The sequence below is a fragment of the Paenibacillus sp. FSL R7-0048 genome, from assembly GCF_038004505.1.
Classification (GTDB): domain Bacteria; phylum Bacillota; class Bacilli; order Paenibacillales; family Paenibacillaceae; genus Paenibacillus_AQ; species Paenibacillus_AQ odorifer.
Genome location: NZ_JBBORF010000001.1, coordinates 6048348 through 6106018 on the forward strand (window position 1 = coordinate 6048348; position 57671 = coordinate 6106018).

General features: G+C 44.8%; 56 protein-coding genes, 1 riboswitch and 1 other annotated feature (1 of these 58 only partly in view). Of the genes, 23 read left to right on the top strand and 33 right to left on the bottom strand.

The features are described from left to right. Positions 1–54 precede the first annotated feature (54 nt). Complete coding sequence (locus tag NSQ91_RS26765) at positions 55–1029, top strand: NAD(P)/FAD-dependent oxidoreductase (RefSeq protein WP_076184831.1); 975 nt, start codon at positions 55–57, stop codon at positions 1027–1029. A 132-nt stretch (positions 1030–1161) separates the two neighbouring features. Here NSQ91_RS26765 and NSQ91_RS26770 read toward each other — a convergent pair whose 3' ends face one another. Together NSQ91_RS26770 and NSQ91_RS26775 are read right to left on the bottom strand one after the other, a co-directional pair. Further along, positions 1162–1305 (bottom strand): sporulation histidine kinase inhibitor Sda, encoded by a 144-nt coding sequence (locus NSQ91_RS26770; protein WP_036685584.1) that lies wholly within the window; start codon positions 1303–1305, stop codon positions 1162–1164. Between the two features lie 315 nt (positions 1306–1620). Beyond that, positions 1621–2283 (bottom strand): YheC/YheD family protein, encoded by a 663-nt coding sequence (locus NSQ91_RS26775; protein ID WP_076127972.1) that lies wholly within the window; start codon positions 2281–2283, stop codon positions 1621–1623. A gap of 333 nt (positions 2284–2616) precedes the next feature. Between NSQ91_RS26775 and NSQ91_RS26780 the strand changes: the two genes are divergently transcribed. Beyond that, positions 2617–2826 carry a hypothetical protein gene (locus tag NSQ91_RS26780; protein WP_036685233.1) on the top strand — a complete coding sequence of 70 codons (210 nt, stop codon included), beginning with the start codon at positions 2617–2619 and terminating at the stop codon, positions 2824–2826. Between the two features lie 466 nt (positions 2827–3292). On the opposite strand, the gene NSQ91_RS26785 is transcribed toward NSQ91_RS26780, so the two are convergent. Both NSQ91_RS26785 and NSQ91_RS26790 read right to left on the bottom strand, forming a co-directional pair. Next, positions 3293–3745 (bottom strand): GNAT family N-acetyltransferase, encoded by a 453-nt coding sequence (locus NSQ91_RS26785; RefSeq protein ID WP_312149031.1) that lies wholly within the window; start codon positions 3743–3745, stop codon positions 3293–3295. A 108-nt stretch (positions 3746–3853) separates the two neighbouring features. After that, on the bottom strand, positions 3854–4213 hold the full coding sequence (locus NSQ91_RS26790; protein ID WP_036685235.1) for a HesB/IscA family protein: 360 nt from the start codon (positions 4211–4213) through the stop codon (positions 3854–3856). 458 nt (positions 4214–4671) lie between these two features. On the opposite strand from NSQ91_RS26790, the gene mqnE reads away from it, so the two are divergent. Beyond that, the gene (gene mqnE, locus NSQ91_RS26795) at positions 4672–5778 is read left to right on the top strand and encodes an aminofutalosine synthase MqnE (protein WP_036685236.1); all 1107 of its coding nucleotides are present in this window, start codon (positions 4672–4674) and stop codon (positions 5776–5778) included. A gap of 51 nt (positions 5779–5829) precedes the next feature. After that, the gene (locus NSQ91_RS26800; protein ID WP_076099373.1) at positions 5830–6891 is read left to right on the top strand and encodes an NAD(P)/FAD-dependent oxidoreductase; all 1062 of its coding nucleotides are present in this window, start codon (positions 5830–5832) and stop codon (positions 6889–6891) included. A gap of 410 nt (positions 6892–7301) precedes the next feature. Here NSQ91_RS26800 and NSQ91_RS26805 read toward each other — a convergent pair whose 3' ends face one another. Beyond that, entirely contained in the window at positions 7302–7556 is a 255-nt protein-coding gene (locus tag NSQ91_RS26805) for a YuzB family protein (RefSeq protein ID WP_036685247.1), read from the bottom strand. A gap of 81 nt (positions 7557–7637) precedes the next feature. Here NSQ91_RS26805 and NSQ91_RS26810 point away from each other — a divergent pair, with 81 nt between their 5' ends. Beyond that, positions 7638–7886 carry a NifU family protein gene (locus NSQ91_RS26810; RefSeq protein ID WP_036685249.1) on the top strand — a complete coding sequence of 83 codons (249 nt, stop codon included), beginning with the start codon at positions 7638–7640 and terminating at the stop codon, positions 7884–7886. A 158-nt stretch (positions 7887–8044) separates the two neighbouring features. Here the strand turns inward: NSQ91_RS26810 and NSQ91_RS26815 are convergent, their stop codons facing one another. The 13 genes from NSQ91_RS26815 to NSQ91_RS26875 form a co-directional block, all read right to left on the bottom strand. Next, on the bottom strand, positions 8045–8911 hold the full coding sequence (locus NSQ91_RS26815; protein ID WP_036685252.1) for a MetQ/NlpA family ABC transporter substrate-binding protein: 867 nt from the start codon (positions 8909–8911) through the stop codon (positions 8045–8047). A gap of 57 nt (positions 8912–8968) precedes the next feature. Further along, entirely contained in the window at positions 8969–9598 is a 630-nt protein-coding gene (locus NSQ91_RS26820) for a methionine ABC transporter permease (RefSeq protein ID WP_370511230.1), read from the bottom strand. Positions 9599–9627: 29 nt separating this feature from the next. Then, positions 9628–10644, bottom strand: coding sequence for a methionine ABC transporter ATP-binding protein (locus tag NSQ91_RS26825; RefSeq protein WP_076178961.1), 1017 nt, complete (start codon positions 10642–10644; stop codon positions 9628–9630). A 102-nt stretch (positions 10645–10746) separates the two neighbouring features. Continuing rightward, positions 10747–10882, bottom strand: a riboswitch (SAM riboswitch). A gap of 102 nt (positions 10883–10984) precedes the next feature. Further along, entirely contained in the window at positions 10985–11719 is a 735-nt protein-coding gene (locus tag NSQ91_RS26830) for a Cthe_2314 family HEPN domain-containing protein (RefSeq protein WP_076178960.1), read from the bottom strand. A gap of 155 nt (positions 11720–11874) precedes the next feature. Then, entirely contained in the window at positions 11875–12867 is a 993-nt protein-coding gene (locus NSQ91_RS26835) for a COX15/CtaA family protein (RefSeq protein WP_438269373.1), read from the bottom strand. 93 nt (positions 12868–12960) lie between these two features. Then, positions 12961–13305 carry a thioredoxin family protein gene (locus NSQ91_RS26840; protein WP_076127982.1) on the bottom strand — a complete coding sequence of 115 codons (345 nt, stop codon included), beginning with the start codon at positions 13303–13305 and terminating at the stop codon, positions 12961–12963. A 78-nt stretch (positions 13306–13383) separates the two neighbouring features. Beyond that, positions 13384–15009 (bottom strand): putative polysaccharide biosynthesis protein, encoded by a 1626-nt coding sequence (locus NSQ91_RS26845; protein WP_340920621.1) that lies wholly within the window; start codon positions 15007–15009, stop codon positions 13384–13386. A gap of 26 nt (positions 15010–15035) precedes the next feature. Then, positions 15036–15521, bottom strand: a complete 486-nt coding sequence (locus NSQ91_RS26850) for a DUF456 domain-containing protein (RefSeq protein ID WP_038573189.1) — start codon at positions 15519–15521, stop codon at positions 15036–15038. Positions 15522–15579: 58 nt separating this feature from the next. Continuing rightward, on the bottom strand, positions 15580–16347 hold the full coding sequence (locus NSQ91_RS26855; protein ID WP_076302418.1) for a Cof-type HAD-IIB family hydrolase: 768 nt from the start codon (positions 16345–16347) through the stop codon (positions 15580–15582). 75 nt (positions 16348–16422) lie between these two features. Further along, positions 16423–18528, bottom strand: coding sequence for a peptidoglycan D,D-transpeptidase FtsI family protein (locus tag NSQ91_RS26860; protein WP_076193375.1), 2106 nt, complete (start codon positions 18526–18528; stop codon positions 16423–16425). 31 nt (positions 18529–18559) lie between these two features. Continuing rightward, positions 18560–20635: a peptidoglycan D,D-transpeptidase FtsI family protein gene (locus NSQ91_RS26865; RefSeq protein ID WP_340920625.1), complete on the bottom strand. Its 2076-nt coding sequence runs from the start codon at positions 20633–20635 to the stop codon at positions 18560–18562. A gap of 173 nt (positions 20636–20808) precedes the next feature. Beyond that, positions 20809–21954 carry a transglutaminase domain-containing protein gene (locus NSQ91_RS26870; protein WP_076304909.1) on the bottom strand — a complete coding sequence of 382 codons (1146 nt, stop codon included), beginning with the start codon at positions 21952–21954 and terminating at the stop codon, positions 20809–20811. Positions 21955–22016: 62 nt separating this feature from the next. Beyond that, positions 22017–22454: a hypothetical protein gene (locus tag NSQ91_RS26875; protein ID WP_076127990.1), complete on the bottom strand. Its 438-nt coding sequence runs from the start codon at positions 22452–22454 to the stop codon at positions 22017–22019. Between the two features lie 270 nt (positions 22455–22724). On the opposite strand from NSQ91_RS26875, the gene NSQ91_RS26880 reads away from it, so the two are divergent. Then, entirely contained in the window at positions 22725–23912 is a 1188-nt protein-coding gene (locus NSQ91_RS26880) for an MFS transporter (protein ID WP_076127992.1), read from the top strand. A gap of 133 nt (positions 23913–24045) precedes the next feature. Further along, positions 24046–24393 carry a DNA primase gene (locus tag NSQ91_RS26885; RefSeq protein WP_036685586.1) on the top strand — a complete coding sequence of 116 codons (348 nt, stop codon included), beginning with the start codon at positions 24046–24048 and terminating at the stop codon, positions 24391–24393. Positions 24394–24488: 95 nt separating this feature from the next. Here the strand turns inward: NSQ91_RS26885 and NSQ91_RS26890 are convergent, their stop codons facing one another. Continuing rightward, a complete protein-coding gene (locus NSQ91_RS26890) occupies positions 24489–25106 on the bottom strand; it encodes an SCO family protein (RefSeq protein ID WP_036685589.1) in 618 nt (205 codons plus the stop codon). A 23-nt stretch (positions 25107–25129) separates the two neighbouring features. Continuing rightward, positions 25130–26062, bottom strand: coding sequence for a heme o synthase (gene cyoE / locus NSQ91_RS26895; protein WP_036685285.1), 933 nt, complete (start codon positions 26060–26062; stop codon positions 25130–25132). Between the two features lie 232 nt (positions 26063–26294). Here cyoE and NSQ91_RS26900 point away from each other — a divergent pair, with 232 nt between their 5' ends. Both NSQ91_RS26900 and NSQ91_RS26905 read left to right on the top strand, forming a co-directional pair. Continuing rightward, complete coding sequence (locus NSQ91_RS26900; protein WP_076218717.1) at positions 26295–27296, top strand: metal-dependent hydrolase; 1002 nt, start codon at positions 26295–26297, stop codon at positions 27294–27296. 105 nt (positions 27297–27401) lie between these two features. Continuing rightward, positions 27402–27590: a hypothetical protein gene (locus NSQ91_RS26905; RefSeq protein ID WP_036685291.1), complete on the top strand. Its 189-nt coding sequence runs from the start codon at positions 27402–27404 to the stop codon at positions 27588–27590. A 2-nt stretch (positions 27591–27592) separates the two neighbouring features. Here NSQ91_RS26905 and trpS read toward each other — a convergent pair whose 3' ends face one another. Further along, entirely contained in the window at positions 27593–28579 is a 987-nt protein-coding gene (trpS, locus tag NSQ91_RS26910) for a tryptophan--tRNA ligase (protein WP_036685592.1), read from the bottom strand. A 63-nt stretch (positions 28580–28642) separates the two neighbouring features. Then, positions 28643–28882 (bottom strand) — a binding site (T-box leader). 134 nt (positions 28883–29016) lie between these two features. Between trpS and NSQ91_RS26915 the strand changes: the two genes are divergently transcribed. Beyond that, positions 29017–29991 carry an aldose 1-epimerase gene (locus NSQ91_RS26915; protein ID WP_076184767.1) on the top strand — a complete coding sequence of 325 codons (975 nt, stop codon included), beginning with the start codon at positions 29017–29019 and terminating at the stop codon, positions 29989–29991. A 200-nt stretch (positions 29992–30191) separates the two neighbouring features. Further along, positions 30192–30422, top strand: coding sequence for an alpha/beta-type small acid-soluble spore protein (locus tag NSQ91_RS26920; RefSeq protein WP_036685295.1), 231 nt, complete (start codon positions 30192–30194; stop codon positions 30420–30422). A gap of 153 nt (positions 30423–30575) precedes the next feature. Here NSQ91_RS26920 and NSQ91_RS26925 read toward each other — a convergent pair whose 3' ends face one another. Further along, on the bottom strand, positions 30576–30986 hold the full coding sequence (locus NSQ91_RS26925) for a hypothetical protein (protein ID WP_036685297.1): 411 nt from the start codon (positions 30984–30986) through the stop codon (positions 30576–30578). A 612-nt stretch (positions 30987–31598) separates the two neighbouring features. Then, entirely contained in the window at positions 31599–33398 is a 1800-nt protein-coding gene (locus tag NSQ91_RS26930) for a M3 family oligoendopeptidase (protein WP_036685300.1), read from the bottom strand. 118 nt (positions 33399–33516) lie between these two features. Here NSQ91_RS26930 and NSQ91_RS26935 point away from each other — a divergent pair, with 118 nt between their 5' ends. Beyond that, positions 33517–33708, top strand: coding sequence for a YycC family protein (locus tag NSQ91_RS26935; RefSeq protein ID WP_036685305.1), 192 nt, complete (start codon positions 33517–33519; stop codon positions 33706–33708). Further along, positions 33705–33935 carry a hypothetical protein gene (locus NSQ91_RS26940; protein WP_036685307.1) on the top strand — a complete coding sequence of 77 codons (231 nt, stop codon included), beginning with the start codon at positions 33705–33707 and terminating at the stop codon, positions 33933–33935. The genes NSQ91_RS26935 and NSQ91_RS26940 overlap by 4 nt, the downstream gene beginning before the upstream one ends. A 78-nt stretch (positions 33936–34013) precedes the next feature. Here NSQ91_RS26940 and NSQ91_RS26945 read toward each other — a convergent pair whose 3' ends face one another. Both NSQ91_RS26945 and NSQ91_RS26950 read right to left on the bottom strand, forming a co-directional pair. Further along, positions 34014–34730, bottom strand: coding sequence for a DUF2225 domain-containing protein (locus tag NSQ91_RS26945; protein WP_036685310.1), 717 nt, complete (start codon positions 34728–34730; stop codon positions 34014–34016). A gap of 36 nt (positions 34731–34766) precedes the next feature. After that, the gene (locus NSQ91_RS26950) at positions 34767–35150 is read right to left on the bottom strand and encodes a globin domain-containing protein (RefSeq protein ID WP_076134176.1); all 384 of its coding nucleotides are present in this window, start codon (positions 35148–35150) and stop codon (positions 34767–34769) included. Positions 35151–35562: 412 nt separating this feature from the next. Between NSQ91_RS26950 and ylbJ the strand changes: the two genes are divergently transcribed. The 4 genes from ylbJ (at position 35563) to NSQ91_RS26970 (ending at position 40555) form a co-directional block, all read left to right on the top strand. Next, the gene (ylbJ, locus tag NSQ91_RS26955; RefSeq protein WP_340920639.1) at positions 35563–36825 is read left to right on the top strand and encodes a sporulation integral membrane protein YlbJ; all 1263 of its coding nucleotides are present in this window, start codon (positions 35563–35565) and stop codon (positions 36823–36825) included. A gap of 74 nt (positions 36826–36899) precedes the next feature. Then, positions 36900–37703 (top strand): NAD kinase, encoded by an 804-nt coding sequence (locus NSQ91_RS26960; protein ID WP_076184770.1) that lies wholly within the window; start codon positions 36900–36902, stop codon positions 37701–37703. A gap of 146 nt (positions 37704–37849) precedes the next feature. After that, positions 37850–39034 (top strand): copper amine oxidase N-terminal domain-containing protein, encoded by a 1185-nt coding sequence (locus NSQ91_RS26965; RefSeq protein ID WP_340920644.1) that lies wholly within the window; start codon positions 37850–37852, stop codon positions 39032–39034. Positions 39035–39115: 81 nt separating this feature from the next. Beyond that, positions 39116–40555: a S41 family peptidase gene (locus NSQ91_RS26970; RefSeq protein WP_312148975.1), complete on the top strand. Its 1440-nt coding sequence runs from the start codon at positions 39116–39118 to the stop codon at positions 40553–40555. A gap of 332 nt (positions 40556–40887) precedes the next feature. Here NSQ91_RS26970 and NSQ91_RS26975 read toward each other — a convergent pair whose 3' ends face one another. The 3 genes from NSQ91_RS26975 to lipA all read right to left on the bottom strand — a co-directional run bounded on the left by NSQ91_RS26975 (position 40888) and on the right by lipA (position 43164). Then, positions 40888–41193 (bottom strand): hypothetical protein, encoded by a 306-nt coding sequence (locus tag NSQ91_RS26975; RefSeq protein ID WP_340920653.1) that lies wholly within the window; start codon positions 41191–41193, stop codon positions 40888–40890. Positions 41194–41320: 127 nt separating this feature from the next. Then, complete coding sequence (locus tag NSQ91_RS26980; RefSeq protein WP_445670811.1) at positions 41321–41989, bottom strand: YutD family protein; 669 nt, start codon at positions 41987–41989, stop codon at positions 41321–41323. A gap of 269 nt (positions 41990–42258) precedes the next feature. Beyond that, positions 42259–43164 (bottom strand): lipoyl synthase, encoded by a 906-nt coding sequence (gene lipA / locus NSQ91_RS26985; RefSeq protein ID WP_036685320.1) that lies wholly within the window; start codon positions 43162–43164, stop codon positions 42259–42261. Between the two features lie 254 nt (positions 43165–43418). Here lipA and NSQ91_RS26990 point away from each other — a divergent pair, with 254 nt between their 5' ends. Next, positions 43419–44519, top strand: a complete 1101-nt coding sequence (locus NSQ91_RS26990; RefSeq protein ID WP_076099379.1) for a M23 family metallopeptidase — start codon at positions 43419–43421, stop codon at positions 44517–44519. 38 nt (positions 44520–44557) lie between these two features. On the opposite strand, the gene NSQ91_RS26995 is transcribed toward NSQ91_RS26990, so the two are convergent. Continuing rightward, a complete protein-coding gene (locus tag NSQ91_RS26995; RefSeq protein ID WP_076128007.1) occupies positions 44558–46258 on the bottom strand; it encodes a glycoside hydrolase family 13 protein in 1701 nt (566 codons plus the stop codon). A gap of 122 nt (positions 46259–46380) precedes the next feature. On the opposite strand from NSQ91_RS26995, the gene NSQ91_RS27000 reads away from it, so the two are divergent. Beyond that, on the top strand, positions 46381–47409 hold the full coding sequence (locus NSQ91_RS27000) for a LacI family DNA-binding transcriptional regulator (protein WP_076304913.1): 1029 nt from the start codon (positions 46381–46383) through the stop codon (positions 47407–47409). A gap of 510 nt (positions 47410–47919) precedes the next feature. On the opposite strand, the gene NSQ91_RS27005 is transcribed toward NSQ91_RS27000, so the two are convergent. From NSQ91_RS27005 to NSQ91_RS27020, 4 genes are all read right to left on the bottom strand, one after another. Continuing rightward, positions 47920–50937 carry a carbohydrate binding domain-containing protein gene (locus NSQ91_RS27005; protein WP_340011278.1) on the bottom strand — a complete coding sequence of 1006 codons (3018 nt, stop codon included), beginning with the start codon at positions 50935–50937 and terminating at the stop codon, positions 47920–47922. A 243-nt stretch (positions 50938–51180) separates the two neighbouring features. Continuing rightward, on the bottom strand, positions 51181–51849 hold the full coding sequence (locus NSQ91_RS27010) for an alpha/beta hydrolase (protein ID WP_036685332.1): 669 nt from the start codon (positions 51847–51849) through the stop codon (positions 51181–51183). 155 nt (positions 51850–52004) lie between these two features. Next, on the bottom strand, positions 52005–52586 hold the full coding sequence (locus NSQ91_RS27015; protein WP_036685335.1) for a hypothetical protein: 582 nt from the start codon (positions 52584–52586) through the stop codon (positions 52005–52007). 18 nt (positions 52587–52604) lie between these two features. After that, positions 52605–53141: a hypothetical protein gene (locus tag NSQ91_RS27020; RefSeq protein ID WP_076128012.1), complete on the bottom strand. Its 537-nt coding sequence runs from the start codon at positions 53139–53141 to the stop codon at positions 52605–52607. A gap of 383 nt (positions 53142–53524) precedes the next feature. Between NSQ91_RS27020 and NSQ91_RS27025 the strand changes: the two genes are divergently transcribed. From NSQ91_RS27025 to NSQ91_RS27040, 4 genes are all read left to right on the top strand, one after another. Next, a complete protein-coding gene (locus tag NSQ91_RS27025) occupies positions 53525–53863 on the top strand; it encodes a DUF6385 domain-containing protein (protein WP_076281945.1) in 339 nt (112 codons plus the stop codon). Between the two features lie 28 nt (positions 53864–53891). Beyond that, complete coding sequence (locus NSQ91_RS27030; protein WP_340920666.1) at positions 53892–55430, top strand: DUF6385 domain-containing protein; 1539 nt, start codon at positions 53892–53894, stop codon at positions 55428–55430. 113 nt (positions 55431–55543) lie between these two features. Next, entirely contained in the window at positions 55544–57589 is a 2046-nt protein-coding gene (locus NSQ91_RS27035; protein ID WP_340920670.1) for a glycosyltransferase, read from the top strand. Next, positions 57586–57671: the beginning of a tetratricopeptide repeat-containing glycosyltransferase family 2 protein gene (locus NSQ91_RS27040; protein ID WP_312151366.1), read on the top strand. The gene runs 1336 nt beyond the window's last position; 86 of the gene's 1422 nt are visible here — the first part of the coding sequence; it begins with the start codon at positions 57586–57588; its stop codon lies beyond the right edge, outside the window. The genes NSQ91_RS27035 and NSQ91_RS27040 overlap by 4 nt, the downstream gene beginning before the upstream one ends.

Below are 57671 nucleotides of genomic sequence, written 5' to 3' on the forward strand. Positions count from 1 at the left end.
TATATCAACTCGGAGGTGTAATATCCCGTGACCCAAGAGCAATCCAGCGTTCCTATGAGCGACCTTTTAATCATAGGTGGCGGGCCAGCTGGCATGTTTGCCGCATTTTACGGCGGAATGCGTCAGGCATCAGTAACCCTTATTGAAAGTATGCCCCAATTGGGGGGACAACTTGCTGCCCTTTATCCAGAAAAATACATTTATGATGTGGCAGGTTTTCCAAAAATAACAGCACAAGAATTGGTCGACAACCTGTCTCGGCAAATGGATATGTTCCAATCCAATATCCGGCTGGAGGAGAAAGTGATTTCTGTTCAAAAACGGGACGAACGTCATTTTGTGGTTACAACCGATGTAGCCGAATACCACAGTAAGGCGATCATCATTACAGCTGGTGTAGGTGCATTTGAACCTCGTCGTTTGGAATTACCCAACGCTGGACGTTTTGAAAAAGCAAACCTCCATTATTTTGTAAATGATCTAAATGCCTTTAAAGATAAAAAAGTTCTGATCAGCGGTGGCGGTGACTCTGCAGTTGACTGGGCGCTCATGCTGGAACCCATCGCTGAACAGGTAACCCTGATTCACCGCCGGGATAAATTCCGTGCGCATGAACATAGCGTTGAGAACCTGATGGCTTCCAAGGTTAACGTAGTTACCCCTACTGAAATTACAGAGCTGCATGGTGATGAGTTCATTACCAAGGTTACATTGTCAAATATCAAGACCAAAGAAACTCAAGAAATTGAAGTGGACAGCGTTATTGTTAACTTCGGATTCATCTCTTCCCTAGGTCCTATTGCCGAATGGGGTATTGATATTGAGGGGAACTCCATTGTTGTTGACTCGCGTATGGAAACAAGCATTCCAGGCATTTTTGCTGCCGGCGATATCACAACTTATCCTGGTAAGCTGAAGCTGATTGCTGTAGGATTTGGCGAAGCTCCAACGGCTGTGAATAATGCTAAGGTGTACATTGATCCAGAAGCGAAGCTTTCACCGGGTCACAGCAGTAATATGAAACTCTAAATCTATTAACACAATAAAAAAGGGTATTCTTACAGGCCTGTTAATAACAGCCTGTGAGGATACCCTTTTATGTTTGTTTGTGCCTCGCGGTTTTATATATGTAGCCTGCTACAAAGTTATCCTTTGCGCTTTTTAATGAAGAACCGCATGTACTGGAGAGTGTAAGTTTCGTTTGCGAATTTCAACGAGTAGAAGAGCGATGAAATCATGCTCTAGTTGCAGCTCTATTGCTCTATGGTAAGAGTCAAGCAGCATCTCATCCGACAATTCAACCATAAACTTCATCTACCTTTCCTTTATTTGGATCTGAATCTATCATATCAAACTATCATTTTTCGAACAAGCGTTCGCGTTATCCACAAGTACATGTGGAAATCCTGTGTATAAAATGTGTGTAAGCGTTATAAAGGTACTAGCTACACAGTGGACTATGGGGATAATAGTTATACACAGGATTGAACCACTTGTATACAGCTAAAAATATATTTTTATTGTAAATAAATTACAATGTTATTTACCCCAAAAGAACGCAACTAAACGCAATTTTATCTTACTACTCTATTATCGTCAATTCTTAAAATAATTGTTAATTTATTGAGGTCTTGTATTAACCTCCAAAATCCATATTTTCCCCGAATAATCCACAGCATAATCAAAGCCCAGCTCACCTATTCCCGGAAAATGCCGTTCCATAATTCCGATACATACATGGGTTAGTCTCCGCATTTCTGCTTTCTTCGCTGAAGCTTTAATCCGCGGCAACGATCTACGAAGTCCTTCACGACATGATAGCATCGTTCCCCCTTTACAAAGATTGGTTACGAACAGACCTGGCCGAGCCAATCTCCCTACCATGGAGCGAAATTCCCAAACCTCACCATTCTTAACTACTTTGACCCGATAATCAATAGGCCGTCCACCGATTCTCGCCAGGGAAATCCCTTGTTGAATCAAATATCTGCGTCTTGCCTTCACAGTATTAAGCGCACGTCTCATGGATCCAAAATCCTTGTAAATTCGAGTTCTGTCCATATAGGTGAATCCATAACCGCGACTATCCCGAAAAACTTTGATTACACCGTAACCTCCGCCACCCACAATAGGTTTAATGACAACATTTCCATATCTACGAAGCATTGCCAGGAGCGTTTCTGCCCTGTACCCCCTCGTCATTGGGATATAGGGTGCAACCCGAGCGTCGGTCAGCAACGCCTCTGTCTTCAGCCACTTACTGGCCAATTGTCTTCCTGCCATCGTCCTTTCCCTCCCTTCACAATCCAGCCTACCCTATACATTACTCAGAGAAGGTCTCGCCCTCTTGTATGATTGTCCGTGTAAGATGCCGCTCTTAGCAAAAAGGGCTTAGTGTTTAGCACAGCATCAGTCGACAGCGACAGGGTACAACCGCGGATTTTGTAGATTCAGTTCTCAAGAAATTCGACATCAATATCTTAATGGATGAGTTCACTATAACTAGAATAATCTTCAAAATCGTTGTATTATTAATAGCGGTTACATTTTCAATTTCTACTATTATAGTGAGTACTAACAGAATCACTAAAAAGCACAGCGCGGGGAGGGCTCAGAATGGCACAGTTTTTTGAGGTTTTATATTGGGTGGCTATGCTTGGGATGTCCATTGTATTGGCTGGAACGACTATACTGATCTGCGCCATTGGCTTTAAATTTATTAAAGACAAACGCAGAGCACTGGGTACGGGCTGTATCGCCTTCTCCCTTGGAGCTGCAGCACTCATCGTATTTATGATTAATTACAAGTTTATTATTCCAGCCTAATGTACGCAGGGACTGCCTATAAACAGCTTATTTCTATGCACAGACGGTCCGACCATCGCAAAAAAACAACAGAGCAGCGATTCTCCAGTTATGTGGAGAATCGCTGCTCTGTGTTTTTAAACAATAGCTATCTGCTTCAACAGTGTCGTTAACCCATGAGCATTTCGGACCCAGATGACGTTATTTGCAGATTTTCAACCTTTGAGGCGTGGTTTCGGACTCCAGTGACACTATCGCTTAGAAAGAGCTTCATATTTACTGATTTTCATAGCAATAGCGGCAATGCGGTCCGTTGGCACCACAAATATGGGAAAATGCGGCGTTTAGGGTCATCTGTGTCCGATACATGGCTTGCGATACATGGTTAGCGATATATCGTTCGCGATACAAGGTTTGCTTTCTATGTAAAAGAATAAAGAGCTACCCCAGCGCCCATTAAATGGCTTCTGAGAAACTCCCCTATTACTCATAAATCCAGCGACAGGCGTATCATATCTATGACTTGAATCCCATTTTCAAAGATTTCTTCACTGTAATGCCTAATAAAAAAATCTCTATCAATGCCGGTGATTCTGAATCCACATTTCTGATAAAGTGCCAATTGTCCAACACTCGAATTTCCTGTGCCAATTTCAATGGTTTTTGCCCCAAGCTGCTTGGCATTCTGAATCGCATGGTTCAGCAGCTGCTTACCTATTCCTTGCCCGTGTTTATTTTCGTCGACGGCGATATTTACGATTTCTACAGTCTCCAGTCTTGTCTGCAGCACAACGTAGACTCCGATGATGCTGTTATCCACCTCAGCCACACAACATAACCCTCTTTGTAAATATCCGTTAACTAAGCTCTCCGAAGGATCTGCTAATAGAAGTAATTCTAATGGAGGCTGTTCACCAGCTTTTAATTTTCTGATTTCCATTTCCATTTCCGAACTCCTTGTGATGATTTTTGTCATTGAGAATAAAAAAAAACTCCAAGCCTGTGTTGTTAGAATCCAACACGGGGCTTGGAGCCGTGATTGCTGTGATTAGCAAGGCTCTTCGTTAGGTTTCCCTGCATCCGTAGCTGTACGGAAGCTTGAACCGCAGCCGCAAGTTGCAGTAGCGTTAGGGTTGTTGATGGTGAAACCACCCGTCATACCGGATTCTTCAAAGTCGATTTCGAGACCGTCCAGGTAACGAAGGTTCTCCTTCTCCACAACCACTTTCATGTCTTGAATGTCCATATATACGTCCTGATCGGTTTCATTATCATCAAAGCCCATAGCGTACGAGAATCCACTGCAACCGCCGGGCGTTACTCCAATACGGAGGAACATGTTCGGTACTTCTTGTTCAGCAAGCATCGCCTTTAATTGTTCTGCTGCCTTTTCACTAATATTAATCATGATCTCATCCTCCTACAAATTCGTCTCCCTTCATAAGCGGAAACTTATGTTTAAGGGACCTTCCGGCCAAAAGTTATTTCTTAAAAATATAAGAAAGTATAAGTGTTGCACCTATTCTGTATGTCTTATATTTCTCGCTTAAACGCTTATCAACTTTATAAGGATGCCAATGACGTTTATGCTTGATAAATTCAGTATAACCGACTATTCCGTTACCCTCAAGTCACAACTGCCTTAGGCATGACCCTTCACAGCAAAAAACACCATCAATATCAAGCTGTTGATACCCTTAGGAGAGTAGGTTTATAATAGGGAAGGCACTCTAAGTAAAAATTCGGAAATTTGTCACGGAGGCAAGCTCGCCTCTTTCTTTTTTAGAATGAACAGCTACCACTTGGGTATGTCTGGAATTTATCTTCGAGCAATCTGCTCGTAAACTTTCAGGAGGAAATCATAATATGTCTACTCTTTTTACCCCCCACACGGATGCCCGAATGGCGAACATTATTGATAAGGTTCGCAGCGGCGAAAGATTGAATTTGGAAGATGGCGTTTATTTATATCAAAGCAACGATTTACTTACCATTGGCCAGCTAGCGAATGAAGTCAATATCGCCAAGAATCACAATCGGGTATATTTTATCGAAAACATGAGTCTATATTTCACCAATGTTTGCGAATCGCACTGTGCATTCTGCAATTTCCGCAAAGATGATGGAGAAGAGGGAGCCTATACCCTTTCCGGTCAGGAAATGGTGCAATATGTCGAACAGCATATCCACCCAGGCGTACGTGAATTCCATATTGTTGGTGGCCATAACGACAAGGTTCCCTTCCAATATTATGTGGATTCTTTAAAAGCTTTGAACGAACGTTTCCCTGAGGTTACCTTAAAAGCCTATACTGCCGCTGAAATTGATTTTTTCACCCGTATTAGCGGTTTGAGTATTCGTGAGGTACTGGAACAATTGCGTGCTGCTGGACTGAAAACACTCACCGGTGGTGGTGCAGAAATATTATCCGACCAATATCGTAAAAAAATGCGTGTAGACAAAGCTAATGTGGAAGAATATCTGGAAGTCCATCGGACAGCACATCAGCTTGGGATGAAGACCCATACCACTATGCTGTACGGCTCCATTGAATCTCACGAAGACCGTATCCGCCATATGATGCAAATCCGTGATTTGCAGGACGAAACCAATGGCTTTATGGTATTCATTCCATTGTCCATGCAGCCTAAGAATAAAAACGCTGGCATCATGCGCCGCAACTCTGCTTATGAGGATCTGAAGACCATTGCGATCAGCAGATTGATGTTGGACAATTTCGATCACATCAAAGCGTACTTCATTAACATTGGCCCTCAGCTTACTCAAGTCGCGCTGAACTTCGGTGCATCAGATGTGCATGGCACAATTCTAAAAGAACGTATCAGCCACGCAGCTGGCGCCTTAACACCGGAAGGTCTGACTCGCGACGAATTGATCTGGCTAGTGAAAGGTGCTGGACGAATTCCTGTCGAACGTGACACTTTCTATAATGAAGTTAAGGTATACGAATAAGAAGACTACCTGAGATTTGTTATCCCATATTGGAAAGGAAGTTCGGTCAGCATGAGAACAATACTCGTTCTTGGCGGTGGCTACGGCGGCCTAGCCTTAATTCAAGAATTACTCAATAATCATCTTCCTCATGATGTTGAAATTATCTTAATTGACCGAATGCCTTATCAAGGAATCAAAACGGAATATTATGCGCTCGCCGCAGGTACCGTAACTGATTATCACCTGCGCATTCATTTTCCGGTTCACCCCCGGCTTACTGTCCGGTACGGTGAAGTGAGTTCCATTGATTTGGAGAGCAAAATAGTCAGTATGGAGTCCGGTGAGATTGTATCTTATGATCTCCTAGCCATTGCTCTTGGCTGTACCGACAATTACCACAACATCCCTGGTGCTGATCAATATACCTGCAGCATCCAGACCTTTGCTGGTACTCGGGAAACCTACCGCCGTTTAAATGATGTGAAGCCTTACGGAACGATAAACATCGTAGGTGGAGGATTAAGCGGTGTTGAATTAGCCGCAGAGCTTCGGGAAAGCCGTCCAGACCTTAACATCGCTATTCTGGATCGCGGTGAACGTGTTTTGTCTGCCTTTCCGGCAAAGCTGTCACAGTACGTAGAGGAATGGTTTCATCACCATCAGGTGCAAACGCTGGGACGAATCTCTGTATCTCATGTAGAGAAGGATTCGATTTTTAACGGTACCGAGGAAATCCTTTCAGATGTGACAGTATGGACCGCAGGGATTCAACCTGTAAAAGTAGTTCAAGATTTGAATGTGTCGAAGGACCGTGGTGGACGGATTATGCTGGATGAGTATTATCGTATACCGGATTATCCGGAGGTATATGTGATTGGTGACTGTGCCAGTCTGCCATTCGCACCAAGCGCACAAGCCGCTGGAGCACAGGGTGAGCAGGTAGCTCAGGTTATCCAAGCGACCTGGCGCGGTGAGACTCCTAAGCTTCATCCTATTCGCCTGAAGGGTACTTTAGGGTCACTAGGAAAAAAAGCAGGATTCGGACTTATGGGACAACGCTCCGTCAAAGGACGGGTTCCCCGCATCCTCAAGAGCGGAGTGCTCTGGATGTCGAAACGCACTTTAGGATAAGCCTATGATTGGTTCATAAGTATTAAAGGAAGCTACTCTCAGATAAACACGAGAGTAGCTTTCTTACGTTATTGGTGCGTATACCCTTCGGACTCAGATGACCTTATTCGCAAATTTTCAGCCTTTGAAGGAGAGTTTCGGACTCCAGTGAAGTTATTGCTTATAATGAGGTTCATTTATGCTGTTTTTCAGGTGAATAGTGACTATGGGGTCCGATAGCAATCCAAATGTAGGAAAACACTCAATATAAGGTCGCCTGAGTCCGGTGGCACCTTCACGGTAGCCCCTGCACTCTCCAATATGTTGCCTAATCGATCAAATTGGTGGATTTTGTTCAAGTAAGGTTCCAAAAAGAGGGAGCACTCCATAATTTAGATTATGGAGTGCTCCCTCTTTTTTTCTCGAGAAATTTAGTCAAGATCTATATTAAACCAAGCCTCAAGCTCTTTGATCTTGGCCTCAATTTTCTCTTCTAGCTCTGCAACAGTGTCTGCTGCAATAATGTCACCTTCAACCATGGCGAAAGGCATTAAATAACACTCTCCACAATTGTTCAGACATCCGTATTCAATAACATCATAATCTGGATTTTCCTCCAGCTTATGCATTAGCTTGTCTGTTCCGTGACCCATGTTGCTGGAACAAAATTCAATAATTGGTCTCATGATGATCTCCCTATTCCGCCTAACCATTTTATTTTTTAACTTTTTGTACTATAATGAACTTACGAAAGGAGTGATTGAGAAATGAGTGAGAATGCACAAAGCACCGAAATGTATGATGAAGTACTAGAAGTGCTGGATAAGCTTCGTCCGTTCCTGCAGCGCGATGGCGGTGACGTAGAACTGGTCGATGTGGAAGACGGCATCGTTAAGTTGAAACTTATGGGTGCCTGCGGCAGCTGCCCAAGCTCCACGATCACCTTGAAAGCCGGGATTGAACGCGCCCTCCTTGAAGAAGTAGAAGGCGTTGAAGAAGTAGTTCAAGTATTCTAAATCCCGTTCAATAACCCTCCCGATTCTCCTGTAAAGGAGATCGGGATTTTCTTATTATAGAGGATTTAACATTCTCTCACAACCTTAGAACATAAAACCCGCAAGCCAACTTGGCTGCGGGTTCTTGTTATGACTATAGACGAATTTAGCTTCATTCCTTAAAACGCTGGAATGATCGCACCTTCGTACTTTTCTTCGATGAAAGCTTTAGCTTCTGGAGAATTCAGGGCAGCAACCAGCTTTTTGATGGCTTCGGAATCTTTATTGTCTTGACGGGTTACCAAAATGTTAGCATAAGGGGAATCTACACCCTCGATGAACAATGCATCTTTAGTTGGCACAAGACCAGCGTCTAGTGCAAAGTTCGTGTTGATCAAAGCAAGGTCTACCTCATCCAGTTGACGTGGGAGCATAGCAGCTTCCAACTCAATGATGTCGAGATTTTTCTTGTTTTCAGTGATATCTGCTTTTGTTGCAGCAATGTTTGTATCATCTTTCAAGGTAATCAGACCATTTTTTGCAAGTAGGATTAGTGCACGGCCACCGTTAGTAGCATCGTTCGGAATGGCAACTTTTGCACCATCAGCCAACTCATCGATCGATTTGATTTTTTTGGAATAAGCCCCAAAAGGTTCAACGTGAACGGATGCAACAGAGACCAGGTCGGTTTTATTATTTTTGTTTTGGTCATCCAGATACGGTTGGTGTTGGAAAAAGTTAGCATCTAACTCCTTCTCATCAAGCTGCACGTTAGGTTGAATATAGTCAGTGAATTCTTTGATTTCAAGTGTAATTCCATCTTTTTCAAGCAATGGAGCAATAGCCTTCAAAATTTCAGCATGAGGAACAGGTGAGGCACCAATAACCAATTTCACTGGATCTTTAGTAGGTTCACTTGTTGCTTCTGCGTTTGGTGCTGTTGTAGCAGCCGAGCTCCCAGCATTATTAGATGCATTGTTGTTACCGCAAGCCGCAAGCACCGCAACCAGTGTCAGGCTAAAAAATGTAAGTAGTACTTTTTTCATTGTAAATCCCCCTCTAATCTATATTTTGTATTGAATAAGGATATATATGGATGTACCTTATTTCCGTGTGTAATGTTTTACGAGTCGGTCACCGGCCATTTGTAGCAATTGCACCAGTACGACAATAAATACTATAGAAACAATCATAATCTCCGTCTCATAGCGGTGGTAGCCGTAACGAATCGCCAAGTCACCTAATCCGCCGCCCCCAACCATACCAGCCATTGCTGTATAGGAGACCAGTGTAACCAGTGTGATCGTAACTCCAGCGAGCAGGCCTGGACGAGCTTCTGGCAAAAGCACACGCATAACGATTTGGTTCGTCGATGCTCCCATACCTTGTGCGGCTTCGATGACTCCGCGGTCTACCTCTCTTAACGACGTCTCTACCAAGCGGGCAAAAAACGGAGCTGCACCAATCACCAGAGGTGGAATCGTACCGAGTACACCAATGGAGGTTCCAACAACGGCTTTGCTGAAAGGAATTAGAGCCACCATCAAAATGATAAAGGGTACGGAACGTAGAATATTTACAAGTAATGATAAGACCGAGTAAGTTACTCTGATTACTATACTATTCGATTTCCCCCATAAATACAATAGAATTCCGAGTGGCAAACCAAGAATAATTGTGAACAATCCGGAAAAAAATATCATTTTTATAGTAGCAACCGTAGCATCCACCATTTCTTGCCAATTTAGATCTGCAAAATTCATTACGAAATCACCTCCACATCAAGGCCTTGAGCAATTAGCCTGGAGATCGTTACAGCAATCGCCTCAGCTGGCCCTTCGAACCGCACAATCATCTGTCCATAAGGCACATCTTTAATCGTTGAAATGGTACCATGTAAGATTGCAAAGCTTACACCCGTATCACGCACGACATCGGATAGTGCCGAGCCGTAAGTTTTTTCTCCGAAAAAAGTAATTTTGACAGCTTGAGAGTTATCCCCGGCAGCAGCATCAAGCGCCACTCGAAGAGGTCCTTCATTCTGTGTCTCACTGCGGATGAAATCGCGTGTAACCTCATGCTGCGGCTTGAGAAATACCTCTGTAACTTTGCCTTGCTCAACAATCCCACCACCATGAATGACCGCGACACGGTCGCAGATGCTCTGGATTACATGCATTTCATGTGTGATCAGCACAATGGTCAAATGGAATCTTTTATTAATATCGAGCAGCAGCTTAAGAATGGAGTCCGTTGTCTGGGGATCAAGCGCAGAAGTGGCCTCGTCACACAGCAGTACATCAGGGTCACTGGCTAGTGCCCGGGCGATGCCGACCCGCTGCTTTTGTCCTCCAGATAACTGAGAAGGATACTTACCTTTATGTTCTTCGAGCCCAACTAAAGCGAGCAAGTCTTTCACTTTTGTATCAATAGCTGTTCTAGATGTACCTGCAAGGCGCAGTGGAAAGGCAATATTATCGTATACGGTCGCCGAAGACAACAAATTGAAATGTTGAAAAATCATCCCAATCTTGCGCCGCTGTTCCTGCAGCTGACCTTGGTTAAGACTGGTTAGCTCAACACCGTCTACCCAGACCTCTCCTTCTGTCGGACGTTCCAACAGATTAATGCAACGAATCAATGTACTTTTCCCGGCTCCAGAGTGGCCGATGACTCCGAATATTTCACCTTTCTCGATGGACAGATTCAATCCAGAAAGTGCTGTTGCCGCATTACTCCCTTTTCCATAAACCTTTGTTATCCCTTTTAGATTAATCAACTCTCGTCGCCCCCCCTTTATACTTCACTTATTCTATACAAAAAAACCTCCAACGATCGATGCAGATCGCAAGAGGCTCTGTGGGTTTATTAAGACAATGCCTTCTCATCTGCCAACGACCGCAACCTGCGCCATTGTAGGAATTAGCACCATGACATTTGTACAACGCTTCCCGCGCTGGATACAAATCGGTTGCCGGGCTTCATCGGGCCTATCCCTCCGCCGCTCTCGATAAGATAAAGTTATGAAATTATATTTTTTCTGAAATCGTACATACTTTAATGCAAGCATAAGTATAGTGAGTTTATCTATTTTTGTCAAAAGGAAATATATTGAACAATTACGATTTTATGCTCTTTGCCTTGCTTATTTCCTTACGCAGCTGTTCATTGCTGTAGCTGAATGCCGCGATTAATGTCTTACAGTTCATTTCGAGCGATTGTTTTAAATCCTCAAGATGGCTATCCAGATCCTCGAGCTGAATTTTGTCATGCAGACCTTGGTGCCGCTGCCACAAATCATCCTGCATTTCGGAATTCATATAATGAATTTCAGCATTTCTGCGCTTGCGTAAATTCTCCAATGGATCGCGGTAGGAGTTCTTAATCTCTTCCAGTTGATCCGCTAATGCAGGATGCACATTCAATAATTGAAGCTGACGCAGCACTGTAAAGTAAGAAAAGTGCGTTTTTAATTTGGATGTTTTGAGATCATAAAAATGATTCAGTACCGTCCCAAGCTTGTCCAGAAGAGAGAAAACCCGGATAAAGCCATCTTTATAAAAATAAACATAACGTGCATAATCGCCCTGTTCCACCGGTGTCATATCATCCATATAACCCGCAATCACTAATTTCCGGTAAAAAGCGGCCGCGAACCAACTTTGCTCCAGTTCATCCAGAGAGGAAATCAGCCCACGTGTCCAAATCTCCAGCTTGCGGTATTCATGGTCATTATCCTCATGGGCACTCATTTCCTTGCGCAGCAATGCTGCAAAAGTGGCCATATTCTCCATCGCATCAGCCAACACACCGCTGTTCTTTCGAGGCGGCTCTCCAAGTAATACCCGCAGCATATCCCAGTCCTCCTAAAGTTTTGTTCAGCGTCTGCTTCCATGGACTGCTTCGTACAAAACTCGCGACGTAAGCATCGGCCAATCAGCTCCACGATATACCGATTTCCACTTTATTATTCCGCGGGTGAAGCACCTCTATCCACGGAGGGAATGTTCTACCAAGGCGGTGGAATCATTGGGCTCGTTACATTTTTTCCAGACACGACACTACTCGCGCGATTTAGCTGCCAGACTCTTACACTCATATAACATAAGACACCAAACAAACTGGCAATCAGTAAAATATGAGCCAAAGCGGCAAATATGTACAGCCTTTCATTATCTAGAGTGTAAACCACAGCCGCCCCACTAAATACCTGCATCAAGCATAACAGCACTGCAGCTACACCCAGCGCTCTAAGCTCTGGATAATCCTTATGTTTCCAAAATGCTAAATGCCCAAGCAGCGCAGTAAGCATGAATAAGATTAAAGCCGCAATCCGATGCGTAAAAACAACACCTACACCTCCGGAAAGCTCCGGAACCCATTCTCCATTACAAAGCGGCCAACCCGAACACCCGCCTTGTGAATCCGTATGACTTACAAAGGCTCCAATATACACGACAATATAAGAATAGATGGCAGTAAAACAGGTTAAATTGCGAAAAGCCTTACTTACGGGCTTCTTTTGAGCCTCCAGCTTATGATCATACTCGCGCGCTTCATGCCATCTCTTGGTTCCAAGAGCCAACATCATAGCGCTTGAAAAGGCGATCAAAGAAAAACCCATATGCAACGCCATTACAGCAGCGGATTGGGATTTAATTACTGCAAGCGCTCCCATACCACCTTGAACGATGACGAATACTAAGGTCATAAATGCATATCCCAGCAAATCGCGCCGCGTACGAGCATAACGCCAAAAAGCAAACATCGAGGCAAGTGAGAATAACCCTGCCAAACCGCTAAACAAGCGATGGGTGTATTCAATCATCGAGCCTATAGTATAAGCCGGAATTAATTTTCCATGACAGAGCGGCCATTCATTTCCGCATTCCAAGCCCGATCCAGTCTTCGTCACTACCGCTCCTCCGAGTACAGCGAGGAACATGATAAGGCAAGTAAGATAACTAAGCCATTTCAACTGATTTGTCGTCAAAAATATCACCCGCAGTTTTTAGTAATGAAGAAGCAGCCAGACTTATATTTCAAAAAACCACCGCTTTTGCACAAACAGGCGAAAGCGGTGGTTCCTTAGGAATTACTTTTGAAGGCTTTGATGCACTTGGACCGCTTTATCAAGGAAATTCTCAATCTCTTCACGGGATTTGCGCAATTTATTAACGAATCTAACCAATTCCCGTCCATCCGAATATGCGACGAAGCTTGGAATACCCATAATATTTTGTTCTTGACTAACATCGCCCACGGCATCAACATCTACCTCAACCAGTGTAAGGCGGTCTGCATAAGACTGCTCTACCTCTGGGATAAAAGGATCGATAAATTTGCAATCCGAGCACCAGTCAGCCTTGAAGATGGCCACTGTTAATCGAGGTGATTGAATGGCTACCTGAAATTCAGCAGGAGAACTAATTTTGTCCATGATTTACTCAGTCCCTTCTTCAATATCTGTCTATTTTCTACTCTTTAAGTGAAGCAAAATGCAGTGTAGAAGTCAAACCTATTCTCTCATACGAACACGTGCAGGCTGTAACTTCATCAGCGGATTCAATAATTTTTGCAGCGCCCGCGGATAACTGGAGATTTCCTGTTTAGTCAGCACGCCCAGCACAATAAGCAGTACTAGATAAATAACAACAACAGCGGCTCCTACAACAAGACAAGTGATCAGAAACGCCAAACGTGCAGGCATCAGATCTGTTAACAGAATCCCAGCCTCATTCAAGCCATAACCAATCCCGCCGGACACAAGTACCGCAATCACGAAACCGCCCCAACGTTTGCCCATAATTTCAAAAGACACAATCGATTTCAGCATACGTAAGTTAAGCAAAGTAATGACCACGAAACAAAGTGCTGTTGCACCGATGATTCCGTAGATGCCAAATACCTTACTAAGTAATAAGCTTGCCACTAATTTTACAATAATACCCGCTAACACATAATACATGGAAATTCGCGATTTGCCCATACCTAACAAAATAGAGTTCGTTGTCATCATCGTAATCTGAAAGATCGTTCCTAAAGTAAGCATGGCTACGATACCACTGCCATCTAAACTACTGAACAAGAGACCATTAACTGAATATGCAGCAACTACGAGTGATAGAACAATCGGTGCTCCTGTTAAAATAGAGATTCGAAGTGCTAAAGTCACTTGCCCTTTTAGATGTTTTTCATCCCGACGGGCATATGCAGCTGAAATAATTGGTATAAGTGATGTGCTAAGTGCTATAGAAAGAACCGGTGGAATCCCAGCGACACTCTGTGCCCGACTCCCGAAAATACCCAAAGCACGTGTGGCATCAGCTACACCAACTTGTCCACTCAGTAACGGTACAATTAAAGATGTATCAATAAAGTTCACTACTGGAACCGTAACTGAAGATAGAACGATAGGAATGGATAATTTAAATATATCCTTATAAATTCCAAATAGAGGAAGCCTTGCTTCATTCGTTTCGTATAATGCAGTTTGCCCCTCGCTACGCCGTAATTTCATAGCGTAATAGAGCATTACACCAAACGCACCAACACTACCAAATACACTACCGAATGATGCACCAGCAGCCATCCACGTGTTGTCGTACCCTTTTTGTAACAATACAAATGCCAGAAGAACAGCGGTAGATACCCTCGCGATCTGCTCCACAATTTGAGAGATGCCACCAGCCATCATATTATTCCGCCCTTGAAAGTAACCACGCATCATTGCAATAGAAGGGAAGAGTAGGAGTGCCGGAGCTATGGCCCGGATCGCCAAAGTACTTTCAGGAACTTTTGCATATTCTGCATAATAAGGAGCACCTATGTATAACAATGCGCTCATAATTACGCCAACTACAACACCAAAGATTAATGCCGCCCGATACACCTGCTGAGCTTCATTTGGTCTATTCAGTGCATAACGCTCAGATACCATTTTACTTAATGTACTTGGAATCCCTGCTGTAGCCAGCGGTAATAACATTAAATAAACTGTGTTTGCCTGTGTAAATGAAGCATTACCAACATCATTAAATAAATGCTCCAGCGGCACCCGCTGGACAAGCCCGAGTACCCTTGCCACCAAAGCTGCAGCAGCAAGGATAAGCGTGCCTTTAACAAAAGACTCTTTCTTGGACAAACTCTTTCCCCTTCTTCACTGTTAAATTAAAACCGGGCGACCCATATAAAAAAGAGGACGACCATAATTACCTGCAACACGATTTTGACCAAGGTGCTGCTAAATAAGCCGAGTATGGAGCCAACACTTACCTTAGCAGCTTTAGACGGGGAAGATCCCACGATCAGTTCTCCAATAAAAGCCCCTAGAAATGGTCCAATGATAAGACCAAAAGCGGGAATAACAAAAGGTCCCAAGATCAGCCCGATCGTGCTCCCGATAATCGATGAACGTGAACCGCCAAATTTTTTGACACCCCACGCTCCTACAACATAATCAGCAACAAAAAGAACTACAACGATCAGTGTTTGAATAATCCAGAACCAAACCCCAAAGGGCTCAAAAGAAAAGAACCAGCCGTATACAAAAAAGGCAAGATAGATCGCTAACGCACCCGGCAGTATGGGATACACAGCCCCTGCCAATCCTACAGCAAACAAAACAATGATAAGAATCCAACCCAGGATCGTCAATTCCTTAACCTCCTACTAGCATAATGCTCCATGGATTCACTTCGCAGTACTGCTTTTATTATTTGCTGCCTACAGAGGCTGCAGCTTCGGTAAAGATATACTTTTGGATGACCTCGGCAATCCCGTCTTGATTATTGGTCGCCACCACAACATCAGCCTCTTGTTTAACCGTCTTTTGCGCGTTGCCCATGGCAACCCCAAGCCCAGCCTGCTGGATCGCCGCCAGATCGTTAAGGCTGTCGCCCACAGCTACAACTTGCGACATTTCTATTCCCAGCAGCTTGCAGACTTCCTTTATTCCTGCTGCCTTATTCACGCCTAGAGGATTAATCTCCAGATTGTGCGGAGAAGAGTTCGTAATCTCCAGTCCACCCATATCTTGAAGACGAAGCAACAGCTTATGACGAAGCTCATCATCTTCAGTGTGATAACCGAATTTAAGCCATTCTCTACCCGTTACATCCCCATCCCAGTTATCCTGTTTAAGAACTTCGTCCAGAGAATAAGCCCAGAACCAGATGTCATCTGCTTTTGCAAGATCATACATTTCTTGTACCAGCTTGGGATCCATTAGTGATCTCCGGTATATTTCATGTGGCGCTCTCCACACCTCACTGCCGTTCACAGTGATCATCGGTGTCTCTAAACCTAGCTGCTCTGCATAGGGTAAGGCACTTACAAATGCCCGGCCTGTCGACAGACAGACATGAACGCCTGCGTTGACCGCCTTTTGAATCCATTCCACCGTTGTGGGTGTAATTATCTGATCATCATTCAGTAGGGTTCCATCCATATCCAATGCAAGCAGGCGGTATTTGGCAATCATTTGCCACCCCTCCATTCTTGTATGCTCTCTATTGAGAAGCTGTTTATTTTTTAAATCTTAGCCATAGGGTCAGAGTTACTCGGTACCTGTAGTCTCTCCCTCCTTCGCATTATCATTAGTATTATTGCCAGACTGGAGACTTTTCTTTGGAACTCCATCAAGGCCATATTCCCAATCATAGGCATCAAATATTTTACGTGCGACTGGTGCCGCACTTTGTGAACCAAAACCACCTTCAGGGATTACAACCGCCACAGCCAACTTAGGATTATTACGTGGAGCATATGCAATAAATACCCCATTATCGCGAATTTCACCCTTAGCTACTTGCTGAGAGGTTCCCGTCTTACGGGCAAAGTCATAAGGGAAATCAGAAAAAGCACTAACTTCACTTCGCATCCCCTGCTTAATTTCATTCCAGTAGGACTTATCGAAGTTTGTTACTTCATCAAGCACCTCACGTTTAAACTCTTTGACTATATTTCCATCTGCATCAGTAATCTTGCTAACCAATTGAGGTTTAATCCGCTGTCCTTCATTAGCAAGTGTTGTAACATACTGTGCAAGCTGCATTACTGTATAACTTCCTTGTTGTCCGAAAGAGGCATAGACCAGTGCGGACTGCGCACTACCAGCAGCTTCTATATTGGTATAGTTTCTTTGACCCAAGAATTCATTTGGCAGATCAATTCCCGTAGATACACCAAGGCCGAACTCTTTCATATAGACATCCCAGATGTCTATCCCTTTGCTTTTATATTTGTCATACAATCTTTTACCGACCATATCGACCATAAATGCATTCGAGGATTTCTCAATGGCTCTAGCAGGATCCAAAGAACCATATACGTGGTTAGAAGAGTTTCTTACCTTCGTTTCATGCCCAGACTTACCAAAAGTCGCAAAACCTCTATCCTGATAATACGATGAAGTTGAAAACAACCCTTCATTCAGGCCCACGAGTACACTCAAAGGTTTAATCGTTGAACCTAGAAGCAATACAGATCTTAGTCCATTCCCTGAGGTTCCTGAAGAAATAGGAGTTATCGTGCCGTTCTGATAGTTATCCATAATACTGTTCCAGACATCTGCAGATAAAGAACCCGTTGTCCAAACATTCGTATCATAGTCAGGCATACTCGCCATAGCAACAATATTGCCAGTATCTACTTCCATCGCTACTGCATATCCCGTTAAAGCATTCGGATGCGTTCTGCCTTGTACGGTATTAGAGTGCAACCATTTGAGCTGATCTGTTATCGCCTGTTCTGTCTTCATCTGAACGTTCTTATTAATCGTTGTCCAGATGTCATTTCCTTTGACAGGCGGAACGACACGCTCAATTTTCTCCGCCATATTCTGTGGATTTACAGAAATTTCCTGATAGCCGTTTTGCCCGCGAAGCTCACGCTGATATTTCAGCTCCAGCCCATCGAATCCAACAAATTCATCATCCTTATACGTTAGCCCTGGCTCCGGATTGTTTTTCATAGCACTTAGAATGTTTTTATAAATATTAAGACTGTTCGCGGATTTGAAGGGTTTGATATAACCAATCGTCTGTACAGCAACCGTATCTTTATCGTAATGACGAATGCTCTCCTCGACAATCTCAAGCCCCGGATATTCTCCTTTATGTTCCATGAAATAAGCAACTTCTTCAGTAGTCAGATCAGCCTTAATTCGCCGTGCCATAAAGCCAAGTGATTTACGGAAATATAAATCCAACGCATCAATTACATCTTTCTCCGTCATCTTCTCTGCATTTGGATCCCCATATTTATTGAAATCAGCTACCAGCTTGGCTGCCAATGCATCAGACTTGGCCTTAGCCTCTGGGGTCAGCGTTGTTTTACCGGTGACTTTATCTGTTTCCTTAGCCGTATACTCTTTATTGAGTGTGATATACAGCGATTGAACAGGTGTGGAATAAGCTAGCTTCTCACCACCTGCAGCGTATATAACCCCTCTCATGGAAGCTAACGGTACATTTTTAGTATCTCTACTCGTCTCTACCTCAGTTAAAGTTGGACCTTCCACGAACTGCAGAACAGCTAGTCGGATGATGATTACGCAAAATATAACGAACGTGCTAAAGAAAAACACGTTGAGTCGCAGGCCAATGGAACTTTTGCTGCTGGTCTCGTCAGGAGGTGAGGCCTGCTTACGGAAAAAACTCACAGTTTTTCTCTCCTTTTTCTCTAATTTAAGCTTATTGTTCTTGAACGGGATCTGCCACAGGTGGAATATTCTTCTTCGGAACCCCAGCCAGCCCATATTCACAATCATAAGCATCAAAAATCTTACGGGCAACCGGAGCTGCACTATTGGAGCCAAAGCCGCCTTCCGGAATCACAACCGCTACAGCCAGCTTCGGATTCTCACGTGGAGCAAAGGCAATAAAGACCCCGTTATCACGGTTTATATTTTTTCTATCCGTTTTTTCAGAGGTTCCTGTCTTACGGGCAAAATCATAAGGAAAATCGTCAAAAGCACTAACTTTACTGCTCATTCCCTGTTTGATTTCTCTCCAGAACGATTTATCAAAGGTTACGCTATTAAGCACTTCTTTTTTAAATTCCTTAACCACCTTACCTTGCGCATCAGTAATCTTACTTACAAGCTGCGGTTTAATTCGCACACCTTCATTTGCAAGTGTAGTAGCGTACTGGGCAAGCTGTAATGTAGTATAACTGCCTTGCTGACCAAAAGATGCGTAGACGAGCGCGGCCTGTGAGCTCCCTGCAGCCTTGAAATCTGTATAGTTAATCTGACCTGGTGATTCACCGGGAAGACCACTTTGTGTTGACACACCCAGTCCGAACTTTTTCATATATTCGTCCCAGACCTCTACACCTTTATCCCCCAGGTATTTCTTGTATAGTTGCTTTCCGACCATATCTACCATAAATACGTTAGAGGATTGCTTGATAGCATCAGCCGGATACAGTTTTCCATAGACGTGACCTGATGAATTTCTAACCGATGATTTATCATCCTTACCGAAATAGGTAATCCCCACATCGGGATAGGTGCTCGAGGTGTTAAAAAATCCTTCATTTAAACCAATTAATACACTTAACGGTTTAATGGTCGATCCCAAGAATACAAGTGAGCTAAAATCATGACCCGATCTCCCGGAAGAATTCGAGGTAATTGTACCATTCAGATGATTATTCATAATTTTATTCCAGACAGATGTAGGCAGCGAGTCCTTTGTCCATACATTCGAATCGTAATCAGGCATACTCGCCATAGCGACAATATTCCCAGTCTCTACTTCCATTGCTACTGCATAACCTGTTAAAGCATCAGGATGAGTTTCGCCTTGAACAGCATTGGTATGCAGCCATTTAATCTGATCCAATATAGCCTGTTCAGTCTTCATCTGAACATTCTTATTAATGGTCAACCAAATGTTATTGCCTTTTACAGGGGGAACGGTCTGTTCTACCTTCTCCGCCATATTTTGAGGAGTGACCGAAATGACCTGATAACCATTTTCTCCGCGCAGTTCGCGTTGATACTGCATTTCCAGACCATCAAATCCTACATATTCTTCCGTTTTATACATAAGTCCCGGTGAAGAATTGTCTTTCATTGCACTACGAATATTTTTGTACATCGCTATGTCTTCGGTTGATTTAAAAGGTTTACCAAAACCCACCGTCTGCACAGCTACCGTATCTTTATCGTAGTGGCGTACACTTTCTTCCACAATGGTAATGCCTGGATATTCATCCTTATGTTCCATGAAATAAGCTATTTCTTCTGAAGTTAGCCCTGCTTTTATACGACGCGGTACATAACCCAGATACTTTTTAAAGTCCAGATCAAGTAAATCCAGCACGTCCTGCTGCGTTAACTTAGGGGCATCTGCACTTCCATATTTCTCAAACTCCGCTACTAATCTTGCTGCAAGGTCATTAGACTTATTTTTCGCTTTTTCCGTTAGTGAGGTTTCACCCGTTACTTTATCGGTAGTTTTAGCTGTATATTCCTTATTTAGGGTAAGATAGAGCGACTCAACAGGTGTAGAATAGGCTATCTGCTCACCCCCGGCAGCAAAAATAATCCCTCGCATGGCTGCCAGCGGAACAAACTTCGTATCCCGTTTGATCTCTTCTTCTGTCAGCAAAGCTCCCTCAGTAAACTGCAAACCTGCAAGACGCACAATAATGATACAAAAAATAAAAAAAGTGCCAAAGAAAAACAGATTCAATCTCAGACCTACAGAATGTTTCGAAGATTTCCCGTCCGCAGGCGGGAGCTGCTTCCCAAAGCTCACCAGCTTTCTTCCCTTCTATATAAAAATAATGTCTGAATTGCCTTAGCCAGCGACATTGCTCTTATAATGAAGGTGATTTCTAAGAAGCTGATTGTGAGCATTGCACTCGCATTTGTGTTAGAGCGGTTGGTATGAGTTTATTGTACCACACGGAAGGAGTGCGGCGCCCTCACTCAGAGTGCGTTCTCCCTAATATGCGTATCGTCAAAATCCTTCGGATTAAACCAATCCCCACTGCTCGCCCAAGTGGGATCCAATGGAATCCAAGCTTGCCGGTCACTTATATAAACTTCATTCCAGGCATGTGCGCCATACCCGCCTCGACCATCATAGCCTTGACCCGTTACAACGCGCACCAGCAATCCTTGGGAGCGGGCCATTACAGCGTAAAGACGTGCATAATCAATACATACCCCTATGCGTGTGTCGAAGGTATCCTGCGGGGTCTGTTCATGCCAAACTCTATTTTTTTCATAATTTTCCGCTTTGGCGTAATCATAAGTTACTCGTGTTCCTACCCAATCATACAGTAGTCTGGCTTTCTTCTCGTCTCCTTGCGCTTGTCCAATAATATCTTCAGCCGCACCCACAATATCTTGTGGAATGTCATGATCAATAACTTCATATTTTCTGCGCAGGATATCATTCATCTCAGCTGCAACGGTCTTCGTCAGAATAGGCAGCTTTTTCTGCACTGTCTCCCCAACAAAGGGCTCAAATACAGCGGCAGCGCTTTGACTGTAGATCGGAGAAGATTCCACATAACGGCTAAATTGACTTTCTGGATTTAGGCCAACACAAATGAAGAGAGCAAGCACAATAATTAAACCACGAGTCAAACCTATAATTAATCCTATGATAGCTCCGCCCATACGGCTTACTTGCGTAATCTTTCTGTCCTTAAATGTCTTGGTGCGCCGTAGCTGATGGAATGGGAGCAGCATAGACAACAATCCCAGAAGCATGCGAATTAAGATATAAGAGAGCAATAACAACAATAGAAACCGCACCAGCGGCGATTCCGCCAGCACAGACACAGCCGTATAATAAATTTGCTGCCACTGGGTCAGCTGTTTATCAGGCAGACTTATTCCTGCTGCCCAAGTCTGTACATGAGGATTGAGATAAGCCGCAGCAGGAATGGCCAGCACCAAAGAAGCTATTGTATACAGTCCTGTTCCCAGCAGACCGAATAATCTTCCGGTAGCACTTGAGAACCCTCTGCTCCAGCCTTGCAATAGTGAAAAGACTACTACCAGCAGGAGGGCGATGGAGATGATATTTGCATCACTCAGACTAGTCAACCAACCGTTTATCATATCCAATCTCCCCTTTCAGTCGCCCGCTTGCTTGTTTTGATAATGATTTAAACTGAAGCCGTTTATTGATGTTTCCGAGCTTCCTCGATAAATGTTTGTGTGGTATCAGTAATACTCCACTTCCCAAGACTAACTCCGCGGAAAGTAACCTCTACCTTATCTTCGCCAGTAGTACCTTTCACTTCAATATTCGGAGTTGTAATCGTAAATGTTCCGTCACCATTTGAAGTGTACTTCGCATCCTGCGCCTCTTTAAGCATAACCTCTTGTGCTTCCTTCTTCACCGTACTTACCGTTCCATCTGCCACCTTATTCACAGCGTTACCAATTTGGTCCATTGTCACACCACTATAGATGAATAGACCTACAACGATAATAATGACAATCGCCCATTTCAACATCGTTTTGACCAAATTAACAACCGCGAACAACAGAATGAGCGCAATAACAATAACTAACCAATTCTCTCTAATAAACTGTGACCACACCTCTGGATCCATCAACCTCACAACACCCCTATCACCTAGTTTCGTCCTAAGGATTATCTCCTCTATAGACATGACGCCAATATTAATTATTATACATGAATGCCCATCATAATTCATGGTTCCACAGCCAGAGAAAGGTATACCTGCTTATAGGAATTAAAAAAGCGGTATAAGCCCTCTCTGTCCCACGTAAAGTACAAGTAGTTGCTTAAATTTGATCTTCTTAAAATCCGCCTTCCTGCATTAATCTTTATTGTAGGTGGCTCTCGGAGGTGTTTCCCTGTGAAAACTGCGCTGTGGCTGTACCTGTTTCTTTTTCTGGCGTTTTTTGATTTACATGCACAGTATCCTATTCTAACGCCCTTTGCCATCTCTCTTGGTGCGGGACCCGCCTTTATTGGCTGGATGATGGGTATGTATTCGTTAACCCATCTTCCTGGCAATTTGCTCGCAGGCGTACTCGTCGATCGTAATGGCAGCCGCCGCTACATCGTCTTTAGCCTTGTTACTGCGGGAGCCATTCTACTGCTGCAGGCTCATGCTCAGCTTCCGTGGCATTTGCTGATGCTACGAGCAGCAAGCGGGTTCGCGCTCGCCTTCCTCTCTCCAGCGTGCATGACCTTGCTGGCTTCATTATCATCTGATGCTACTGAGCAGGGGAAATATATGTCCGGACATGGTATCGTTCATACCTTAGCTTCAGTGGTATCCCCGGCAGCGGGGGCCTTTATCGTAGCTAAAGCTGGCTATTCCGGCACCTTCACCACATTGGGATGGCTGCTTATCGCTACAGGCATCATGGCTTTTTTCAGTGTACCGGCGCCTGCCCGGCGTTTAGTACGCCCTGTAAACTCTGCAGCACCTCCTTTAAAAAAACAGGATCTTCCTTCGGTCCCTATATCCGATGCCAATCCAGTTTCCAAACGTTATTATCTGCTGCCTTTTTTCGTTTCTTGTTCACAAGGGGTTCTGTTCTTTGAACTTCCTCTATCTCAGACCGGAAGTAATAGCATTGTTTCCACAGGCATTCTTTTATCGCTCCTTAGCTTAGGGGCTTTGGTAACACTCAGTTTGTTCTTCCTGAACCGCTTTTCCCCAGGAGGAAGAATAGCCGTGGCCTTGCTAGGTATGGCCCTTTGTTTTTTTGCGCTCGCCTCACTTCACAGCATTCCCGCTTCCGTTATTCTCTTTATGCTGGGTGCAGCCAAAGGAATATTATTTCCTGCAATGGCATCGCTCTTTATTAGTCTAGGTGGACCAGGACGTATGGGACGCACCTTCTCCATGCAGTCGATAGCCATGTCACTAGGCGCATTCGCAGGCCCTGTGGCCGCAGGACAATTAAGAGCCGTTGTTTCGCCTTATTTCATTGCCTTTCTATTGCTAATGGTTGCACTATTACTGCTTCCGCCAAAAAATTCAACCAAGCTGTCTACCTACTCTTCCAAATGGAATGGGCGGGCCGCATGATTTATTGTTTTTACGACATTTCCCGGGGAATGAAGATTTTCCTGTAGAAACAGTTGTTAAAACTGCTCCTCCTTCGGTAAACTATAATGAGTCTGTAAGTTCAGACTTCATTTCCGGAGGTGATTGTCAGCAAATGTCCATTACGATTATTGTCGAAGGCAAAAACGATCGCAGCAGATTACGACGCGTGCTGGTACCGGAAGTCGAAATCCTCTGTACCTTTGGTACATTAAATACGCTCAAACTCGAGTCCCTGCGACAAAAAGTAGGAGATGGAGAAGTATATCTTTATATGGATAACGACAGTTCAGGCAAAAAAATACGCGGGATTCTCCGCGATGCCTTTCCCGATGCTGGTCACATCTATACACGCCGGGGTTATGCCGGAGTGGAAGGCACTCCAGATGAATACAATATTAATCAGCTTGAAAAAGCGGGTCTGGAAGAGTTCATCATTTACCCTGAACCCATTCCTTTTTGATTCGCGATATATTGCCTAAGAAATTAAAAACGCCTTTTTCGTTATCCTTCAATAAATGGGATTCGAAAAAGGCGTTTCTGTTATGCGGTTAGGTTCTATTCACGAGCCAATTCATTCAGCCTATCGGCAAGAAATTCAGGCGTTATGTTATCCGTATCCCCTGCGTCATACAATGCACGGAGACGATTGTCCCGATCAACCAATGCTATGCGATTGGCATGTACGAAATTTTCTTTACTATTCCCTGCAATTAGTACTTTAAAAGAATCAGTTGCCAGCTTACGAATGACTTCCTGATCCCCCCGTAAGAAGTACCAACCCTTATAATCTGCCTGGAAACGGTCCGCAAAGCTTTTAATGGCTTCACGCGTATCATTCTCTGGATCAAAAGAAATGGAGACGAACGCCGTATCTTTTCCAAAGCTGCCATCGTCGACCAGAATTTTCTGCGTCTGAGATAACAGAAACGTAGTTATAGGACATACATCCGGACATTGTGTGAAAAAAAAGTATACCAGCCGCGCTTTACCTTGTGTATCAGCCAGAGTAATCTGGTCTCCATCCACATTTTCAAGTGAAAAGTCCTGCACTTCTCCGATTACCGGCAGTTTTTCTTTTCCTAAATTCAAAGAATTAACTGCCAGATAACCAGCCATTACCAAAGCAAGCAATAGTAGAATCCAGGTCCATTTATAACGCTTAAAGGTCTGCACGGACAATAATACCCTCCCTCTTCTTAACCGTGAATCGTATTCAATACAAGTACGATCAAACTTACCGTTAGGTAGTTAATGGAGAAGAGGAAGTTCTTCTTCGCCCAGACTTCGTCATCTTTTGCTGCAAAGCCCATCAAGGTTATGATTAACCAAGCCAGGGACAGCGCTGTTGAAATCACCAGATAAAAAATGCCTGCATAATCGTAGGCGTACATTAACACTGGAATAGGCAGCAACAGTGCTACATAAGGAATCATTTGAAACTTCGTACGACGTGTTCCTTTGACTACAGGCAGCAGCGGAAATCCAGCGGCTCTATATTCTTCTTTACGTCTAATCCCGAGTGCCCAGAAATGGGGAGGTTGCCACAGAAACAACATCGCAAACATCAGCCAAGCCCCTAGATCAACTGTTCCCGTAACTGCAACGTAGCCAATTACAGGTGGCATAGCTCCAGAGATCGCACCTACTGAAGTGCTCCATGTTGATGTCCGTTTCAACCAAAGGGTGTATACTACAACGTAAACGAACATCCCTACAATCCCGAACAGACCGGCTAAAACTCCGGAAAAAGCAAATAGTACAATCAAGCCCGCAATCCCTAGCCCAATAGCATACAGCAATACGGTTTTGGGTTTCAGTCGTCCTGTAGGAAGCCCCCGATCGCGCGTTCTTTCCATCTTCATGTCCAGGTCACGGTCGAAATAGTTATTAAAAACACAGGCCGAAGCCATAACCAGCATTGTACCGAGCAGAGTCAGAACTAATCTGCCGTATTGAACATCCCAACCTGAAGCCAGCCAATATCCTGCAAAGGCAGCGATGAGGTTAGATCGGATAATACCGGGTTTTGTTACGGTAATGAAATCACGCCAACTTGCACCTTCCGGTGGAGATTTTGCAGACATAGCTGCAGAATCGGAAGAAGCTTGAAATGTTATATGATTATCCACACCAAATGATCCTCCTTCTAAACGAACTTCTAACGTTCTAGCCGAAGCACTAAATAGACTTCGCTGTTAACTTTATCATATCAAACCCGAGGAGACTTTGACAGTCATGGCACAGTATGTTCATGAATTTGACAATTACGTGACAATATTTATTTCCAGCCCGTTAATAACCTAAGCTGTATTTGGGTAATTATTAATAATGTACTTCCGAACAACAAAGGAGAACTGACCAATGGACACCGCTACACATTTAGTTATGGGCATAGGGTTAGCCGGACTTTCATTCGTAGATCCTGTCGTTGCTTCTGACCCTAAACTGGCCGGAGCCGTTATGCTGGCTACGATTTTAGGCTCACAAGCTCCTGATGCCGATACCGCATTAAGACTAAAGGACAATGCAATATATATTCGTAATCACCGGGGAATCACACACTCCTTGCCTTTTCTAATTTTGTGGCCCGCTCTGATTGCCCTAGTCTTAGGGCCTCTGTTTGGATTTACTGATTTGGCAGCTTTAAGCCATGTTGCACTCTGGGGTTTCATAGGCGTAGGCGTGCACGTCTTCTCTGATCTGTTTAACACCTATGGAACCCAGGCCGCCCGTCCATTTACTGAGAAATGGATTGCCTGGAATATCATCCACATTTTCGATCCATTTATTTTTGGCAGCCATATCGCAGCTATTCTACTCTGGATCACTGGGATTGTGCCGCCCAAACCTTTATTTATTACGCTTTATGCCTGTACCATTCTTTATTATATTTGGAGAACGGTTGTTCATGCCCGCCTTACACGAAACATCAAGCTTAAAGATATACACCATAATGCTGGTGAACGTTATATTGTAATCCCTACAATTTCACTTAAACGCTGGAACGTAGTTAAAGTGAAAAAAGACGGCAGCTATGACGTTGGACAGCTACTGAACAACCGCCTGGAATGGTTCAAACATGCGGTCTGCTCGAATCATCCCGCTGTGGAAATATCCAAGTCGCATCCAGATATTCAGTCCTTTCTATATTTCACCTCTTATGCGGTTGCCGAAGTGGAGGAGCTTCCTTCAGGATATATGGTGCGCTGGGGAGACGTTCGTTATTTACACCGCAAACAATACCCTTTTGTGGCTGTATTAGTTATGGATAACCAATATAAACCTTTAAATACTTATGTAGGCTGGCTTAGCAGTGATAAGCTCGACAAACGATTCTCCATCGACCCTGGTTCTTTACGATGAAACTGTAGACTTACTGAGAGATCTATTCTATAATCACAAAAAATCCCGGAGTATTTTATAATACTCCGGGATTCATTTTAGCAGACACGGAAAGGAAGGCTCTTAATGGGTAAAGGACTCTCACTTTGGTTCGCTTGTTCTTCTATTCTTATTCTCACTGCCGCTTCAATCGCGATCAGCTATAGCTTCTGGCTGGCACTTCTGCTTGGTTTTCTTTGCGTAATGAATATTGGCTGGGGATTTATCCTCAAAGCCAGAATTAGACGCAAACAGGAAAGCTTAAGCTCTGACTAAGATTAACGAGCTGGCAGAAAGCCCATCCGCTCTTTTACGCCATTCAACGTCTCAGCTGCAACAATACGTGCGCGTTCAGCACCTTCGGCAAGAATATCAGTGATCGCACCTGAACTGCGAATTTCATGATATCTTTGTTGCAAAGGCTCAAGTGTGGATACAACCACTTCCCCAAGATCCTTCTTAAAGCCACCATACATTTGTCCCTCATAACGATCGGCAATTTGCTGAAGGGACATTCCAGAACATTCCGAGTAAATACTCATCAAGTTACTAATCTCTGGCTTGTTAGCCGGATCAAAGATCACTTCACGTCCAGAATCAGTCGTTGCGCGGCTGATTTTTTTACGGATCACATCCGGCGAATCCAACAGGGCAATATAGCTGCCTGCATTCGGGCTGCTCTTGCTCATTTTTTTAGTGCCATCATCCAGAGACATAATGCGTGCGCCCACTTCAGGGATATACGGTTCAGGAATCGTAAAGAATTCGCCAAAACGGTTATTGAATCGGCCAGCTAAATCACGGGTCAACTCCAAGTGCTGCTTCTGATCTTCACCTACTGGCACAAGATCCGCATTATAAACAAGAATATCTGCTGCCATTAAAGAAGGATATACGAATAGGCCCGCGCCAACCGAATCCTTACCTGATGATTTATCTTTGAACTGTGTCATACGCTCAAGCTCGCCCATTGCCGTTAGCGTAGTCATGATCCAGCCCAATTCCGCATGCTGAGGCACATGAGACTGCATATATACATTCGAACGCACAGGATCAATTCCTGCCGCGATAAAGAGTGCAGCTACAGCTTCAGACTGCTCACGCAATGCCGCAGGATCTTGAGCAACGGTGATCGCATGCATATCGACAACCATAAAGAAACATTGATGATCGTCTTGCAGCTTCACAAAATTTTTCAGCGCTCCGATATAGTTACCCAAAGTTAGAGAACCGCTCGGTTGTATGCCTGACATTACTTTTTTCAACATAATATAGACCTCCGTTAGATGTGATTTCCAATTTCCGAGAACGCAAAAAAAGCCTCATCCGCAAGGGACGTGAGACCGTGGTGCCACCCTTATTCGCTGCTTAACCTTTGTATAGTCAAAGGGAAACAGCCTTAGTCTTCCGTTAACGGGGAAGATCCGGCCGGTCTACTAGGGCATCTTGCTCCCGTTCAAGCGCGGCGCTCAGGGGTCCATTCATCAGGAGTGTCCTACCGGTTCGCATCAACCACCGGCTTTCTGAAGGTGCATTTCCTGTCTACTTGTCCCCGTCATCACATTCTCATCATAATTTAATGCCTTCATCATAGAACCATAAAGAGAAGTTGTCAAATCACTTAACCACTTCCGCATAAATCTGTTATGATAAGGTTATCCATGTTCTATTCGATTACAGTTACGATAAAGGAGCATATCTCATGAAACAGGTGACCAAAGGGCAGTGGGGCGGTTATGATACTTATATTTTGCACAGCCGCGAACTGGAAGTCACGCTTTTGCCGCGACTAGGAAACAACGTGATTTCATTGTTTGATGTAAAAGAACAACGGGAAATTCTGCGGCGGCCTGATGAAAGCGATCAAGCTTTCTTTATGCAAAAACCTTACCATTTTGGCATCCCGCTCTTAATTCCACCCGGAAGAATTCGTAAAGGAAAATTTCAATTCGAGGGTACAAGTTATCAATTTGACCAGAATACCGCTGGTGACAATCATATCCATGGTCTACACCGGACTCAATCCTGGTGTGTCAGCGATATTGAAGAAGACGAGGACGGTTGTGCAGTCACTACTGAATTCCTTACTGAAGATGATCCGCACTGGATGGAGCAATTTCCCATTCCACTCAAATTCGAAATGACATTCAGGCTTCAGGATGCCCGGCTCAGCCAGACTTTAAAGGTTACAAATCTCGGCGATCATCGTATTCCCTTTGGGATCGGCTATCACACCTGGTTTATGATCGATGGAGAACCTGAACGCTGGAATCTCAAGCTGCCCGTAAACAGCATTTATGAACTAAACGATGAATTGCTCCCTAGCGGCAATCTAATTCCACTTGGTGATCTAGATTCACTAAACTCTGGAATCAACCTCCAGGGAACTAATTTTGATACTGCTCTACGTATTGGTGACAAGCAGCCCGTAGAAGCCTTGCTATTACGCGATGATGGTTATGGTCTTCGTTATACAGCTGACGAGAATCATTTCCGCCACTGGGTCCTGTATACCAAAGGTCCGGCCGATCAATTTCTGTGCATCGAACCTTACACCTGGCTCCCGGATGCTCCTAACGTTTCCGATGACCCTTCCTTCACGGGCTTGCTGAAGGTAGAACCAGGTCAAAGTCTTGAGCTGTCCACTATGCTGGAAATGATCTATCCCGAGAATTAAAGCAGATATACATTATATCGGTCTTCCCTTGCGTTTACGTAAGAGAAGGCCGATTTTTTGTGCGAGCTTAGTTATTTGGGCTTTCTACCCTTACTTTTAATCGACTAATAATTACCATCCTTAAAACCTTTCGATAGCATGCATGAATTAGCCTCTTAGCGCTCATACTATCTTCACAACGGGCGAAGGAGGTGACACACATGGGTCAAGCAGGTCAAGGTCGTAGCAGCCGTTCCAATAACCTTGTAGTTCCTCAAGCAAATGCAGCGTTGCAACAATTGAAATATGAAGCAGCACAAGAGCTTGGAGTAACGATCCCAGCTGACGGTTATTACGGGAACTACACTTCCCGCGAAACTGGTTCTTTGGGAGGTTACATCACTAAACGTCTAGTACAACTGGCAGAACAACAACTGTCCGGTCGTCAGTAACATCGTTATCTTAAGTGTTTTATCCGGCAGAGGTCTTAAAAAGCCTATTGCCGACTAGCTTTCAAACCTCTCACACTTCTTCTAGAAGCTGTGGGGGGTTTTTCTAATTTATAGCCTATAGTCCCAGCTGCAAACAATTTTTATGTAAAACGTTTAACTTAAAAATTGATCAGCACTCTCGGCGTAAGCATTACGGGGAGATCGAATCATCAGATTCGCCATATTATAATTAGACTCCAGCGTAGCATCTACGATTAGCTTGCCCTGTCTTATAGCGAATTCATAGCTGATCTCACCATGAGTCCAACGGCGTTTGTATTTCAGACTCTCCAGTGCCATTAGACGAAAAGAAGACTGCTGGCTCTCCGTTATTCCTTCCTTCACTTCTGTGAATCCACCACCCCGACCGGCTAAAGGGTGATGACGTATGCCGAATTTGCCAATGGTATTATTTCGTATTTGCACAAATACCGTACCGGAAGATAGTCCTGATAATTCCTCTTGCAGTTCCCTAAACACCAAATCCATCTGTCTTGCTAATGATAGCTGTTCTGTCTTAAGCATATCTTTCCTCCTAAAATTTTTGTGAGCTTAGCTACTTCGAGTTTTCTTCGTCTTATAAATCGAACCCTAAATATTTGGGCTAAGGGTCCGTCGCTACTGCGGGGAATGTTTGGACTTCCAGCCGCTGTTGTCTCCAAATTTCTTGAATTCTTACGCGTATAGCGGGTGAAATTCGGAGACAAAGGCAGTCGCTCCCGCTCTTACAGTTCCAAAATTCCCCTCCGCCACTCCTTCCCCTTTTCCCAAGTTTCTGGTTCGATTTATATCGTTTTGTGAGCTTAGCTACTTCGAGTTTACTTCGTACAAATCGGCTTAGTAAGCGCTTACTTAAGCTTTTTGAGCTGAGCTCATTTGTCTTCCATGCAAGCCTTTTATAAGGCTCAAGGCTCATTATAGACCCCTTAAATACGTCAAACAACATTATTCTACAAAATTGGGTTATTATCCCTAGTAATGCGCAAAATTCATGGATCATTCGTATATTAATTTTTATAAACCGGGGGTTTTCGACATTTAAGCATTAAAAAAAGACCCCTTAACCGGGGTCTTTGCGTGTTCACACTGAAATTCCGTTATTTTTTGTGTCCTGAAATTTGTCTTATTTTAGACATTTCACGCTAAATGCTCTGTCATCTCCAAGAACTCGGTAATATCAGCCACGATCAGATCTGTAGCTCCTTGCCAGAAATCCGGTTTTGTCAGATCCACACCCAAATGTTTGAGCACCAAATCCTCCAATGTCATCACGCCGGTATCCTGCAACAAGCTATCGTATTTGTCTGCAAAGGAAGCTCCCTCTTGTAATGCCAGACGATATAAGCCTGTACTGAACATATAACCAACGGTGTACGGGAAATTATAGAAAGGTACATCTGTGATATAGAAATGCAGCTTTGACGCCCAGAAGTGAGGATGGTATTCAGAAAGCACACCACAGAAAGCTTCTTTCTGTGCTTCCACCATCAGAGCGGACAGTTCCTCAGCATTTACAAGACCTTCCTTACGTTTCTCATAAAAGCGAGTCTCGAACAAGAATCGAGCGTGAATGTTCATAAAGAATGCCACACTGTTCTGTATCTTCGTTTCAAGCAGAGCCAGCTTCTCCTCTGCATTGCCCGCAGCTTTAACCTGAGCATCAGATACAATCACTTCTGCAAAGGTTGAAGCGGTCTCTGCAACGTTCATTGCATAATTCTGATTAAATACAGGTTGATCATCAAGCAGGTAGGAATGATAAGCATGTCCCAGCTCATGGGCCAATGTTGAAACATTGGAAGGTGTACCGCTGTAAGTCATGAATATCCGTGATTCTTTACTCTCAGGGAAGGAAGTACAGAATCCACCAGGACGTTTGCCATTACGATCCTCAACCTCGATCCAGTTATTATCAAAGGCACGCTCTGCAAACTCAGCCATCTTAGGACTAAATTTACGGAACTGTGTGACGATATCCTTCGCAGCTTGATCATAAGGGATCTTGCCGGAGGATTTGCCTACAGGAGCTTCGACATCGACCCATGAGAGAGAATCCAGCCCCAGCAGCTTGGCTTTACGCTGAAGGTAGGACACAAGTACAGGTTTGCTATTCGTAATCACGTCCCACATTGTATTTAAGGTGTCCTGTGTCATACGATTGATGCTGAGCGGATCTTTCAGAACATCGTCCCAGCCTCTGCCCTTATAGAGCTTCAGGCGGAAGCCTGCTAAGTGATTTAAGGTATCCGCGCAATTATCTGCCGCTTCAGTCCAAGCCTCTTCCCATTTATGGAACATCGTTTGACGCACTTTTGGATCTGGATCATCCAACTTATTAAAAGCTTGACCAGCAGATAGCAGCTTTGTTCCTTCTTCATCCTCAAATGGGATCTTGATCGAGCTCACAATCGTATCATAGTGCCCGCTCCATCCATGATATCCGTCAACAGCTAATTCCAACGCTAAGCTTTCCAGCTCAGGGCTCATCTTCTCACGGGCCAAATCACGGCTCTCGCTCAGTACGAACGTTAAAGGAGCAATCTCTGGACGAGCCATCCACTCAGCCCATACCTTGTCCGTAGTCTGACGAAGGACATTGCTAAATTGCGAGCTGATCCCTTCGAATCCAGCGCGCATGCTTGTCACTTTGGCCGCCAGCCTTACCGCACCCTTGTCCATCTGATTCTGAGCGCCTAGACAGTCTGCGAAGGAAGTGACCTCCACAAGTCTTCCTGAACAGCTCTGAAGCAATGCTATAACCTCATCCAATGCTTTTGTAGACGCAACATCCGTTGGTGCCACAGCATCCTTCACAAAGCCTTGCAAGGATAAAATATCTTTTTCAAGCTTGCTCAAGAACCCTTCTAACTCTGCAGACGAAGAACCCCCCGGAAAAATAGTATCAAGTTCCCAAGTCAGTGATAACGGTTGTTTCATGTGTACTCACCATTCCTTTGCTTTCATTTGACTTTCTTTGTAATTGTCTTAACACCATGGTAAAGTGAATAACGATATCTGAACATTTATAGCCGATAAACTTTAGGAGGGCATCCATATGAAGCCACTACAAATTTCACCGGAAACAGCCATTACGTTATCCAAGCAACTAGGCGTTCCTTTGGAACACTTGATGCATATGCCCCAACATATTTTACTACAAAAAATAGCGGAGCTATCCAAAAAAGAAAATCCCCCACAAACTGAGGGCGAAAATGAAGAGACTCCTTCTGGGAAGGACTCACAATGATTCCATTTAGTCATACCTGGCCTTATGACATCATTCTAGGCGATATGTATGTGCAATACTGTCCATTCTGCAACTCAGAGAATGTGCTTCTGCCTATGAAGCCAAAAGAATTACAAATCGTTCGTGACGGCAAGAAAAAACTGCTCGTCTTCCCCTGCTGCAGCGCCAGTCCTACAGTTATAGATAATGACGGCGATTACCTTTTGTTCGATCGAGCTGTCAGATAAGCAAATCCAAACATTTTCTTTCTACAAAGCGCAGAGGAGAATTTAATTCTCTTCTGCGCTTTTTGTTGTTCGCAAACATTATGAACTTGAAGACAAGCCTTCGATATCAACTTCAACATCTAGAGCCTCAGCACGCATTTGCTCCCGTAAAATAACCCACTGCTCACGTGCCGCTCGAATCATCGCCGCATCCATGATCTTCTGATCATTGATCAGACGGGAGAACCACATTACAGCCACTGAGTATTCTCCGATCCGCCGATTAAGTTCGCCGATCAGGTACATGAGCCGGGCATCATTGCCGGCAATGCCATCTATTTCATAGACCTTAACATACTCGTCCAAAGAATAGCGTAAAAAACGCTTCTCCTGCTCAGTCTCCCCTTGATAGCGATAGAGCCAAGCAATATGATGCAGCAGACTTGCGATAATCCGATCTTTATCGTTAATACTTTGAGCACATAAAAGCGCCAGCTTATAGGTCTCGAGCGCAGTTTCCCAGTCTCGTTTCTCTCCAAAGTCCCGGCTCTTCCAGCGTTTCCCTACCTGTTCATTAAATGCCTTGCGCTGGCGTTCCGTCAGCTTGTCAGCCGAATTTTCTGTGGAGGCAAACCCGCAATTGGGGCAGACCCGTACAACATAATAATCCGGATTCTCATTTTTATAATACGCGCAGAAATCAGCATCACGCCGAATAGCCTTTTTTAGACTAGGGCGTACCCGCGAGGTTGAAAATTCATTTTCACAGTTGCAACACTTGACCTTAATAGAATATAGGGGTATTAACTCTGTCAAGTACTCTCATTCCTTTCAGGATCAACCTGTCCCTTATTATTCCTGGGGCATGTTAACAAAATGATGTGCAGGACCTGCAAGGCGGCTAAGCACGAATGAACGCAGTGGTTCTTCGACTCCAGTCTCCACCAGTGCCTCTTTCATACATTGTAGCCACTCCTCAGCACGTTCTGGAGTAATAGGAATATGCATATGCCTTGCTCTCATCATGGGATGTCCATGTAATTCCGAATAAAGTGGACCCCCGCCAAAAAACTGTGTCAGGAATTGATATTGCTTCTCCAGAACTGGAGTAATATCTTCAGGGAACAAGGGTCCCAGCTGCGGATGAAGCTGTACCTTGGCATAGAACACTTCCACCAACCGATGTAGTGCTTCAGCCCCCCCTAGATTGTCATATATACTCTCATTTGGATTCATTGAGGTTACCAGCCTTCTTCCATATTAATGAAACGTTACTTATTTTATTATACCAAAGATAAGCATAACACGGATATCCGTCGAAAGTGCTCTCTAAACTACAGAAAAAAGGCGCTAAACTATAGTTCAGCGCCTGAAGAGTAAGGTTAGTAGGTCCTAAATTCCTCATCACCAGGAGGGACGAGAGAGACCCGGATTACATATACAAAAGCACAAACGAGAACTCCGGCTATAACGCTCATCGCCATCACTCCATCCCATTTAATCGTGTAACAGAGGGTGCATTTATTTATTACATAATATCATAATTCCTGCGAAAAAGCACAGATAATTGTAACCGCTTTCTCCATTTTTTTGTGCTGTTTGTCCCTCTTTTTGCATACATCTAACCATAGACCAGGAGGCGTTAATTATGACTTTTAAAAAGATTGGCGGCCCGCTGCTGGGATTCATATTGGCAGGTTGTATGCTGCTTATGTTACTTCATCCTGAAGCATCTCTTGCCGCAGCCTTACGTGGCCTGGCCATCTGGTGGGACGTGCTCTTCCCTTCACTGTTTCCCTTCTTCGTCATTTCTGAAATCATGCTAGGCTTAGGCATTGTCCATCTCTTCGGCGCTTTACTTGATCCACTGATGCGTCCCCTCTTCGGTATACCAGGCAGCGGTGGTTTTGTCGCGGCCATGGGATATGTATCAGGATATCCCGTTGGAGCCAAATTAACCGCTAAGCTGCGGGAGCAGAAGCTGATCAGCAGAATCGAAGGTGAACGCCTTGTAGCATTTACAACCTCCTCCGATCCTATTTTTCTATTAGGGGCGGTATCCGTTGGGTTCTTTCGCGATGCTTCTTTGGGGCTAATATTGGCACTAGCCCACTACGGAAGTGGCTTAATGGTTGGTCTCCTAATGTCATTTCATGGACGTAAGGAACAAAAGACCCCCACCCAAGACCCAACAAAAAGTAGTTCTGACGTCCCCTCTGCTCCAGCAAAACAAGGATTCGGCAGAATACATGCCGCACTCCTTGCGATGTCCAAAGCCCGGCGCAAGGATGGACGTAGCTTCGGGGAGCTGTTAAAAGGAGCGATCCAATCCTCGCTACAGCTTATTATTGTCGTAGGGGGTCTGGTTGTATTCTTCAACGTGCTAATGGAGCTGCTTGCCCGTGCCGGAATCCTGCCCTCACTATTTAGCCTGGCCGGATCTCTCGTCTCCCTTGTTGGAGGGCCTCCCGAATTAGCTCAGGCCTTGATCAGCGGATTATTCGAGGTCACCATAGGTGCCCGTTCTGCTGGTGAAGCCGCTTCTTCCATCCCGCTTCAATTCAAGGTCGCAGCAGCTGCCTTTATTCTCTCTTGGGGCGGATTATCTGTACATGCCCAAGTCGCCAGTATTTTGAACGGTACCGGGCTGCGTTATCTGCCGTTCTTAACTGCGAGACTAATACATGCCGTACTCGCAGCAGGTCTCGTGGTGCTGCTATGGAAGCCTGTGATGGGATCAGGATTGTCTTCTGCCTGGGTCTCTCTGCCAGCCTCCACCGCCTTTACACCTTCAGCCTCTGGTGTCACTGCCAGCCTAGCTCTACTGAGTCTTATACTGGCCGCTGCTCTTCTAGTGTCACTGCTTATTCCTGTCTTTATGGCAATGCTCCGATTGATGCGCCGAAGTTGATTACATATTGTGTTCCGGGGCAAGATTGATTATGATCGGTGTATGACGGAATTATATAAAGGAGCTTGTACATCTTGAGATATTATGTTCTGGACCGCGGTGATGAGCTGTCAATCAAACTTGCCGAGCAATTTCACAAGCTGGCGGCGGAGCGGGATTTGCAACTGGATGCCGAGTCTCCGGAAATCGTCATCTCGATAGGTGGAGACGGCACAATGCTGCACGCTTTTCATACCTTTATCGATCAGATTCCCAACTTAGCCTTTGTAGGTGTGCACACAGGACACCTCGGCTTCTATGCGGACTGGCAAGCAGAAGAGCTGCCCACCTTAATCGATTATATGTGCGGAACCGGTGATACTGAGCCGCAGAAACCGCGCATTGTGAAATATCCATTAATAGAGCTGGAGATTCACAAAAAATCGGGATCTTCGTCTCACATTGCCCTCAACGAATTTACCCTTAAAGGGGTGGATGGAACTATAATGATCCAAATCGACATCAATGATGTCACCTTCGAAATGTTCCGGGGCGATGGACTTTGTATTTCAACTCCCTCTGGCAGCACCGCTTATAACAAAAGCCTTGGGGGCGCTATGGTTCACCCTTCAATAGAAGCGCTGCAGATTGCCGAAATCGCGTCTATTAACAACCGTGTATTCCGGACAATGGGCTCGCCGCTACTACTGCCGAAGCATCATCATTGTGACATTTTTTCATGTAAAGACCAGCGTTTGCTGCTCACCGTAGATCATAACAACATTCCTGTTGATGACCTGATTTCAGTACGCTGTCAAGTTTCAGACAAAAAAGTCAGCTTCGCAAGGTATCGTCCGTTTCCGTTCTGGAACCGTGTCCGTGAAGCTTTCTTAGTCTGAGATCAGGGGATCAAAAAGCTGGAGATTTCAATATCTCCGGCTATTTTTGGTGTGACAAAACTAACACCAATTGATAGACATAGAGAGAAATCAAATGGTATAATGAGGCTATTTTACAAAGAGTTACATAAAAGGAGAGAGTACTGTTGAAAAAATTATTATCCCTCTTGAGCATAAGTCTTCTGGCCCTGATACTGGCGGTCCCGGCTTTTGCTGCTTCAAAACCGATTGATGTTTATATCAACGGCAGTAAGGTTTCCTTTACCGCAGGAACCCCATACTTAGCGAACAATTCTGTACTTGTCCCTTTCCGGGTCATCTTCGAAAAGCTTGGACTCCAGGTGCTTTGGGATGCCAAGACTGGAACAGTAACAGGTAAAAGTTCAAATCTGGCGATCAGCCTAAAAATTGGCAGCAACCGCGCAACCGTTAACGGAACCGTGAAAAAACTGACCACCGCACCAGTCTCCTCAGCTGGCACTACATACATTCCTTTACGTTTTATCGCAGAGGCAACCGGAGGCACAGCCGTCTGGAATTCAACCAGCAGAAGCGTGCAAATTACCACCCCAGTATCCAAAGATAAGGACGAAGCAGCGATTACAGCATTAATCCGTTTGTCTAATAAGTATTTCAATGAAGAAAAAGCGATTAGCTTCTATTCCCTTATGGATTCAGAATCCTCAAATGCGGAGTCAGTAGCGGATCTTAATGCATCCTTTGAGATTTTTGACATAAAAAATACTATTGTGAGTTTGGAAATCATTGATATTTCAGGCAATGACGCTACTGTCTATACACTGGAAAGCTCTCGCCGGACAGGTGGGGCCTATACGCCAGATACAGAGGACGAATACATGTATACACTTGTCCGCAAGAATGGAAGCTGGAAAATATCATCTGTGGAATCCCAAAGCTCCGTGATACTGCTGACTCGTGAACAAGCTCTAAAAATAGCAGCTAACATTCCTCAAAATGATGCGGATGCCATCAAAGGTAATATCACCAAATATTATCAAGCTATGAATGAACAAAATTCGGCCGCTGTTCTTTCCACCATGACTTCATACGGAGAAGAATATGATACTTCCCTTAAGGAAGATCTGGAAGATTTCTTTACTTCATATGACGTCATTTATACTCCAAGCGTTTCGAGTATCTACTATTTTAGCGCCAAAGAAGCAGCTATTTATGTAGAAAGCAAAGAGAAGGATGCCAGTGAAGAGGAAACTTTTGAGCAAGGCACGATCTTCATTTTATCCAAGTCGGATAACGGGGTATGGACTACTGATAACACCTACAGCGTTTACTATAAACTTGTGAAATCCTAACAACCATACGTCACAGAAAGTTAATTCGTGCAGTGTATACTTTCTTATCTTATAAATTATATAAAAAGGGCGTATGATTCCATGAAATCCAATAAAGTAATAAGTGCACTTCTAGGCAGCTGTCTGGCTTTATCCCTAACTTTTGCTCCAGTGGTGTCTGCTGCCGATGCCGCTCAGGCATCTACAGATAACCGTGATCTTATCAATGAAGTCATGAATATTCTGGAGAACTATAACCTCTCCGGTGTAGATAAGGATACCTTGATTCGTGGAGCCATTGACGGCATGGTGAACACCCTAGATGATCCCTATAGCCAATACTTCAATACCGAGGAAGCGGCACAATTTGAACATGATGTTGATCTGGAATACGTTGGTATTGGTGTTAGATTGCAATATACCGCAACTGAACTCTACATCGAAGACATAACACCCGGTTCGCCTGCAGAACAAGCAGGTCTGAAACGCGGCGATACGATAGTCAAAATTAACGGAATCCCCGTTGAAGAGACTGAAGGTGACGAGTTAAGCGGAGCCGCAGGCACCAAGGTCACTCTGCAGGTGCTCCGGAATGGAGTGTCTAAATCATTTCGTGTAACCCGGAATGAAATCAGCTCAACTTCCGTTACCGGAACCATTGTTGGACAGAAGATAGCCTACATCACACTGAGCGGTTTCACACAGAATTCCGATGAAGAATTCGCCGCCATGCTGAAAAAGATGCGCGCAGCAGGTATGAAATCGATGGTGCTTGATTTGCGTGACAACTTAGGCGGCTATATGGATTCGGCATACAACATTACCTCCAATTTTATGGATAAAGGCATTATGATGTATACCTCTGATCAAACCGGAGCACTTACTCCAGTAACGATTACCAGCGGCAGCAAAATAGGCGTACCCGTCGTTATTCTAACGAATGAGTACACTGCCAGCGCTTCTGAGGCGCTTACTGGCGCATTACGTGACAATAAGCTCGCTACCGTCGTAGGCACTCGTTCTTTCGGCAAAGCACGTATTCAGAGCCTGCTTCCAATGTCTAATGGAGACATGCTGAAGCTGACTACGCAGAAATACCTAACTCCAAATAAAGAAGACTTTAATCACATCGGCCTTGCACCGGATATTGAGGTTAAAGGCAAAACTGCACAGCTGATTACCGCTCTTCAGATTGCAGGAATGAAAAGCATTGAGGTTTCCGGTGATCATCATATCTTGAACGTCAACGGGGTTGCCTTTGCTGGTAATGTGGGTCTAATAAAGCAAGGAGATAAGACTTATGCTTCTTCGCTCGTATTAGGTGCTCTGATCGAAGGCGACATCACATGGGATGCCAAGAACAAAAAAGTCATCGTAACGAACGGGGCAGGTAAAGCGACCGGCTTTACATTGTCCTCCAAAGAGGCGCTTTCTCAGAACGGCGAGACCTTCATTGAATTAAATGCCTTTAAGAAGAAGTTCCCTGCGCTTGTATGGAGTTACAATGCAACACAGGAACAATTGAAATTATCTGTAAAATAGATCCTTAATCTCACTAATCATTAAGCTGCTGAATCAAGCACCAATGAGTAAAAACAGGAGTTGTCTCACATAAGCCATGAAATGGCCGTTGGGACAACTCCTGTTCTTTGTTTAGTTTGATAATATTTGGACCTACGAAACATCTGTAGCACCTATCGGACATGGATGACCCTAAACGCAATATTAATCCATATTTGTTATGCTATCGGACTCCATAGTCGCTATTGGTATGAAAAACACCATAATTACGCCTCTTTCTAACGAATAGCTTCATTGGAGTCCGAACCCCCGCTCAAAAGGCTGAAAATTCGCAAATAACGGCATCTGGGTCCTTAAGCCTTAGGGGATGATGAAACTGCTGGGTCAAGCAGCCAACGACTAACAGCAAAGAGCAGCAGAGCAACACACAGCAGCACAGCAACACCGAGCGGCACAGCAACACCGAGCGGCACAGCAACACCGAGCGGCACAGCAACACCGAGCAGCACAGCAACACCGAGCCACACAGCAACACTGAGCAACACCGCAACACTGAGCCACACAGCAACACCGAGCGGCACAGCAACACCGAGCAACACAGCAACACTGAACAGCACAGCAACACCCAGCCCACAGCACAGAGCAGCACTGAGCAACACCGAGCGGCACAGCAACAGCAGAGCAGCGATCTCCAAGTAACGGGAGAAACGCTGCTCTGCTATTTTTTATAAGAAAAAAAGCTGGCTCATTCGTAGAAGGACTCTACTTATGGTTCAGCTTTCATCATTAAGGTTGTGAATTTTCTATGTTTTGGTTGTTCTGGTTGTTTTGGTTGTTTTGGTTGTTTTGGTTGTTTTGGTTGTTTTGAGCGCTTTGAGGTTTTGGTGTGTTTTGGGGCTTCTGAGACTGACCTTGTGGCGGTCTGCCTTGGAAATCCTTTTTGAATTTCTTGCCCTGTGAATCCTTGCCCCGGTGATTTCGGCTCTGATGTTCTCTCACAGGTCTATCCTTCGCCATATTGTCCTTAGAAGAAGTCATCTCTTTAAATGCCAATGAGTGATTCGAGCCTTGCTTAGAGGATGTTTCTTTAACAGAGAAATCTTTATCTGCAGCCGCTTCATCACTAGCTTCCCCTTCTTGCTCCAAGGCCTCTTCATCACTCGGCTCTGGTATTTCTTTGATTAAAATATCCTTGAACATGCCTTCCTGTGGTACCTCTTTCAATTTATGCAGCACAAAATAAGCGCAGCCAAAATTGCAGTATTCATTAATATAATCAACCATACCCGAAATCGCTGTATCCCGATTCACCTTAGGATGGTTGTCCCGGTAAAAACCTTTCAAACGCAACTGACTGTAACCCCAGTCACCGATAATATAGTCGTATCTTTCCAGCACCTCGCTATATCTCCCGCGAAACGCCTCCGGATTCCAACCATCCTTATGATCCAACATAAGTTCATAGCCTTTTCCGCCTATTACGATCAAACCTTTTGTCGCCTGCCTTTCTTTGGGTATCGTAGCGTTGATTATACCGCCATCTATGTGGAATATTGGGCTTTCGGTCGCTGTTCTAGAACCGCTCCTACAGCACCAATATTCCCCTCCGATGACGCAAATCAACGATTTTTATGGGTAACCTAAGAGCAGAGATATCAGAACGCTGTCGCTTCTTCCTCCTCTTACTAACATTCCCCGTGAATTAAACCACAGAAAAGCAATAATTAGCTAGAAGAAACCGCACGCTCCTCGCGAGCTTGAGCTGCAGACTTCACCTGCTCATGCGCATGATAAGAGCTGCGAACTAGCGGGCCTGATTCCACGTGGCTGAAGCCACGCTTCATTCCCTCTTCCTTCAACAATGCAAATTCCTCCGGTGGATAATATTTCTCCACATTTAAGTGTTTTGGAGTGGGTTGCAAATATTGTCCTAAAGTCAATATATCACAATTTACGGCTCGCAAATCATCCATTGCTTGTAAAATCTCATTCCACTCTTCACCGACACCAAGCATGATGCTCGATTTGGTTGGAATATTGGGTTTCATTTCCTTGGCTCTACGCAGCAATTCCAAGGAACGAGGGTACTTCGCTTTAGCCCGTACACGATCTGACATCCGTTCCACGGTCTCAATATTATGATTAAGAATGTCTGGATTACTGTTCATGACAATCTCAAGACTATTCCGGTCTCCTAAAAAGTCTGGAATAAGCACTTCAACACTACATAACGGAAGGCGTTTACGAATCGCCGCTACCGTCTCAGCAAAAATCTGAGCGCCACCATCCGCAAGATCATCGCGGGCCACACTAGTCACCACACAGTGACGAAGATTCATTTTCTCTGCAGCTTCAGCTACACGTTCAGGCTCCTGCAGGTCCAGTTCTGTAGGCATCCCTGTATTCACTGCACAAAAACGGCATGCGCGTGTACAAATATCACCTAAAATCATGAAGGTAGCCGTACGGTTTGCCCAGCATTCATAAATATTCGGACACCTAGCTTCTTCACATACGGTATGTAAAGTTTTGGAACGCATCATGCTTTTGATTTCCTGATAGTTGTCACCGGTAGTTAGCTTAATCTTAATCCAATCCGGTTTAGGTTGCTTTGCTGTTTTATTAGACAAAATGATAAACCCCGCTTCCTCCTGAATGTGATGCTGCAGATGAAAGTTGCTGCCTCATATTATAACATGTGCGATTTACAATTGCCTGTTTTTGTGAAATATGCAGGGTGTATCATCTGGAGTTTCCAGCGAGATTTTTCTGGTACCTTTAGACAAGAACGGATAAAAAGTAGCATTTTGCACCAATCTATAAAAAAGCTTCATCCGAAGTGACTACACTCAATTTAATGCCCGGACAAAAGGAGGCTGTTATCTTGCTGGCCCTATTTAAGAATATTAAAGACCGGAGAACCCTGTTATGCCTGTCCGCGGCCGCTATCCTCTGGGGTGGTTTAAACCTTCCCGTTTCAGCAGCTGTAGCGCGGCCTACAATCCAACCGGTGATGAGCAGCGGGGATCCCGCTAGTGCTAGCAAAGAAGCGCAATGGTCTGGCCGAAGACAGATTTATGAGCAAATGAGCGCAGCTACTGGTATCCCGTGGTTTAGGTTCGCAGCCATTGATCAATATGAACGCACGCTCGCCAAAAAGGGAGCCTCAGGGCAGCCTGTCTCCACGCGCCTTACAGCCATAAAGATCCCGGCACCGGTATGGGCTGGTCCACTCAATCCGGATCAAGGGGATACTTCCCCGAACTCCATTAGCTTCTTTGATGGTTTTGGCAGTGATGGCTCAGGAGACGGCATTGCTGATCCAGAGAATGATGCGGACGTTCTGTATAGTATGGCTAGACACTTATTGAAGTATGGACAATCCGCTAGTGATTTCAGTATCGGGGTCTGGGAGTATTATCACAATGGCCGCGCCTCGCAGCGCATTACCCAGTTCGCGAAGTTATATGAACATTTTGGACGGCTGGACCTATCCGGCAATGCCTTCCCGCTTCCCTTAAGTAACCTTTATTCTTATCGTAGCACTTGGGGCACTGGAAGAAGCTGGGGTGGAGCACGTATCCATGAAGGAACAGATTTATTTGCACCTCAAGGAGTGCCAGTCCGAAGCACCTGCTTTGGCTTAGTGGAGACAAAAGGCTGGAACCGGTACGGCGGCTGGAGAATCGGGATTCGCGATATTGAGAACCGTTACCATTATTACGCTCATCTATCTGGATATAACAAAACCATTTCTCGCGGAGATATAGTCACCCCCGGTGAAATTATTGGCTGGGTAGGCAGCTCGGGTTACGGCAATCCCGGAACTCAAGGGAAATTTCCTCCGCATCTACATTTTGGCATTTACCGCGATCGCGGAATTACCGAATGGGCTTTTGATCCGTTTCCGTTGCTGAAACAATGGGAGAATCAGGAATATAGAGACTTAAAGAACAAAAGAAGCAAAAAAAGTGCCGTAAATTAGAATAAGGTCCCTTTCCTTAGAGAGGGGCCTTTTCTTTTTTAATACAACATCAAACAGCCGAATGGTTCAATGCTGACCGTAAGCTTATTATTATTTTTAAAAATTACTCCAGACAATAAATCAGTTAATTCGTTCTTATCAGCTCGATATGGGCTAAGCTCTAGTTGGTAAGGGTTTGGAGAATTATTGATAATCAGCCCTATCTTTTCGTGCTCCACACCTCGTATGTAACCAAGCACATTACGAACTTCATCAGTAAACCAAGGACGGAAGGAGCCTTTGCGCAGAACCTCATGACTTTTTCTCAGAGAAATCAACTGTTGATACCACTTATGCAGCACTGCATTCTGAGCTTGTTCTTGCCATATCATAGCTTTTCTACAGTGGGGGTCCGTCGCCCCTTCCATCCCAACCTCATCCCCGTAATAGATCATTGGAATGCCGATATAGGTCATCTGGAAAAAAACAGCCAGCATCATACGTTCAACAGCGGTACCCAAGCGGTCCCAACCACGCCCACCTTCTTTACACGCTGTAAGAAACCGCAGGGTATCATGGCTGCCAAGCAACTGAAACATAGCTGAATTCGCCTGGTCATTATACAACGCCTCCTGATGGAGCAATTGCTCCATAAAGCGAACTGGCCCCGTCGATTGTTCCGCAAAAAATTCTAACACTGCATCACGAAGCACATAATTCATTCCTCCATCGAACTGATCCCCTCTAAGCCATGGCCCAGAAGCATGCATAATCTCACCGATCAGCAGGATTTCAGGATATTCAGATTTGAGTTCTTGCCGAAACCGGGACCAAAAACGCGGATTAACTTCATTGGCCACATCCAGACGCCAGCCGTCAATCCCTGTCTCGCGCACCCAATACTTCGCAACCTCAATCATGTAATTCGCCGTATCCGGATTGTCCATGTTCAGCTTTGGCATATGCGCTTCAGCTTTGGCAAACGTTTCATAATTGGGTACAGGGGTCTGCGTAACCGGAAAGGAATGAATGAAGAACCAATCTTTATACGGAGATTGCTCTCCTTTTGCCAACACATCCTTAAACGCGAAAAAGCGATCTCCCGAATGATTAAACACAGCATCTAAAATCACTTTGATTCCATGTCTGTGCGCCTGGCTGACCAGTGCCTTCAATCCTTCCGTATCCCCAAATACTGGATCAACCTTATAGTAATCGGAGGTATTATATTTATGTTCTGAAGGAGACTCAAATACAGGCGTCATATAAACAACGTTTACTCCTAACTGTTGCAGGTAGGGCATTTTGTCAGAGATGCCTTGTAAGGTTCCTTCGTTATAACTGCTGGGATAGATTTGATAGGTTACTGCATCCATGCTCCATGAAGGTAACTTCAACGCCTCAGAATGATGGAGATATGCATATTGAAAAGAACCCGCACGTTCCCGGTTCTCCGACGCCCCTCTCTCTCCATACCAGACATATTCACCAGCAGGATTAGTTACATGGAATAGATATCTGCATTTTTTAGTAGGGGTCTCAATGACCGCTTCATGTATCTCATAAACACCTGCCGACCCAATCCGCTCCATCTGCAAAGGAACTTCATGCCCCGGAGAATCATAACGGTCTGAGTAGATGACGGTACAGGATAATTGCTGTCCAGCTTGCGTGAACAGTCTGAGCTTCAAGATGCCCGTACCCATAGGATAGGCAAACGGATCTTCACTTGTATGATATAAAAACCATGTATGAGGCATAACTTCTAAACTCCTTTTTATGCTTTTATCGTTAAATCTATAAGACTCTTTGTAATTAGAGAGACTGCTAAATTTGTGTTATTATGGTTACAAATACCGTTCCGGATTATGAGGGGAAGACAATGAAAGTAACCATTTCTGATATTGCCAAAGCAGCCAATGTGGCTAAATCTACCGTATCCAAAGTATTAAACGATTCCCCCAAAATATCACAGGAAACGAAACACAAAGTTCGCGAAATTATGAAGCAGATGAACTATACACCAAGTAGTATCGCTACCGGATTAGCCAGACAAAGCAGCTGTAATATTGGTCTCCTGGTCGATATGTCCAAGGAAAGTGAATTTCTAAACCAGTTTTTCTACAACATCATCGGTGGAATAGAAAGTGTAATTGCGCCTTTAAAATACGAGCTGACTATTTCCAATGTACAGCATAGTAGTCCGGAAGGACATTTTCTAAATAGACTTGTATTCAGCAAACGTGTCGACGGAATCATAGCGAATAACTCCGTACTCACGGAAGAGCTTTGCGAAGAACTGAACCGCTTGGAGTTTCCCTACATCTCCATCGGCGAAATTATGACTCCCGGAAGCTGGGTTGATTTCGATAATGAAGCAGGCGGCAGCATGCTGACCTCACATTTAATAAAGCAGGGGTACTCCAAAATAGCCTTCATAGGCGGGCAGCAGCAGGAAAAGATTTATACCCATCGTCTGAGTGGATATTTGCAAGCATTGCAGCAAGCAGATCTTACCGATCAGCAGCAATGGATTATCAATTGTAAGGCTGATGAACATGAGAGCTATCATGCTGCACTTGAGCTTCTACAGAGCGAAGATCGACCAGACTCCGTAGTATGCATGAACAGCTATGTTGCCTTCGGGGTGCTTCAAGCTGCAAAATCACTGGATATTCATGTTCCCTCACAGCTCGGCATTGCCGCATTTGATGAATATCCTCTGTCCCGTTACACTACGCCTCCTCTAACCTCGCTAAATATCGACACCTTCCAGCTGGGGGTATCTTCAGGCGAGCTGCTGATGCAACGCATTCGTAACAACAACATACCCTCTAGGCATTTGCTTCTCGAGCCAGAACTCATTCCTCGTGAGTCAACTATGAGATCCCAGTTCCCGGCGGGAACGTAGTGAAGAGGCGGGAAGCTTGGTTACTCTGACTGCTGATTTAGCTTGATTGAGCTTGTATAGCTGACTGAACATTATTGCGCTGAGTGCTGTTTCGGCTTGATTATCTGGAGTAACTAACTGAGCTTGATTGAGCTTGTGTAGCTGACTGAACTTTATTGCGCTGCGTGCTGATTCGGCTTGATTATCTGTTGTAACTGCTTTAGCTTGATCGAATTTGAGTAGCTAAAATGGCTACATCGGATTTAATTGCATTTTGTGCAATAGAAATCCTTATAAGATGGGTAACATTCGATTTAATTGCACTTTGTGCAATCAAAACTCGTGAAATCGGTAAAAAACAGCCTTTTTCCTGAATTCTACTGCACAAAATGCAGTTAAATCTTTCTTCCAGCTTCAAACAGAAAGTCTAATTGTACTTTCTGCAATTAAAAAGCTTCATACTGCTTACCAAGGAGCGGCCCCATACGGGAGCCGCTCCTTGGTGTGTTTAAGCTGTAGATATTATGAAGCTTATAGATCCTTCCAGCGCTGAACCGTCAGATTTACGGTTTGTGCACCGCCTGATGGCGTAAGGGTTCGATTGGAAAGATCCGATCCATTCGAATTCACCTCCACATTAGTCCAAGCGCCTCGTGTAACTTTGTATTGAATTGCTGTTCCCGCCGGTAGACTTAGTGTGATGGAGTAAATACCGTCACTACCCTTCGTCAGTTGGTAGTTCGGATCTGCCGCATTCCAGCTATTAAAGGAACCGGAGAGATAAACGGGACCACTCACAGGAGTAGACGCAGGAACAGTTACTCGGAATGTAACACTATCTGCTTGTGGCTCTCCTGCGGTGATGTTGCCATTCACCATACTCCAGGTGCCCGCAGCAAAATGATAGTTATTGCCTCCATTGTTATCCCATGTGCCACTGCCATTATTAAAGGCTGCGGTCAGCCCAGCTGCCGTGTCCAACTGAATCGTAACCGCCTTATATCCTGTAAAAGCAGAAGCTTGAAGCTGCTCGCCTGGAGACGTCGTCCAGACCGTTGAACCATCGAGCTTATAATGGATATAAGAGCTGCTATAAGCCGCATTCTTATAATAGATCGTTGCCGTGCTGCCGACAGGTGTTGCCGTTGGTGTTGGTGTTGGCGTTACGGTTGGTGTCGGTGTCGGCGTTACCGTCGGAGTTGGTGTCGGCGTTACCGTTGGCGTCGGTGTTGGCGTTACGGTTGGTGTCGGTGTCGGCGTTACCGTCGGAGTTGGCGTTGGTGTTACCGTCGGTGTCGGTGTCGGCGTTACCGTTGGTGTCGGCGTCACGGGTCCACCCGATTGAATATTGCCAGTTGGTGTATAGGTCCAGGTGCCGGTACTAAATAAATAGTTGCTGCCCCCATTACTGTCCCAAGTGCCGCTGCCATTGTTAAAGCAAGCTTCAAGCTGGCTGGCTGAGCCGATATTAATCGTTATTTTGTTGTAGCCTGCTACATCAGAGACAGGTATCGCCACACCCGGTGATGTCGTCCAAGTTCCGCCTGCAGGGCGATAATGAATATAAGGCGAGGCATAGCCCTGCTTATAGTAAATAGTGACACTGTTCCCCGCTGGTGTTGTCACTGAAGCAATCGCGCTAAGGAGGGATAGATTGCCTGCTGCATCCATTGCTTTTACCGTATAGTCATACGTAGTACTGGCAGATAATCCGTTATCTGTATATGAAGTAGTTGCGGATGTACCCACTTTTACGCCGTTGCGATAAATTTCATATCCGGTCACACCTACATTGTCGGTGGAAGCGGTCCAGCTTACTAAAGCACTGGATGCATTTTGAACGGTTGCGGTCACGTTAGTGGGTACAGTTGGAGCAACTGTATCTGTAGGAAGCTGTTGTTTGGCATAGATTTTGGCTGCATTTGCACCCACGGTTACAGTGATCTGCTTGCCAGTTGCTCCACCCGATTGTACGGTTACCGTATCCGAAGTGTTCAACTGGTTATAAAGAACCGTCCCGACTGCCAAGCTGCTCTCTGCACGCAGTGGAATGGTAACGGTCTGCGAGCCGCTGGATTTATTACTGAATACGGAGATAACTTCCTGCCCCAGATTAGTTCCAGTGTCAATACGACGTGAAAAAGCATATAAGTTCTGTGCAGACCACATTTCACGTTGAGTGCCTGTACGGAGTGCCGGATTATTTTTCCGAATCTCATTAAGTTTGGCTACGTGCTTGTAGGTGCTGGCATTCTCATTAAAATAATTCTCTATTACATTGCCGTTTGCATCCCGTTTCACCATTGACCAGCGGTTCCAGGTATCGGCGATGCCTCCCGTCATAATCTGCCCATTACCATTGCCTTTGTTCTGTTCCGTACCTTGGAAGACAACGGGTGTTCCACGCACTGTAAAAATAAAACTCAAAGCGTTCTGCAGCTTATCTACGCTTCCTCCAGCTTCTGTGAGAAAACGATTGCGGTCATGATTGTCGATAAAGGTAACCATGTGATTTGCATTTCCGTTATAGTAGGAATCCTGTGCCAAGGTGCTTTTAATATTGGAGTCAAAAGACTGCCCATATGCGAAGCTATTTAGAACGGAGAAGAACATTGGGAAATCAAGCATGCCCCACTCCTTGTTGTTGCCGACCCAGCGCGAGACAAATTCAGCATTACCGTCAAAATTCTCGCCAAAGGTATTAACCCCCAGATAATTTTGCAATTCACCAATATCAGTCGGCTTCATCAGCTTGGCTGCGTCTACACGCGCACCATCTGCCCCTGTATAGTCAAACCAGCCTTTAATCGAATCAAATATGGCCTTTTTAGCAGCAGGGACATCGAAGTCAATGTCATCCAGTCCGCCTAGATCATGATTTTCTAAGTAATCCTGTGCCCATTGATCATATCTTCCGTCTGCCAAAGACCAGTTGATATCTCCGTTATGGTGATACCAAGCCGGGTTATTGAAAGGAGCTGCTGGCTGCAGACTAGGGATATCATAGTAGGCTTGGGTACCCAGCATATAATCCCCGATATGGTTTGGCACAACGTCTATAACCACCTTGATGCCAACCGCATGTGCGGAATCCACTAACTCCTTCAGCTTCTCCTTTGTACCAAAGTAGGGATTGGCTGCGTTAGGGTCCTTAACGTTGTACCCGTGATACGCCGTGTTTTTACCACTGCCATTGTTCTCCCGATTCGTCATTTGCGGCTCCGCCACTGGGGAAATCCAGATCGCGGTGTAGCCCATATTTTTAATATAAGATAGCTTGTCGATCACTCCTTGCCAATCTCCGCCTTTCATATAACGGAAATCTTCTTCAGAGTTCTCGCCATAGCGAATTGCCGCTCCCGTAGCATTGTTGGAAGAGTCCCCGTCATTAAACCGGTCAACCATAATCTGATAAATGGTATCATTCTCGTTAATCGTACCGATGCTAGCCGCATCTGCCTGTTGTGGCGCTAAGACGAATAAATTAATCACAGTAGAAAGAAGAATAGATGTAATCAGAACGGGCACGTACCATAACTTACGTTTCATCGCGCGCATCTCCCTCTCTTATTAAAGCGTATTCATAACACACTAAAACCTACTTCTTGGATTAAAAACGACCTTTCCAGCGATGTTTTTGGCATAGAAACAAACGAATTTTAGGGAAACCGGTTTCCCTACTAAAAATTACCATGACACAAGACGCATTGTCAAGCCTTAAAATTGAAATGCACAACAAAAAAAGAGCTCCTATTTAGGAAGCTCTTGGGGTTGAATATTTACTGTTTGAGTTCAGCGTCCCGCCGTCTGAATAAACTGCAAGACCTCATTCATAATTCGGTCCTTCTCTTCACAATGGCACACCATATGACCACTGTTGTCGACCATCAGCACCTGTTTTTGGGTCGCCTTGATCATATGATGTCGTAGGTAATCGGCGCTTCTAGTCTTCACTAGATGATCTCTTTTTCCTTGCACGATCAGGGTTGGAGTCTCAATATGCGGATAGACAGAAAAGCTCTCACGAACCAATCGCTGGAACTCTCGAGTTGCTTTTGGAGGCGTTGAACTGAATTTACTAATATAAGTTTTTAGCATGGAAAAGCTCCCAAGGGTCTTAATAATTTCTACAGGATTCAGCGGAAACACAGGGGTAGACAACAAAGTGAGAGATTTAATCCAAGGTTTATAGCGCACGGAAAGATGTGAAGCAATAAGAGCACCGGTTGAAAAACCGATCAGATGAACGCCGTCATTTGTCTTTAACAGCTCTGTTAATTCATCCTCAGCACTTTGCTGCCAGTCATGTCGATCCGAATGCAGTAGATCATTCCTGCTGCCCCCGTGCCCCTTCAGGGTAAATGTTCTGGAACGATAATTATGCTGCTCCATAAACTGGGACAAGGGAGAGATTTCATGCTCACCTCCGGTAAAGCCATGAATAAATAAACAACTTTCCATAATTGTCCCTCTTTTCACATTCCATACTGAATTCCAACTTTATTGTATAATGCCAATCCCCTTTATTTTCTATTCATTCCAACCTTCTATGTAAAACCTTAACCAAATGATGTCAAGGTTTACCACCGTTATAGGTTCAAAAAAAAATATAAACTCTATTGCTCCCACCAAAGAAGACCAAGTGCAGAAGTAATCGTTAAGCCTACAGCCGAGCTAGATGAAGTTACGTTAGCACAAATAGCAGTCCCCGGCGGAACGATGATGCTGCCCGTAAAGTTCTGTGAGAAAGCGCCTGGAGCTAATTGATAATTGTAAAGCGTCGTCCCCCCGCTAATTGCCGCTGTTGAAGATTGAACGGTCATCGCACTTGTAGCCGCGCTTCCGAGATTATTATTGGTTGGTGTCAAGGTTGCAGGAGAGGTTAACGTCCCTCCTTTTACAATTGTAAAGCTTCCAGACATAGCCGATAGCAGAGAAGATCCGCCGATACTGCCGCTAATACGAGAGATATATACGGTTTTCCCGCTACCAGCAGCATTACTAATCCGAATAGAAGTAATTGCAGAAATAAGACTAAGTACGACCAAACTAGACGCGGATGTGTTGGTAGAATACAAGACCGCAGCCTTCGAAGCACTTATTTCAGGTGGCGCGCTGATATCCGGAGATTGGAAGGTATTGACCATATCCACAAAAAGAGGTTGATCATTGTCGTTAAACACATATTGATTAGGCATGATTATCCCCTCCCATTTCTAATATTCCCACCAACTAATAGATGTTGTCGCTGCTGAAGTTCCCGATGCAATCGTGATGGACGTGGTTATAGAATTTCCGGGAGGAACAACGATTTGTCCAGTAAAATCAACAATGACGGGCCCCGCTGCCAGTAATAAAGATACTAGAGTGGCCGGACCTCCCGTAGGGGCAGCAGTCGAGGTTCTGGCCGTCATCACACTGGTTAACGCACTTCCAAAATTAAAATTTATCGGTGTAACGGTAGTCCCGGTGACCGTAGCGTTCCGAAGCAGAGATAAAGTAACAGCAGCTGTTGCCGAGCTAGCTGCAACACGGGATACATACAATGTACGTCCGCTGCCTGCCGGATTACTAATCTGAACAACTAACGGTGCAGCAGTCGTTACCGTAGAAGTAAAAGGGATTCCAAACAATAGCCCCGCCTTAGCCGCTCCTCCCTCCGGAGCTGAATCTATACCAGGTGCAACATACGTGTTGACTTGTTCTGTAAAGAGTGGCTGGCTACTCTGATTAAAGACTGAATCGTTTGGCATGCGCTATCCTCCCCGTACTTGAGCTTATCTTATTTTATGCCGCTCTAAGTAACAGGTTGTTTGGGAATGTGCGTATTTTTGCTTTCACAGCCCAATCACCTCTTATTTTTCACCATATATTATTATCACCATTCGAATGGCTAAGGATTGTCCCTAACGGTTCGCGGCTTATTGAACTGCGGTTTATTGATGCTCAGGGCTCAAACGACGGTTAGGGTCCTTTTATGGACAGGGTTCCAGAAAACCCGTAGGAGGTGAATGAAATCCATAACGGTCTGGAACTAAAAAAGCGCAGCAAAATAAAACACTCAAAAAAACAGGGGAATTGTTCTAGAAATCCGCAATCATTTCCACCTCCAAAGGGTCGAAGAAACCGCCGTAAGGTGACGATCAGTCCTTTATTTTCTGAGCATCAATTTATCGGATTCCCCGTGTTCAGCTCCATTTCACCTCTGCCTTGGCAAAAAAGCGGAACTAAAACGATGATCTCTTACGCAGTTATGAACCAAGGAGACCACCCTGTTAGCGTCCGCTTGGAGATTAGTCCGAACAGTTTTGATTCTTTTATAGATTCAGAAGAGATCGTGGCTGCAAAAGAAATGAAGGTGCTAGTGCCAAGCAGATTTTTAAAGTGGACTCGGATATCCGCCTCCACGCAACAGTCAACGGGTTTAGGCAAAATTGATGTATACGTCCAAGCCCAGTCTATAGGTATGAGTTAACAATTTTATAAGAGAGGGACGAGGAACTTTGCCTAACTACAGCTCTTTTCAAGCTAATCCCGATAATCTACGAACGCTTATTTTTGGCCGGGATGCCTCGCTGATTGATCATCCGCTCACTACAGATCCAGGCGGAAATCTAACGACAATTATCCTAGATGGTACGATTTCCAATATACTCGGAGCTACCATCACTGCGGGTACGTTGTCCTCCGCAGGTACGGTTACCAACATTCTTAACGGGACCATTACTAGCGTACTCGGAGCTACCATCACTGCGGGTACTTTGTCCTCCGCAGGTACGGTTACCAACATTCTTAACGGGACGATCACTAGCGTACTCGGAGCTACCATCACAGCTGGTACTTTGTCTTCCGCAGGTACCATTACTAACATTCTCGAAGGTACCATTACTAACGTGCTCGGGGCTACCATCACTGCGGGGACTTTGTCCTCCGCAGGTACGGTTACCAACATTCTTAACGGGACTATTACTAGCGTACTTGGAGCTACCATCACTGCGGGTACTTTGTCTTCCGCAGGTACCATTACTAACATTCTCGAAGGCACGATTACTAGCGTGCTCGGAGCTACGATTACGGCTGGTACCATTACTAGTGTACTAGGCGCAACTATTACCGCGGGGACTTTGTCCTCAGCAGGTACGGTCACCAATATCCTTAACGGGACCATTACTAGTGTGCTAGGAGCTACGATCACAGCTGGTACCCTATCCTCAGCAGGTACCATTACCAACATTCTCGAAGGCACGATTACTAACGTACTTGGAGCTACGATCACTGCGGGTACTTTGTCCTCAGCAGGTACAGTAACCAATCTCTTAAACGGGACCATTACCAGCGTACTTGGAGCTACGATCACTGCGGGTACTTTGTCCTCAGCAGGTACAGTAACCAATCTCTTAAACGGGACCATTACCAGCGTACTTGGAGCTACTATCACAGCCGGTACTCTGTCCTCAGCAGGTACGGTCACCAACCTCTTAAACGGGACCATTACCAGCGTGCTCGGAGCTACGATCACTGCGGGTACTCTGTCCTCCGCAGGTACGGTCACCAACCTCCTAAACGGGACCATTACCAGCGTACTTGGAGCCACGATCACTGCGGGTACTCTGTCCTCAGCAGGTACGGTCACCAATCTCTTAAACGGGACCATTACCAGCGTGCTCGGAGCCACCATTACGGCTGGTACGCTCAGTAGTGTGACCTCTATTTCACAACGCAGCTTTATCGAACAGACAACGACGGGTATTGCAACTGCTAATGCCTATACTCCACTGCCAGCAGTGACTACGAGCGTATTGGGGACCTATTCCTTTTTCATCAATAACACTGGAGCTAACCCGGTCAATACACGAGTAGAAATCAGTGCTGACGGAACGAACTATTTCGTCGATACCACAGGAGATAATCCTTTAGCAGCAGGTTCTATCGATGTCATAGTTCCAGCCAGATTCCTGAAATATACACGCTTATCCTATCAATCAACGAATGCAGGGGCCGCCTCAACAATCAATGTAAGTTTCAACGCACAGGGAACGTAATGCAGATGCCCATCATATGTTGTAACGAAAGAGTGCATGGATATCCATGTGCTTTTTCTTTTGATAGCAAAAGCTGATTTCTACTTCTACATATGTAACAAGGAGGAAACAACGTGAACAATATTACGCTTGGCGTCCACCTCATCGTTAACAATGAAGCTGATCTTCTGCCCCACTGTCTCACAAGCGTAGCAGGTGTTGACGAGATTGTGGTCATAGATACAGGCTCTACTGACGAATCCATAGCTATTTCCCAAGCGCACGGGGCTAGAGTATTCCAACGGGAATGGACAGAAAACTTTGCTGCAGCACGTAACGAAGGTCTCGATCAGGCGGATACCGATTGGATTCTAGTCCTTGATGCCGATGAACGCCTGCAAACTCCACTTCCGGAACTCCGCAGCCTCCTGCAAAACACGCAAGCTCAGGCTTTTACAGTACACATTGATAATTGGCTTGGCGTTCAGCCTGAGGATAAGGTAAAGCACAGTGCGATTCGTTTATTCCGAAATGGACAGGGTTATCGATATAGCGGAAGAATTCATGAAGGAATTGACGCTGCAATTCTTAAATCACATAACATCTCGGCGATTGTGCATAGTGATATTGAGATTGAACACTTCGGATATTTGCCGGAAATCATGGCACGAAAAAATAAAATCAAACGCAATGAGCAGCTGCTGCGACTCGCTTTAGCCGAACAACCGGAAGATCCTTTTCACTCGTATAATTTAGCAGTCACCTGCTGTCAGAACGGTCGTCTTCAGGAAGCAGAGGCATTACTTCGCCAGACCCTTCACCATGTGCCACTTGAAGCTTCTTACCGTCCTACGATGATTAGAGATCTCTGTAAAATTTATCTGACTCAAGGAAAAACCAATATCATAGATCCCTTGCTGTTGCCTGAATTGGAGCGTTATGAGGATTACCCTGACCTGCATTTTTTATTAGGCCAATCTTTGGAGAGTCAAGGCTTGTTAGAACGTGCTTTTCAAGCTTATCAGCGTGCAGCATCCATTTCTGGAGATCAGGTTAGTCAAAAATATGTATCTGAGCAAGGGATGAACACCTTCCGCCCACTTTATCGACTAGGCTTAATCTCAGAGCGGCTTGAGCTTCAGGAGGACGCTGCGAGATTCTACCACCGTGCGCTTCAACACCACTCTTTATATAGGCCTGCCTTGCAGGGAATAGCTTCTGCTTTTCAACGCTTAGCTGTACCCGACGAGGAGATTGCCAGCTTGCTGATACAACTCGTCCCCCCAACTAATGCTGCCCAACGAGCTGCAATCATTGACAGCTTATTTGAGATAAATGCTAATGAGACCATCACTAACTTATCCCGAGACACTTTTCCCTTGGAATTAGATACGGCAAATTGGATGATCTCTTCACTCCTGATCACCGGCAAGCTAGAGGACGCCTATGCAACCATAAGACAAATGACCTCCTTAGCTACGCAAGATAACCATGATTTAGAATATCTGAAAAAGTGGGCTACCCTCTGGGCTATTTGCTCTTGGGCGCTTTTTGGAGAATTCCACAATGACCTGCTAACCTATGCACCAGACGAACTCCGTTTCGGACTGCAATACATTCAGAAGTGCCACCAGCAACAAAAGGTAGATCCCGCTGAAGCAGAGGTAGATTCATTAACATTACATTCCTCATTCATTTCAGATTTGATCGAACAATCAGTAAAACTACACCAGCCCGCGTTAAGCGAAGCTTTGATAAAGCTGTTCCCTACCTTTCGGTCTGAATTAGCCGCAGCATTATATAAAGAAGGGAATAGGAATGCAGCCGGTGAGCATTTTATCAGGTTAGTTAGCGATCAAGCGGCTGATGCGAAGGTTCTTTTTTATATAGGTGAGATGGTCTTTGACAAGGGGCATTACACGGAATCCAGTGAATGGTTTCAACAAGCGCTGGAGCAGATGCCTGAGCATGAGGCTGCCCGAGTGGGTTTAGCACTCTGTTCCCTTCAGCAAGCGAAGCATAGCATGGAGGAGGCACTAAACAGCTTGGATGCAGCTAACGTTCATGGTCCACTGCAAACGGATATTGGTGCCATCCATAAATCCATCTTTTTACTAAATCGTACACCGTGGCACACACAGTGGAGCTTCCGCCAGAGTGAGGGGAGGACAGCCAAATGAGCATGCCAAGCCAAAAACCTCTGATTTCTCTATGCATGATCGTTAAGAACGAAGGAGATAACCTAAGCCAATGTTTAAAAAG

Excerpts from the sequence above, each read along its gene's own strand:
- NSQ91_RS26765 (WP_076184831.1), top strand. The coding sequence starts at position 55 with ATGAGCGACCTTTTAATCATAGGTGGCGGGCCAGCTGGCATGTTTGCC.
- NSQ91_RS26770 (WP_036685584.1), bottom strand. The coding sequence starts at position 1,305 with ATGGTTGAATTGTCGGATGAGATGCTGCTTGACTCTTACCATAGAGCA.
- NSQ91_RS26775 (WP_076127972.1), bottom strand. The coding sequence starts at position 2,283 with ATGGCAGGAAGACAATTGGCCAGTAAGTGGCTGAAGACAGAGGCGTTG.
- NSQ91_RS26780 (WP_036685233.1), top strand. The coding sequence starts at position 2,617 with ATGGCACAGTTTTTTGAGGTTTTATATTGGGTGGCTATGCTTGGGATG.
- NSQ91_RS26785 (WP_312149031.1), bottom strand. The coding sequence starts at position 3,745 with ATGGAAATCAGAAAATTAAAAGCTGGTGAACAGCCTCCATTAGAATTA.
- NSQ91_RS26790 (WP_036685235.1), bottom strand. The coding sequence starts at position 4,213 with ATGATTAATATTAGTGAAAAGGCAGCAGAACAATTAAAGGCGATGCTT.
- mqnE (WP_036685236.1), top strand. The coding sequence starts at position 4,672 with ATGTCTACTCTTTTTACCCCCCACACGGATGCCCGAATGGCGAACATT.
- NSQ91_RS26800 (WP_076099373.1), top strand. The coding sequence starts at position 5,830 with ATGAGAACAATACTCGTTCTTGGCGGTGGCTACGGCGGCCTAGCCTTA.
- NSQ91_RS26805 (WP_036685247.1), bottom strand. The coding sequence starts at position 7,556 with ATGAGACCAATTATTGAATTTTGTTCCAGCAACATGGGTCACGGAACA.
- NSQ91_RS26810 (WP_036685249.1), top strand. The coding sequence starts at position 7,638 with ATGAGTGAGAATGCACAAAGCACCGAAATGTATGATGAAGTACTAGAA.
- NSQ91_RS26815 (WP_036685252.1), bottom strand. The coding sequence starts at position 8,911 with ATGAAAAAAGTACTACTTACATTTTTTAGCCTGACACTGGTTGCGGTG.
- NSQ91_RS26820 (WP_370511230.1), bottom strand. The coding sequence starts at position 9,598 with ATGGTGGATGCTACGGTTGCTACTATAAAAATGATATTTTTTTCCGGA.
- NSQ91_RS26830 (WP_076178960.1), bottom strand. The coding sequence starts at position 11,719 with ATGCTGCGGGTATTACTTGGAGAGCCGCCTCGAAAGAACAGCGGTGTG.
- NSQ91_RS26840 (WP_076127982.1), bottom strand. The coding sequence starts at position 13,305 with ATGGACAAAATTAGTTCTCCTGCTGAATTTCAGGTAGCCATTCAATCA.
- NSQ91_RS26855 (WP_076302418.1), bottom strand. The coding sequence starts at position 16,347 with ATGATTGCCAAATACCGCCTGCTTGCATTGGATATGGATGGAACCCTA.
- NSQ91_RS26870 (WP_076304909.1), bottom strand. The coding sequence starts at position 21,954 with ATGATAAACGGTTGGTTGACTAGTCTGAGTGATGCAAATATCATCTCC.
- NSQ91_RS26875 (WP_076127990.1), bottom strand. The coding sequence starts at position 22,454 with ATGGATCCAGAGGTGTGGTCACAGTTTATTAGAGAGAATTGGTTAGTT.
- NSQ91_RS26885 (WP_036685586.1), top strand. The coding sequence starts at position 24,046 with ATGTCCATTACGATTATTGTCGAAGGCAAAAACGATCGCAGCAGATTA.
- NSQ91_RS26900 (WP_076218717.1), top strand. The coding sequence starts at position 26,295 with ATGGACACCGCTACACATTTAGTTATGGGCATAGGGTTAGCCGGACTT.
- NSQ91_RS26905 (WP_036685291.1), top strand. The coding sequence starts at position 27,402 with ATGGGTAAAGGACTCTCACTTTGGTTCGCTTGTTCTTCTATTCTTATT.
- NSQ91_RS26915 (WP_076184767.1), top strand. The coding sequence starts at position 29,017 with ATGAAACAGGTGACCAAAGGGCAGTGGGGCGGTTATGATACTTATATT.
- NSQ91_RS26920 (WP_036685295.1), top strand. The coding sequence starts at position 30,192 with ATGGGTCAAGCAGGTCAAGGTCGTAGCAGCCGTTCCAATAACCTTGTA.
- NSQ91_RS26925 (WP_036685297.1), bottom strand. The coding sequence starts at position 30,986 with ATGCTTAAGACAGAACAGCTATCATTAGCAAGACAGATGGATTTGGTG.
- NSQ91_RS26930 (WP_036685300.1), bottom strand. The coding sequence starts at position 33,398 with ATGAAACAACCGTTATCACTGACTTGGGAACTTGATACTATTTTTCCG.
- NSQ91_RS26935 (WP_036685305.1), top strand. The coding sequence starts at position 33,517 with ATGAAGCCACTACAAATTTCACCGGAAACAGCCATTACGTTATCCAAG.
- NSQ91_RS26940 (WP_036685307.1), top strand. The coding sequence starts at position 33,705 with ATGATTCCATTTAGTCATACCTGGCCTTATGACATCATTCTAGGCGAT.
- NSQ91_RS26950 (WP_076134176.1), bottom strand. The coding sequence starts at position 35,150 with ATGAATCCAAATGAGAGTATATATGACAATCTAGGGGGGGCTGAAGCA.
- ylbJ (WP_340920639.1), top strand. The coding sequence starts at position 35,563 with ATGACTTTTAAAAAGATTGGCGGCCCGCTGCTGGGATTCATATTGGCA.
- NSQ91_RS26970 (WP_312148975.1), top strand. The coding sequence starts at position 39,116 with ATGAAATCCAATAAAGTAATAAGTGCACTTCTAGGCAGCTGTCTGGCT.
- NSQ91_RS26980 (WP_445670811.1), bottom strand. The coding sequence starts at position 41,989 with ATGTTGGATCATAAGGATGGTTGGAATCCGGAGGCGTTTCGCGGGAGA.
- NSQ91_RS26995 (WP_076128007.1), bottom strand. The coding sequence starts at position 46,258 with ATGCCTCATACATGGTTTTTATATCATACAAGTGAAGATCCGTTTGCC.
- NSQ91_RS27000 (WP_076304913.1), top strand. The coding sequence starts at position 46,381 with ATGAAAGTAACCATTTCTGATATTGCCAAAGCAGCCAATGTGGCTAAA.
- NSQ91_RS27005 (WP_340011278.1), bottom strand. The coding sequence starts at position 50,937 with ATGAAACGTAAGTTATGGTACGTGCCCGTTCTGATTACATCTATTCTT.
- NSQ91_RS27010 (WP_036685332.1), bottom strand. The coding sequence starts at position 51,849 with ATGGAAAGTTGTTTATTTATTCATGGCTTTACCGGAGGTGAGCATGAA.
- NSQ91_RS27015 (WP_036685335.1), bottom strand. The coding sequence starts at position 52,586 with ATGCCTAATCAATATGTGTTTAACGACAATGATCAACCTCTTTTTGTG.
- NSQ91_RS27020 (WP_076128012.1), bottom strand. The coding sequence starts at position 53,141 with ATGCCAAACGATTCAGTCTTTAATCAGAGTAGCCAGCCACTCTTTACA.